A 40,475-nucleotide genomic window follows, 5' to 3' on the forward strand; every position below is an offset into this window, starting at 1 on the left:
GCGGCACCGGAATCCGACAACAGATGATACATGCTTCGGGCTGGCCATACCGGCCGGTCGTCGACACCTGCGTGGTCTACGGGCTTGAACGGCATGTCCGGCAGCGGGGGCGAACCGTCGGCCTTGGCGGCCCGGCGGATGAGGTTGCTCTATTTTCACCATGCCCATGATCCAGGTGGAGCGGTGCGCAGTTTGGCGGCGCTTGTCGCCGGGCTCGACAAGCGGCAAATCGAACCGATTGTCGCGATACCGGATCGCCCCGGGGCCGACGAGGTGCGCGCTTTACTGGAAAAGGCGGGCGCGACCGTCATTGCGGAACGGCATATTCGTCCATTTCACGGTTCCACCGTCGTCCCGGTCAGCACGCTTCGTGAAAAAATCTATAGCCTGGCAGGGCTTCTTCCGCTGGCGCTGCTTGCGCGGAAGCTGGTCAAGAAACTGAACCCCGATATCGTGCACCTTAATTCGACGAGCGTGGTGGGAGCGGCGATCGGAACCCGGATGTCGGGCGCTCGCAAGCCGGTGATCGCCCATGTGCGCGAGCCATTATTGCGGAACAGGTGGGGGCGCTGGCTCGCAAGCCTCAATCGTAAGTTCGTCGATCATTTCATTTCGATCGACGCGGAAGGACTCCGGTCGCTGGGTCAACCCTCGCCCGCCGGCAGCGTGATCTTCAATTTCGTCGATACGGACGTGTTTCGGCCCGACCCGGCGCGAAGGGCAACCGAGCGCTCGGCACGCGGTTGGGGAGACGATGATGTCGTGTTTTTGTCATTATCGCGGATAACGGCCGCAAACGGGGCCCTTGAGTTGGTGCGGAGCATCGGCGATCGTGACGACCGGATCGACAAGCGCGCCAGATTTGCGATCGCGGGCTTTGAAGGCGGCGGCGGCGCCTATCAGCAACAGGTGCAGGAAGCCGTCGACCGGTCGAGCCGGTGCGATGCCATCGGTTTTACACAGGATGCCCGCGGTCTGATCGATGCCGCCGACGTGATCGTGGTGCCCTTCACGACCCCGCACAGCGCTCGAAGCGTTTTTGAAGGAGCCGCGATGGGAAAGCCGGCGCTGGTCACGAAATTGCCGAATCTGCAGGAGTTGATCGTGGAGGGAGAGACGGGTCTTGCTTATGATCCGCTCGATCCGGACGAGCTGATCGATGCCGTCAACCGGCTATGCCGCCCGGACGAGCGTCGATTCTTCTCGGATGCGGCTTTTCGTTTCGCGGGCCAGCAGTTCGCGGCCCGGACCAATGTCGCGCGAACGGTCGCGGTCTATCGCCGACTGCTGGCGACTGCGGGCGGAGACGGCGCGCCCGGAAAGATGGCCGTACACCCATGAGCCGCCTGGTCGTCGCCAAAAATACCGCATGGATACTGCTCGATAACGTCGTTTCCCTGGCGTTGAGCTTTGTCGTGACCATGCTGGTCGCGCGTTACTTGGGGCCCGAACAGTTCGGCTTATTCTCATACGCGTTCGCCACCGCTTCCATTTTCGCGATTGTCGGCCACCTTGGCCTGGATGGACTGGTGGTGCGGGAGTTCAAGCTGCGACCTGAGGAGAATGAAACGATTCTCGGTACGGTTTTCACTCTCAAATTGGTCGCCTATGCCGTCGCTGCCGCGGCGTTGATGCTTTACGCATTTCTCGCGCATGCCGGGGACCCGACCGCGATCACGCTTTTCGGCTTTGCGGCGCTTATGATCCTTTTTTCGAGTACGGGCGCATTGAACGCATGGTTTCAGGCGCGGTCGGAAAATCTGTATCCGTCGATGTCCTCGATCGTCAGCAAGGTTGTGATGGCGGTGCTGAAATTGGGCGCGATCGCCATGGCGGGAGGCGTGGTGTTGTTCGCAGCGGCGAACGCGGTGGGCGCCGCAATCGCGTTCGCATCGACCTATGCCTTCTTCCGATGGAGGGGCGGGCTGTCGATCCTCAAATGGAAAAGTTCGGGTCGAGAGGCCCGTCGCTTGATGGGTGAGGGGGCGCTTCTTTTTCTCGCTGCCGCATTTACCACCATCTACCTCAAGATCGGGCAGGTCATGCTCCAATGGATGTCGACGCCCGACGCTCTTGGCAACTATGCGGTCGCCGCGCTGTTGTCCGAGACGATATATATTCTGCCCATTGCGATCACGACCGCCGTTTTCCCCTATCTAATTCATTCCTATAATCGCTCGACGGCGGAGTTCGACCAGCACCTTCAGCTCTTGTTCGACCTGCTCGTGATCCTCGGGTTTTTGGGAATATTGGGCGTCGTTTTCGTTGCCGATCCGATCATCGACATCGTTTTTGGCCAAGAATATGACAGGGTCTACAGATTGTTGTCGATCCTTTCGCTCGCCATTCCGTTCATGTTCCTGCGGGCGGCACTTAATCGCTGGATCGTGATAACGCGGCTCAGCGGGATCAATGTGGTCATTCAAGCAATCGGTGCGGTACTGAACATCGGACTCGGCTTTCTCCTCATCCCTCGCTTCGGCGCGGAAGGGGCCGCGGTGGCGACGGTCGTTTCATATGGTTTCGCCACATATGGGGCGCTCATGTTTTCGTCACAGACGCGGCCGCTGTTCGTCGCGATGTCCAAATCTCTCCTGCAGCCGTGGGCGGCGTTATACCGGCTTTGGCGCTTTGGCCGAAGCTATAGCGAGAGGCGGAATTCGGTGTAGCTTTGGCGCCCGTCGACGTTCGGGCCAAAAGGTCGCAAGTGGGCTAAGGCTCAAAAAATGAAGATTCAGAATCAAAAGGGAAATTGATGACTAGCGGACCTTCTCTCCTAAAAAGGGCAACGACGAAGCTGGCCGAGATCAACCAATCGGCGGCCGACGCGCGTGCGGCGGTTGAACTGGCCAAGATGGGCGTGCCCTATCTTCCCTGGCCGGCGTCGGCGATCGCACCTTCGGCCCTGTTGTCGATCTTGAACGACATCGAAATCAACGGTCGGCGTAATATTGTCGAGTTTGGCTGCGGCATTTCGACCGTTTATATGGCAATGGTCGCCAAGCGCACCGGGGCAAGGATTGTCAGCTTCGACGACAATCCTGCATGGGCTGCGATCGTGCGAGAATGGATCGATCGCATCGACGCCGCTGCGCATTGCGAGATTGTGATCGCGCCACTTGGGCCCAACGATCACGCTGTCGACGGCAACCATTGGTACGATCAGGCTGTGGTCGCCGATCGCATTGCCGAGGTGACGGTCGACCTTGTCCTGGTCGACGGCCCCGTTGCCTATACGCAGGAGAAGCGGCTGGCGCGATATCCGGCCCTTCCCAACATATCGGCCCGACTTGGCGATAGCTGTGCGATTTTCCTGGATGATATCCGGCGGCCGGGCGAGCAGGAAATCGCCGAGCGGTGGGCCGCGCAATTCGATCTGACGTTTGAACATCACCCGGGTCGGGGCGGTTACGCCAAGGCCGTCCGCGGGGATGCCTTTTACGCGGCATTCTGATCGCGTTCGAGTATCCGAAGCATGAAGCGCAAATCATATGTTTATGTGGAACGCGACGACGGTCATCGCCAATCTTATCAGGCGATTGTCTCGAAATGGCTTGACGTCGATCCGCTGTATGGACGCGTCAACATGCGTTTGCTTGGAAAGATGGTTCGGGCGCCGCGGTTGATATTTTCGACGATTGACGACAATTATTTCACTTTCATTCTGATTTCGTTGGTTCGGGCAATTTGTGGACGCCGAACGGTAGGAATATTTCTCCGTCCCGCTCAATGCTTTACCGGCACGCGATTTTATCATCGCTGGAAACGCCGTGCCTTTGCAATGCTTCGCCGGGTCCGCTCGATTGCCGTGCTGACCATCGTGCCCTTCGCTGTGCGACCCGAATTCGCATCGGTCGCACGTGATTGGATCCACGATCCCCAGATGTGGGACGTGGGCGAGAGAAACAGGATCATCCCCGTTACGCCGCTGGGTCAATCGCTGGAAAAGGCTGCGTCGGGCCGTCGGATATTATGCTTTGTAGGTGGTGTATCAGCCATCAAGGGCATCGAATTCCTTAGAGATATAGCGTGTGCCGATACCGGTATTGCCGATCGGTACCTCGTTGCCGTCATGGGGAAGCCCGATGCGGAGAGCGTGGGTTTTATGGAAGAACTCGCGGCATGTGGGGCAATGGTCGTGGACCGCCATTTATCCGACCCGGAATTGGAGAGTCTTTACGGCGTTGCCGACATGATTTGGGCCTGTTATCGGCCCGATTATGATCAGGCATCGGGCGTTTTCGGGCGTGCCTTCCAAACCGGAAAGCCGTCCTTGGTCCGATCGGGGTCGGTCATCGAGCAATATGCGGATTATGTGGGCGCGAAGGTGCTGGCGATTGATTATGGCGATGCCGCCCGCGCGGTGGAAGCGATGGATTCACAGGTGGTCGCGGCTGGCGCGGCGAGCAGTGTCGATATCCGGTCCATCGCGGCCATGCGTCAGCAGTTCGTCGAGACGATCGCGAAGTGGCAATGACGGTCCTGAACTTATTCTGCTATCGGGTCGACGCGACTGGGCTGTGCTGGTGAGGCCATGAAGAAATTATCCGAAATATTGGCCTTCCTGACCGCGGCCTTTGTCCCGTTTCCGACACTTGGCTATCCGGTCGCTGCTGACCTTACCATTTCGCCGGCCTTGGTATGCGGATCGCTTTTTCTTCTGGTCAATATCTCCAGAGTGTTCGCCAGGCGGGATTATCTGGTCGCCGCGATCGCAATGGCGGCCTGTTTCATCGTTTCGAACATCGGCCGGAACCCGGTGGACAGCTATCTTCTGTCCTTGGTTGCGCTATTCGCCGTGATTGCGCCGCTCATGCTGGGAAATATCGAGCGCAGCGTCAGCCGCGCAATGATCCGGGGGTTTCTGGTCGGCCTGGTCGTCACGCTGGCGATCTCGTTTGTGGAGCTTGTCAGCGCGCTCCTCAATATCGACGACATCCTGATCCTGCTCGATACGATTTTTCCCGATGGACGCCGCGGAAATCCCGCGCCTTACCTACGGCCAAAGGCGGGCTTCTTCGAGCCGTCCCACCTTGCAGTCTATCTCGCTTTCGCGTTCGTGATCGTGGATATCGCGTTCCAGAAATCCAAGCTTTCCAATGTTTTCAAGGCTCTGATAGGCGTCTCGATCCTGTACGTTGGTTCGCTGTCCGGATTCCTGATCATAACATTCTATATCGCGGCCCAATGGTCGGCCGTGATTTTCGAAAAAAAGCGCAACGCTTTCATTTCTTTCATGACGTTGATCTTGGCGTTCGTCGTGGTGCTTATTTACTGGGACGATATCGTATCGAGTACATATTTCGAGCGCATCGGCATTGTTAGCGAGGCTTTTTCCCGAGGGGATCTGGTGGGCAGCGAAGGGAGCCGGATCAACGCGTTCCGGCCCGTTTTGGACTATTGGTCCGAAAATGGTTGGACCGACTTTTTCCTGGGTACCGGATACGGAAATTATTCCGACTGGCTTATTTATAGATACGGCGGCTTGGGCGTGTTTTCTAGTGCTGGTCGTGGAGATATTGACAATATATTCGCTGCGGTAATGCTTTCGACAGGAATTTTGGGAATAGTTTCATATCTGACATTTCTTTTCATAAGATTTTACTCGATCAGCAAAGGCCGGTTGATCGCAATCGGTCTTTTTGTCGTCGCCGTGCATTTTTCATATGGTCATATGATCTCCTACCTTGTCTGGTACCTGTTTCTGGTTCTGGTCAACGCGCTGTCGTTACGTCGCAGCGCCGAACTGCTAGCCGGAAATGATGGATTGGCGACATCGCCCGCCGCGGAGCCGCGGCGCCGCGCAAGTGCCGGCGTCGGCGGATAACCGGATGCACATCCACTTTTATCATGTTGACGGGCTGGGCCGGGATGCCGACGATGGCGGCGCGATTTTCGATCGCAAGACCATCGCAGCGCTTCGGCAATTGGGCGCCGTGGTCGACGAACTACCCGTTCTTCGCCGCCGGGCTTTGCGTCTGCCAACATGGGCCGGTCGGATCGAAGCGTCGCGACTTCGCATTGCCCAGGGTGAATCCGGCGGGCGCACGATTTTGTCGCATGAAGCGACATTCGACCTTGCGGGCGTGGTAAATGTCGATGCTCTTATCGTGCATAATTATTTTCCGCGTTTTCGCTTCCCCGGTCGTAAGGGGCTGGAATTATATTATCGTCTTGGCGCGCTCGACCATTATCGCCGAGCCTTTGATCGAACGCCCTCGATCTTTTTCCTCTCCTATCGCGAACGCGACGCCGCAGAAGAAGATTTTCCGTCCATCCGCGGGCGCACGACGGTCATCCCGCCTCCTCCCGCGCCGGTCATTCCTTCCGCTCGGAGCATGGAGATCGTGCATGTTTCGGGGTCGGAAGGCTGGTTGCCCAAACGGCTTTCCCGTCTGACGGACCATGAAATCGCACGCTTCGGCAAGGCGGGCTTCGTCATCGGCGATTTTGGCACCCATCCCGCGTCGGCATTCGGGCTGATCAACGATCGCTTTACCGTCGGCTTCAAGCTGAAGCTGATGCAAATGATCGCGTGCCGTGATATTATCGCGAGCTGCGCCGACATCGCCGACGAGATGGAAAGGATCGCGCCTGGTTATCCCTTCTGGCGGCAGGCCGCCTCGGTAGACGAGGCGCTCGAATATTTCCGCGATATACGTGATCGTCTCACCGTGGAAGAGATCGACGCGGCTTTCGACGAAGCCGCGCCGCGTTGGCGGGTACCTTCTTGGAATGACCATGGCGAGGCCATTTTGCATGCGCTGTCCGCAACATGACGCGGATCAATGGCGCCATTCAAGTCTTATCGCACGCATATGAACACAGTGGTTTCAATCGAGGTAATAAACTGAAAATTCGATGAAAATTTCAATTCTAACCGCTGTTTGGAATCGAGGGGCCACATTAGGTCAGGCACTCGACAGCCTTGAGAAACAAACGCATTCCGATTGGGAGCATATCGTGCAGGACGCCGGGTCCACGGACGGAACCCTCGCGCTGCTGGCGGCAAGGCCGGATGCCCGGCGCCATGTCGAAAGTCGCCGTGACGGTGGCATCTATGAGGCGCTCAATCGCGCTTTTTCGCGCAGTTCGGGCGATATTGTCGGGGTGCTGCATTCGGATGATTTTCTGGCCGGGCCGGATATTCTGGCGCGGGTATCCGACGCCTTCGCTAAAACCGATGCGGACGCGATCTATGGCGATCTCGACTATGTCGCGGCGGGGGACACGTCGCGGGTCGTTCGGCATTGGAAGTCCGGAACTTTCGATTCCGATCGGCTTCGCCGGGGATGGATGCCACCGCATCCCGCTCTGTTTTTGCGCCGGAGAGTGATCGAGCGATTGGGTGGATACGACACGTCCTTTCGCATCGCGGCGGATTATGATGCAATTCTTCGCTATTTCAGCGATGAAGAGGTGCGCGTTTCCTATCTGCCTGGCGTCATGGTAAAAATGCGCCTAGGGGGCGAGAGCAATCGCTCTCTGGAGCGAATCCTCCGCAAGAGCCGGGAAGACTACAGGGCGCTGCGTCGCAACGACATCGGCGGCATGAGCGCATTATTCCTCAAGAATATACAGAAAATTCCGCAGTTTTTTCGGAAATCGTGAAGGTATGGTGATGACAAAAAAGGCTTTGATCACGGGCATTACGGGCCAGGATGGCTCCTATCTCGCGGAGTTTCTGCTGGAAAAGGGCTATGAGGTGCACGGCATCAAGCGCCGGGCCTCGATGTTCAATACGCAGCGGATCGACCATATCTATGAAGATCCGCACACCGATAACGCGCGCATCATCCTTCATTACGGGGACCTTACAGATACATCGAACCTGACGCGCGTGCTGTCGGAGGTGCAGCCCGACGAGGTTTATAACCTTGGTGCACAGAGTCACGTCGCAGTCAGCTTCGAAGCCCCCGAATATACCGCCGACGTGGACGCGATGGGCACGCTCCGCTTGCTCGAGGCGATACGATTTCTGGGTCTCGACAAGCGAACCCGTTTCTATCAGGCTTCGACCTCGGAGCTATACGGCCTTGTGCAGGAAACCCCCCAGCGCGAAACGACGCCCTTTTATCCGCGCTCGCCCTATGCCGTCGCCAAGCTCTACGCTTACTGGATCACCGTCAATTATCGTGAGGCCTATGGTCTTTATGCCTGCAACGGCATTTTGTTCAATCACGAGTCCCCGCGCCGCGGCGAGACCTTCGTGACGCGCAAGATCACCCGCGGACTTTCCAATATCGCTCAAGGGCTCGAGAATTGCCTCTATATGGGGAACATCGACGCGCTGCGTGACTGGGGCCATGCGAAGGATTATGTGCGTATGCAGTGGATGATGCTGCAACAGGACCATCCCGAAGATTTCGTGATCGCCACGGGCGTTCAATATTCCGTCCGTGAATTCATCCTATGGTCCGCGGCCGAGCTCGGTATCACCCTTCGCTTTGAAGGCGAGGGAGTGGAGGAGAAGGCGATCGTCGAGGCGGTGTCCGGCGAATCCGCGCCCGCGGTCAAGGAAGGCGATGTGATCGTCCGGATCGACCCCCGCTATTTTCGCCCCGCAGAAGTGGAAACTCTGCTGGGCGACCCGACCAAAGCCAAGGAGAGGCTGGGCTGGGTTCCGGAAATTACGGTTCAGCAAATGTGTGCTGAAATGGTCGCGGAAGATTTGCGAGCGGCCAAGCGCCATCGTTTGCTGCGCGAAAACGGGCTCGATCTTCCGGTGTCGATCGAAACATAAGGGTTAAACCGATGAAATATTATATTGCCGGGCATCGGGGAATGGTGGGAAGCGCCATCCTCCGCCGCTTGCAGCGAGCCGGCGCGGAGGTGGTCGTGCGGTCGCGCGCCGAGCTCGATCTCACCGATCAGGATGCGGTGCGGCGGTTCATGTCGAGCGAGCGCCCGGACGCGGTTGTTCTGGCGGCCGCGAAGGTCGGGGGAATTCACGCGAACAACAGCTATCCTGCCGATTTTATCTATGAAAACTTGATGATGGAATGCAACGTCATCCATCAGGCGTTTCGGGCGGGCGTTGGGAAGCTTCTCTTCCTTGGTTCCTCGTGCATCTATCCGCGCGCAGTTTCGCAGCCCATGCGCGAAGATGCGCTGCTGACCGGCGTTCTGGAACCCACCAACGAACCCTACGCCGTTGCGAAGATTGCCGGCATCAAGCTGTGCGAAAGCTATAATCGTCAATATGGCACGGATTATCGGAGTGTCATGCCGACCAATCTCTATGGACCGGGTGACAATTTCCATCCGGACAATTCCCATGTCATGCCCGCGCTGATCCGGCGATTCCACGAAGCAGTCGAAGAAGGTCGCGACGAAGTCGTCATCTGGGGCACCGGGACCCCGCGCCGCGAATTTCTGCATGTCGACGATATGGCAGAGGCTTCGCTGTTCGTGCTCGGGTTGGACAAGGCGGTTTACGACGCCGAAACCCATCCGATGCTCAGCCACATCAATGTCGGGACCGGCACCGACGTCAGCATCGCGGACCTGGCACGGCTCATTGCCGAGCAGACGGGCTTTACGGGGCGCGTCACGTTCGACACGACGAAGCCGGATGGAACCTTACGCAAGTTGATGGATGTTTCCAGACTCGCCCGGATGGGATGGCAAGCCGCCATCGCTCTCGATCAAGGGGTTCAGGGAACATATGACTGGTTTCGAAAAAACAAGGCCGAGTTGCGTGAGGCTTGACCGCCGGGCAGTTCGGTTTTTCCGGCGATCAACGGGAAAGCGGGCCAGACCGCTGCGCTCCCGGGTTGCCTGCCCGGTTTCTCTCGCGATAATGAATGTCAAACTCCCTTGCGGTCGTGAGCATGCGGATTCCGTCCGCTTTTGTGGCCCTGAAGCAGCGAAACGAAATTGTTAACTTCACCGAACGCTTCCGAACTTCAAGGAAACAGGCCTCACGGCGCGCCGGAGCCTCGGATGCGGGGTGGCCTGACCCTGCAGCTGTTTTTTTCTTCGCTGCGCGTCCAGTTTCTGATCTGCCTGTTCGCGGGTGTCATACTCCCGGTTCTGATTTACTTTCTGAATGATCTGTCGGCGTTGTCCGATAACATTCCCGCCTGGAACTCCGCGCTCGCGGCAACGTTCGCGATCATGGCTGGAGTGGTCGGCGTGCGCAAACTGGCCGATTTCCCTGGCACAATCGGCGCCAGCTATGTTTTTCCGGCATTTGCGGCGAGCTATGGCGTTGCAATGTTCGCTATCCTGCTCATTCGAGCACCTTATAGCGGCGTGCTGCTGTCGATCAGCTTCGCGCTCGCCTTGACCGCGCGCTTCGCAATCACCGCGATGGAGAAGCGAGGAGGGCGGGGCGTCTATTTTCTGGTGCCCGGGGGAAATATCGACCGCATCCGCCGCGATATGGAAGCGGCTTCGATCATGCTCGACAAGCCCGTGTTGCCGCATATGCCCGACGCCATCATCGTCGCCGATCTGCATCATGACCACACTGCCGAATGGGAGCGGACCTTTGCGGTCGCGGCGCTCAACGGGATCGGCGTTCATCATTATAAACAGGTTTGGGAAGCCCAAACCGGCAAGGTCCGGATCGAGCATTTGTCGGAAAACAGCTTCGGATCGCTGATCCCGAGCAATTCCTACGCGAAGGTCAAGCGGCTGTTCGATATCGCCTTGACGTCGGTTGCGCTTCCTATCCTCGTTCTGCCGCTGATGGTGGTCGCTTTCCTTATCCGGATGGATTCGCCTGGATCCGTGTTTTTTCGTCAGGAAAGAATAGGCTATAGAGGGCACTCATTTCGTGTTCTGAAGTTTCGCACGATGCAAGACAAGAGCGCCGAGCCCGACGAGCAGATCGATTCGGTGCACGAAGCGATCACGCGCGACGATGATGATCGCATCACCCGGCTTGGACGTTTTCTGCGTAAGACGCGGATCGACGAACTGCCGCAAATTCTGAACATCCTGCGCGGGGAAATGAGCTGGATCGGGCCCCGGCCTGAAGCCCGCCCGCTCTCCGAATGGTATGAGAGGGAAATTCCCTTTTATTCCTATCGCCATATCGTGCGGCCCGGAATCACGGGATGGGCGCAAGTGAATCAGGGGCACGTCGCCGCAATCAGCGAAGTTCACGACAAGCTTCGCTTCGATTTCTACTATATCAAGAATTTCTCGTTGTGGCTGGATCTCGTCGTGCTGTTCAAGACCGTCGCGGTTGTCGTCCGGGGTTCGGGCGCGAAGTAAGGTTCATCGGTCTCTATCCCGCCAGGCATCCCGGGGTGAGGGAGCCGGGGAACTTAAGGCGCATCGATCCTCTTCAAAAATTGCACGGTCTCCTGCCACCATTGCTCGTCAGAATTCCACTTGGCCTTTGTCCCGGCCGCCTCATTCCATCCGCCCCAGATGATCACGCCGTCGGCCAGGCGGTAAGCTGTTTCCAGTTGGCGCTTCCAGTAGGGCCCGGGAATAGGGCGCGGCGGCCGGAGATTTCCTTCGTTGTGATAATGAGGCCATAGGAAGACGTATACGGGCTTCGACGAGAGGCGCCGCGCTTCGCAAATTTGTGCCGTCGCATTCGTGACCCACCGGGCTTCATCGGGATAATAGGTATAGATCGACGGGAACAGGGCATCGACGTCTTTTGCCAACGGCGCCGCACGGTCGTTCTGTTTCTGCCATTCCCTGTATTTTTCCGAATCCACCGGCGTCACGGTGCGCCAATAGTCGACCAGGGGAACATAGCCATAGAAGCCGACCTCGCGCTTCGTGCCGGTCGCGCGAAAGGCATCCAGAATCGCTTCCAGCTTGATCAGGCCATGCTTGGCCTGTGCATCGCCTTTGGCCAGGTCATAATCCTCGAAATCGAGGACGATCGGCGCGCCATCGTCGGGCAGCCCTTCGACATAGCGGTTCACCATCGCCTGATCCGGGGGACCAAAGCGCGCGACGCCGGGCGCCCAGATTTGCCGATCGATAATGTGAATCGGCTGCATGCCATAGGCGCCGAAATCGGGCTGTCCGTCGAAGAAGAGCCCATTGAAGACCTTGAACGGCCGCGCCGCCGGCTTTTCGCATTCCAGTGCGTAAACCTCCGCACCCGATGCGAGGAGAAAGAAGGTCGCGATCGATGCGGCGATGGAGGCAAAGCGGTTCATGCTGTTCAGGTTTCCAAATTTTTCCGGTTCATCCGATGCTGCTCGCTGTTCCAATTGAACAGATCAGCCTGACTTGACGTCCTAGACCTGTCTCCAGTTCGTGCCGTTGTAGACGAACTCATAAATTCCACCATTGACGGCGGCGATGTTGGAGCCGGATTGGGTGATGAACCGGCCTGCCGACGAAAAATTATGCTCGATCGTCGTGTTCGCATCTTCGACGATAATCGTGAGCCGTTGGCCCTTTTCTCCGCCGCTGGCTGAACGAAAAGCGGTCGGAGCAGTGTTGGCTGTACGGACGGCAGACACTCGGGTGCAGTTGAAGTTTTGCGCGTTGACCGTCCACAGCGCCGGCACTTGCAGATTGAAACCGTAGGAACGCGAATAATCCACATTTCCGAATTGGTGTGCCAAGACCCCGTAAGCCGGGTTCTTGGATTGCATGACCGGTACGGGATAAGTCAGACTCTGATCGGTGCGGCGCAGGTCGGTAAACATGCCCGTGCTTTCGACGTAGGAGGGGGCGGAGTTGTGCAGAATGCGGGAACTGGCCGACATCGCGGCGCCCGGTTTCGGCGCATAATAGCTGCGGCGATCGATCAAGCTCCATCCGTCGCCCCCATATTCGCTGCCGTCGATGAGGGTTTCATATGTGTGGTTCGCGCGCGGAATCACGCCGACCATTTCAAGTATCAATGTGCCGGTGAAACGCAGCCGGATGCCCTTGACGTCGAAATCCTCTATATTGCCGCCGATGACGTGAATCCGGAACTGAAGATTCTGCCCATCCTGTGACTGGACGGCGCCAAAGTCGCCCCAGATATCGCCTTCGTCGAGCCCGTTGCAGTTGATCATCACCGCATTGCCGGCCATGCGATAGCCTGCCTTGCCGGGCCCGGCCTTGTGCGCGTAGCAATTGATCAGCGTCTTGGCGACGTCGCCGCCGAGCTCGAAGCAATGTCCGCCGTTCGAATAGGCGTGGACATTGTCCCACAACACGCTGAAGTTCCCCGCGCCCTTGAAGCAGCTGTCGGCATTGCTTTCCAGCCAGAGATTGCGGAATTCCGAGGCATAGAGTTGAAAACCGCCGGATACGCCGCTGAAGTCGAAACAGCTGTCGCAGTCACCCATGATTTTGAAATTGTGCATGGCGACCCGGTAAAGCGAAGAATTGGATTCGGGACCGATAGCGGTCTTTCCGGCCATGCCGGCGCAAAGTAGTATGCTCTGCTCCATGCCCTGTCCGGTGTAGAACGTCCCGTAGGGGCCATTGGCCGGAATAATGAGGGTATCGGTGATTTTATAGGTCCGGTTCAAAAGACGAAAACAGCCGACCGCGTCGATCATGTCCTGAATGGCAGCGGTGTCGTCGGTCGTTCCGTCGCCGACAGCGCCAAAATCTTCCACGGTGATATAGTCGCTCAAAATCATTCCTTCCCCATTGCAGATCGAACATGTGTTTTTAGTAGAGAATTTATTGCGCGGATGGCCATGTGCCATAGGAACGCAGCGAACGGTCGTTCGCTTTTCTTTCCAGCGTATATACCGGCGGCGGCAGACGGTCGAGTGTAGCCAGCACTTCGATCGTGCGCGGCTCGATCGACACGATGGAATAATAGGAGGGGGTTCCCCCCGTGGGGGCTTCGCCGCGTACCGATAGCGCGGCGCCCAAATGATCGGTTGCCAGCAGGTAGCGATCAATTGTTCCGGTCGGCCGATATACGACACGCCCATCGCCCAGGTTCGAATCCAGGCACCAAAAGCTTCCGGTTATGCGGGAGTCCGGGGCCTTTTCGCGTTTGGTCAGCGTGACGAGACCATAGGCCGGGACATTCTCCGGCGAGCCGGCCGGACGCGCGAGCGGGTTCGCGCAGGCGGTTATGGGGCGGACCGCCTTACCCGGCGAGGTCGGCGAGAATTTGAGGTCGGCAATGGCCGCCTGCACCCATGCTGCGGTATCAGCGGCGCCGCGCTTGGAGGAAACCGCGCGCAAATGGACGTACCAGCCGCCGACGGAAAAGAGCGCCACGCCAATGCTCTGCCGCTTTCCGGCCGGTCGGCGATCATAAACCGCAAGTAATCCGGTGTCGTCGCCGATGGCGGGAAGGTCGAAAGGTGTCGGCGGGACCGCAAGCTTGGCGCCATCATAGTTGCGGCGCGATTCGATCGATCGCTGCGCCTGGGAAAACCACAAGGGGACATCCCCGGACATATTGCGAAAAATGTCGACGGACAGCGTCTCGCCGCCATTCGTTGATCCGAACGATATGGCGGCCTGGGGATCGGAGGCCGTAAGGGGCAACGCAAGTTGCCGAGGAAGGCCCCCGACCATTTCGGGAATAGCAATTCTACTGCTCTTGTGCGTCCATGTTCCATCGACGGCGCTTGAGGCCCGCTCCTTGGCGTCCGACGCCCCGACCGACATGACACCCAGCATTGTAATCAACAGGGTAGGAACCGAATTGATCACATTCATAAGCTTGGGTCCTGTTCTCAAAATCGCAAGGTGCGGCCGAGGCGACGATCGGCCACTACCTATTGCTTCGTGCCGAATCAAACGCTCCATCGCCAGCGTCGGCCATATGGTGACCGAAACGCAAGCCGGACGGCCACTTGATGCAGCGTGCCGCGTATTGGGAGGGAAATTCGGCCTTATGTTAGTTAGGCGCGGCGAAACGTAACAGATACTGATGCCGTCGCTGCCCGCGACAGAGCTGCAGAATCCGCCACTTGCATTCATGACGTCAACGCTCGACATAGGCGCCATGGATTTCGCGTTCGAGAATAGTTTCCACGATAGCATGGAAGGCTTTTACGCGCCTGCGGAGGCCGCCAAGCCCTCGGCGCCGAAGCTGCTTCTTTTCAACCATGCGCTCTCCGAGCGGCTGGGGATCGATGTCGCGGGTGCGACGGACGATCAGCTCGCGCGCGTCTTTTCGGGTGAAGAAACACCCGGAGGCGCAAACCCGCTCGCGCTCGCTTATGCCGGGCATCAGTTCGGGCATTTTTCGCCGCAGCTCGGCGACGGGCGCGCGCTGCTGCTCGGCGAGATCGTCGCGCCCGACGGCGCGCGCTTCGATGTCCAGCTCAAGGGATCGGGGCCGACCGCCTTTTCGCGCAACGGTGATGGCAAGGCCGCGATCGGTCCGGTGCTGCGCGAGTTCCTCGTGTCCGAGGCGATGGCGGCGATGGGCGTGCCGACGACGCGGGCGCTCGCGGCGGTCGCGACCGGCGACCGCGTCCAGCGCGAACGCGCGCATCCGGGGGCGGTGCTCACGCGGGTCGCGAGCAGCCATATTCGCGTCGGCACTTTCCAGTTCTTCGCCGCGCATTTCGGCGCCGAGCATGTCACCCAATTGTCGGATTACAGCATCAGGCGCCATTTTCCGGAACTCGCGGGTGCCGACAATCCGCACCTCGCGCTGCTCGACCGCGTCACCGGCCTGCAATGCGAGCTCATCGCCCATTGGCTGGGGGTCGGTTTCATCCACGGCGTGATGAACACAGACAATGTCGCGATCAGCGGCGAGACGATCGATTACGGCCCCTGCGCCTTCATGGACCGCTTTGCCGTGAGCACCGTCTTCAGCTCGATCGACGCAGGCGGCCGCTATGCCTATGGCCGCCAGCCGCAGATCATGCACTGGAACATGGCGCGCTTTGCCGAGGCTTTGCTGCCGGCGATCCACCGCGTGTCGCCGGAAGATGTCGAGGCGGCGAAGGCGATCGTTGACGCGATCCCCGGCCGGTTCCGCACCAGCTGGCATGCGAAGGTCAGGCAGAAGCTGGGGTTGAGCGGCGAGGGCGCCGACGATAGCGAGTTGATCGATACGCTGTTCGACGAACTCGAAACGCACGGCGTCGATTTCACCTCCTTCTTTCGCGCGCTTGCGATGCTGCTGCGCGGCGACGGCACAATGCTCGAAAGCCTGCTTCCCAGCGCCGATGCGATGGCGCCGTGGATCGCGCTATGGTGGGACAGAATCGCGCTCGACAGCACGGGACCGATCGAGCTGGCCGCGGCGATGGATGCGGTTAATCCGCTCTACATCCCGCGCAACCATCTGGTCGAGGAGACGCTGGAGGCGGCCGAGGCTGGCGATCTCGCGCCGTGGCTACAATTGCTTGGTGTCGTGCGCCATCCGTATGAAGTCCGCCCGGGGCTCGAACGCTTCACGCTTCCCGCGCCGGCCGATGCGGGGCCGTACAAGACCTTCTGCGGCACCTGACGCGGTCGCGGTTGAGCCGGTGCATCGCAGTTGCTAGGGACGGCGCCGCACCACTCAGAGGATAAGTCATTGGCCCCAGCATCCGTTTCGCCCGTCAAGATCGCCGTCGTCGGCACGGGCTATGTCGGCATTTCCAACGCGATCCTGCTGGCGCAGCATAATGTGGTGGTTGCGCTCGACATCGATGCGCGCAAGGTCGAGCAGCTCAATGCGAAGCAATCGCCGATCGCCGACCCCGAGATCGAGGATTATCTGGCGAACCGGCCGCTGAACCTCGTCGCGACCACCGATCGCGACGCGGCCTATGCCGGCGCGGATTTCGTCATCGTCGCGACGCCGACCGATTATGATCCCGATACCAATTATTTCAACACCGGCACGGTCGAGAAGGTGATCGCCGACGCGCTCGTGATGGCGCCCGACGCGCTGATCATCGTCAAATCGACCGTCCCGGTCGGCTTCACCGACCGGATGCGCGGTGAACTCGGCAGTGATGCGATCGTCTTTTCGCCCGAGTTCCTGCGCGAAGGGCGCGCACTTTACGACAATCTCTATCCTTCGCGGATCATCGTCGGCAATACGCACCCGCGCGCGGCCGATTTCGCCCGGCTGCTGCTCGAAGGATCGCTGAAACCCGATGCGGCGATCCTGCAGACGGGCAATACCGAGGCGGAGGCGATCAAGCTGTTCGCCAACACCTATCTCGCGATGCGCGTCGCTTTCTTCAACGAACTCGACACCTATGCCGCCGCGCACGGGGTCGACCCTCGCCAGGTGATCGAGGGTGTGTGCCTCGATCCCCGGATCGGCAGCTTCTACAACAATCCCTCCTTCGGCTATGGCGGCTATTGCCTGCCCAAGGACACCAAGCAGATGCTCGCCAATTACAAGGATGTGCCGCAGAATCTGATCCAGGCGATCGTGTCGTCGAACACGACGCGCAAGGATTTCGTCGCGGCCGAGGTGATCAAGCGCGGGCCGCGCGTCGTCGGTATCCATCGCCTCGCGATGAAGGCGGGATCGGACAATTTTCGCGCCAGCAGCATTTTGGGCGTGATGAAGCGCGTCAAGGCGAAGGGGATCGAGGTGATCGTCTATGAACCGCTGATCGAGGAGGATCAGCTTTTCAACTCGCGCGTGATCCGCGACCTCGCCGCCTTCAAGGCCGAGGCCGACGTCATTATCGCGAACCGCGTGACGGACGATCTCGCCGATGTCGCGGACAAGGTTTACAGCCGCGATCTGTTCGGCGCCGATTCCTGATTATTTTCCCCGGACGCAACTCGCCGCATCGCCGGGAACTGTCCCGATCTCGGCGAGTTAGCTTCGAATTAGGGGAGAAACGGGTTGCACAGCCATATCTCGCGAGCCACAAGCATGCATCGGTGGCCAGCAGATGAAACAATCTGAAATTTTTCGTCGATCATGTTGGCGCCCGCGCTCGCGGATGCGCCCGCTGCTGATCGGAGCGACCTCATTCATCGGCTTGGCTTGGGCGGGCGCCGCGCAGGCGCAGGATGTTGCGCCGCCGAAGGTGGTGCCGACGCTCGGCACCGATTCGGCCGAGATCGCAGCCCCGTCGCCACCGCCGCCCGAAGCGCAATTGCCCGTCGTCGAGCCGATCATCGAGGATGAGGAGTTCGAACGGTCGATCCCGCCGATCCGCGCCGAGGACGACGCCGAACTCGATCGGCCGCTCGAATCGATCGCCGAATTCGAGAAGCGGCAGACGGCCGAAGCGGCCAAGCGCGACGCGGCGGGCACCGGCGATAGCGAAGACGCAGCGGATGCAACCGCGCAGGCCCAGCCGCCGCAAGTGGATGGGGTGCCCGTGCCCGCGCTGGCCGACGGCGATGCGGTCGAGACGATCGGCGATGCGCCGATCAGCGACCGCGAGCTCGCGGCGCCGCTGCCGCCGCTCGAAAATTTCGACGTCGAACCCGTCCAGTTCGCCGAGCCCGAAGACGACAGCGACAATGTCGAGATCGCCTATACGGTGCAGGTCAACGGACTGAGCGATGCCGACGACAGCACCGATGTCGACCTGGCCGATCTGTTCGGCGATCTGTCGGCGCTCTACGACGGCGATGGCAAGGCTGACAATGCGGCGATGATCCGCGCGCGCCTCTCGGCCGACGGCGAGCTGATGCAGCGCATCCTCGCCTCCGAAGGCTATTATGACGCCATCGTCGATACGCGGATCGACCGCGGCCCGCGCGAGGAAGGTCAGGAGCGTCGGCGCCGGTCGACGACCGCGGTCATCGATGTGAAGCCCGGCAAACGCTACACTTTGGCGGACATCATCATCGACGCCGAGCCGACGATCCCGCCCAATCTGATCGCCGATAATTTCCCGCTGAGCGCCGGCGAGCCGATCGTCGCGCAGCGTATACAGGGCGCCGAGGCGGCGATCGCGCTCAAACTGCCCCAGGAAGGCTATCCCTTCGCCAAGGTCGGGCAGCGCGATATCCTGCTCGACGGCGCGACCGGCGACGGCGTCTACACGCTGCCCGTCGACATCGGCAAACGCTCGCGCTTCGGCGGGATCGAAACCACCGGCGATCTCGCCTTCGATGCCGAGCATGTCGAGGTGCTCGCGCGCTTCAAGCGCGGCGACCTCTATGACAGCCGGATGGTCGACGATCTCCGGCAGGCGCTCGTCGCGACGGGCCTATTCGCGACCGTCGCCGCCGAGCCGCAGCCGACCGGTGAGAGTGCCGGCGACGATACCGAATATGTGACGATGCTGGTGACCCAGCAGGAAGGGCCGCCGCGCACGCTCGCCGCCAGCGCCGGCTATGGCACGGGTCAGGGTATCCGGGTGGAGGGCAGCTGGACGCACCGCAACCTGCTGCCGCCCGAAGGCGCGCTGACCTTCCGCGGCGTGCTCGGAACGCAGGAGCAGGGGATCGGCGCGACGCTGCGCCGCTCGAACGCCGGACGGCGCGACCGCACCTTCGAACTCGTCACCGAGGTCACGCGCAACACCTATGACGCGTTCAACGCGATCACCGGGCGTGTCGGCGCGCGCGTCAGCTATGACTCGACGCCGATCTGGCAGAAGAAATTCACCTATGCCTATGGGGTCGAACTCATCGCGACGCGCGAGGATGATTATAATTTCGCGACGGGGGACCGGAGCTACGACTTCTACACGATCCTCGGTCTGACCGGACAGGTCGGGATGGACCGGACCGACAGCCTGCTCGATCCGACCAAGGGCTTTCGCATCACGAGCCTGATCCAGCCCGAGGGCTCGCTCGCCGGGAGCTTCTCGCCCTATGCGCGGCTGCGCACCGACATCAGCGGCTATTACCCCGTGACCGACAGCATCGTGCTCGCGGGAAGGGTGCGCGTCGGATCGATCGTCGGCGCGGCGCGCGAACGCCTCGCTCCCTCGCGGCGTTTCTATGCCGGCGGCGGCGGATCGGTGCGCGGTTTCGGCTTTCAGGAGCTTGGCCCCAAGGACCCCAACAACGATCCGATCGGCGGCCGCAGCGTGAACGAGGCGGCGTTTGAGGCGCGCTATCGCTTCGGCAATTTCGGCGTCGTCGGTTTCGTCGATGCGGGGCAGGTCTATCGCTCGTCGGCGCCGACCTTCCAGAATCTGCGCTTCGGCGCCGGGATCGGCGCGCGCTATTACACCAATTTCGGTCCGATGCGCTTCGATATCGCGACGCCGATCGGGCGCAAGCCGGGCGAAGCACGCGTCAGCGTCTATGTCTCGATCGGGCAGGCCTTCTGATGGCCGAGGAGGCGCCTCTCGTCGCCGAAAACGCCGCCCCGGCAAACCCGCGGTCGTGGCCAGTCACGGTCCTGCGCTGGATCGGGCTCGCGCTGCTCGGCCTCGTCCTGCTCTTCGCACTGTTCCTGATCGGGCTCAACAGCGACGCCGGGCGGCGCTTTGTCGTCACCCAGATCGAAAAATATGAATTCGAAAACGGGATGAAGATCGGCATCGGCCGGCTCGACGGCTCGCTTTATGGCCGGATGATCGTTCGCGACTTCACCCTGTCCGATCCGCAGGGCGTCTTCCTGCGTTCGCCCGAGCTTCGTGTCGACTGGCGGCCGATCCGCTATTTCGCCAATCACATCGATGTCCGCTCGGCGACGGCGCAGGCGCTGGTGATGGAGAAGGTTCCGGCGTTCAAGGCGGTGCCCGATACCGGTGAGCCGCTGCTGCCCGATCTCGACATCGACGTCGGGCTGCTCCGCGTGGACCGCTTCGTCTTCGAGCCGGCGGTGGCCGGCGAGCGGCAGGTGGCGACGCTCAGTGGCAAGGTCGCGATCGCCGATCGCCGGGCGCAGGTCAGCGCCAATGCCGAAACGATCAGCGGCGGCGGCGGACAGGGCGATGCGCTGAAGCTCGTCCTCGATGCGGTGCCCGAACAGAACCGGCTCACGGTTGCGCTCGACCTCACCGCGCCCCAAGGTGGCGTGATCGCGGCCATGGGCGGTTTCGAGGAAACGCTGACCGCGAAGCTCGCCGGGCGCGGCGACTGGAAGGTGTGGAACGGCAATCTGACCGCCAGTCTCGGCGCGGCACCGCTCGCGCGCGTCGCACTGACGGCGCGCGACGGCACCTTTGCCGCCAACGGAACGGCGCAGGCCTCGCGGCTGCTCACCGGGCCGGCGGCCGAATTGCTCGGCACCGAGACCGCGATCGACCTCACGGCACGTTTGCAGGAGCGCAAGGTCGCGATCGACGGCCGGCTTTCGTCGGACGCGGCGCGGCTCGGGATCAGCGGCGGGCTCGACCTTGGTGCCAACCGCTTCGAGGGATTGCAGCTCGCCGCCAATATATTGAAGCCGGGCGCGATCGCGCCCGCGGTGCGCGCCAGCGGCCTCCGCGCGACGGCGACGCTCGACGGCGAATTCGCGCTGCCGACGGTCGATTATCAGGCGAATGCGAACAGTCTCGCGGTCAACGACATCATCGTTGAGCGGCTGAGCCTCGCGGGTAAGGCGCGCGTCGATGCCGACCAGATCGTCATTCCCGTCGCAGGCCGTGCCGCGCGCATTCGCGGGCTCGACACCGTCGCGGGCGGCACGCTGGTGCAGGTGCGGCTCGACGGCGATCTCGCTTATGCCGACGGCCGCATCCTCAGCGACAATCTGCGCCTGCGCTCGCCGCGCATCGACGCCAAGGCGATCGTCATCGCCGACCTCAACAAGGGCTTCTACACCGGAGCGATCGACGGGCGGATCAACGATTACCGGATCGAAAGCGTCGGCATTTTCGACATCGACACCGATGCCGACCTGAAAACCGCGCCGCGCGGCGGGTTCGAGATCGTCGGCAATGTCCGCGCGCGCTCGACCCGGCTGTTCAATTCGGGCGTCCGCGATTTCCTTGGTGGCAATGCGACAGCATCGAGCGCCGTGCGCTATGGCACAGACGGCGTCATCCGTTTCTCCAGCCTCCGCCTGTCGGCGCCGCGCCTGCGCATCACCGGGGGGCAGGGGAGCTATGCGCCGAACGGCCAGATCCGGCTGACCGCGCGCGCGAATTCGATCGACTATGGTCCGATCGGCGTCCAGCTGGCGGGGACGATCAGCGATCCGCGCGCGGTGGTGACCGCCGAGCGGCCGGGCCTCGGCATCGGGCTCGCCAACCTTGTGGCAAAGATCAACGGCGCGCCGAACGGCTATCGCCTCGCGGCGACCGGCGAGACCGACTATGGGCCGCTGTCGGCCGACGTCGTGCTGCTGATGGCGGCGGGCCCGCTGACGATCGACGTCGAACGCGGCGATTTGGCGGGCATCGGGTTCAACGGGCGGCTCGTGCAGAGCGAGGCCGGGCCGTTCACCGGGCAGCTCAACGCGTCGGGTCAGGGGCTGGGCGGCCTCGTCCGGCTGAGCGCCGCGGGCGAGTATCAGGCGGCTGCGATCAATGTCCGCGCGAACGATGTCGTGCTTCCCGGGGCCGCCAATCTCGCGGTGGGTTCGGCGATCGTCGATGCCGATGTGACCCTCTATGACCAGCCGCATATCGTCGCCGACATCCAGATCGCCGATACTCAGATCCGCGACTATGACATCGCCGTCGGGCGGGTGAAGATCGATTATCGCGATGGCAGAGGCAAGGCGCAGGCGCTGGTCGAGGGGACGAGCGGCGTGCCCTTCCGTATCGCCGCGAACGCCGACCTGACGCCCGAACTCTGGCGCGCGTCGGTGCAGGGCCGCGCGACGGGCATCAATTTCCGCACCACCTCGCCCGCGCGGATCATTCCCGGCGCCGACGGATATGAATTGCTGCCGACGACGGTCAATCTCGGCCGCGGCAGCAACGCGCGCATCGCGGGCCGCTTCGGCGACGGCATCATGGTTCAAAGCCGGCTCGAGCGCGTCAATATGGCGATCCTCAACGCCGTCTATCCCGACATGGGGCTGGGCGGCCGCGCGACGGGCAGCCTCGATTTCGAGCAGGCGAATTCCGAAAGCTTCCCGCGCGCCGACGCGCGGCTGACGATCACCGGCTTCACGCGCACCACCGCCGCGTCGGTGAGCCAGCCGGTCGACGTCAATTTCGCCGGCAAGCTGCTCGCCGACGGCGGCGAGGCACGCGCGGTGATGCGCAAGCGCGGCAGCGTGATCGGCCGGGTGCAGGCGTCGCTGCGGCCGCTCGGGGCGAGCGCGGGCGGCTGGACCGAACGGCTGATGGCGGCGCCGCTCGGCGGCGGCATCCGCTACAACGGCCCCGCCGACACGCTCTACTCCTTCTTCGGACCCGCCGATCAGCATGTATCGGGCCCGATCGCGGTCGCCGCCGATTTCAGCTGCAGCGTCGCCGACCCCTGCCTCAATGGCGTCGTGCGCGGCAAGGACATGACCTATGAGAACCAGAGTTACGGCACCAAGCTGACGAATATCGTCGTCAACGGCCGTTTCACGGGCAACCGGCTGGAGATCGAGCAGCTGACCGCGAAAGCCGGCGACGGCACGGTGGCGGCAAAGGGCTTCGTCAGCCTCGCGTCGGCCGATGGCTATCCGATGAACATCACGGCGACGCTCGACAACGCCCGCCTTGCGCGCAGCGAGAATATCGCGGCGCGGGCGACCGGCAATCTGACGCTCGAAAAGACCGCGGGACAGACCGCGCTGCTGTCGGGGAGCCTGCGCCTTCCCGAAACGCGCTATCGCATCGTGCGCGAAGGCGCGGCGCAAGTGCCCGTGCTGACCGGCGTCCGACGCAAACCGCCTGCCGGGCGCCAGCGGATCAGCGGCGACGGGCTTGCCGCGGTTGGCGGCAGCCTGTTCGACCTCATCCGCCTCGACATCGCGCTGAAGGCGCCCGACGAAATCTATGTTTCGGGTATGGGACTCGAATCCGAATGGAATGCCGACATCGTGCTGCGGGGAACGACACAGGCGCCGCAGGTGACTGGCGAGATCGAGCTGGTACGCGGAACGCTCGGCTTTGCGGGGCGCTCGTTCGAACTTCAGGAGGGGAGGGTGACCTTCCCGACCGGCGACGCGTTCGACCCCGCGATCCGCCTGATCGCCAGCGATACGATCGAAACGGTGACGGTAACCGTCAGCGTGACCGGGCGCGCGAGCAATCCGCAGGTCGCCTTTTCGAGCGTTCCCGGCCTGCCGCAGGACGAGATCGTCTCGCGCATCCTGTTCGGCGATTCGATCACCACGCTGTCGCCGCTGCAGGCGGTGCAACTCGCTTCCTCGCTCAACACGCTGAGCAGCGGCGGCGGGGGGTTGAGCCCGCTCGGCGCGCTCCAGTCGGCCACGGGGATCGACCGGCTGCGCGTGCTCGGACCCGACGATACGGTCGGGCGTGGCGCGGCGCTCGCGGCGGGCCAGTATATCACCAAGGACATCTATATCGAAGTGATCACCGACGCGCGCGGCTATACCGCGACCCAGCTCGAGATCAGCCTGACGCGCGCGCTGTCGCTGCTCAGCCAGGCGGGCGGTTCGGGGCAGTCGAACCTCTCCGTGCGCTATCGCAAGGACTATTGATGCGCGCCGCGCTGATGCTCGTGCCGGTGCTCCTCCTTGCCGCGTGCAAGGACGAGCCCGATTTCGACACGCGCTACGACAAGGCTGCGAAGGAAATCGAAGTGCGTGCGAAGGCGATGGACGCCGACATCGCCGAATCCGAGAAAGCGGCCGTGGCTTCGGGCTTGTCAGCGCCCGCGAAGCCCGCTAACCCGCCTCCGTCATCTGGGGAGTAGCCAGCCGTCCTTCGGGACGGGCCGCCGCGTCAACATACTTGGCCGAGAGGTCATGGTGCGGTGGAAGCGGGAGACCGCTTGGGCGAGACCAATGGCATCGACCTTCGCCCGGGCCGGGCGGCGGGTTCGATGTCCGTTGGAATCGCAAGCCGCCCGGCCCCGGAGTAACCCATGGAAGCCCTGTTCACCTCGACCGCGGTCGTCGCGCTCGCCGAAATCGGCGACAAGACGCAGCTCCTCGCGATGCTGCTCGCAACGCGGTTCAACCGGCCGCTGCCGATCATATTCGGCATATTGGTCGCGACGCTCGCCAATCACGCGCTCGCGGCGCTGCTCGGTGCGTCGGCGGCCGCCTTTCTCGATAGCCCGGTCTTTCGCTATGCGATCGGCGCCTCGTTCATCGCGATGGCCGCATGGACGCTGATCCCCGACAAATTCGAAGACGACGAAGCGCCGAAACCGCGCTTCGGGGCGTTCCTGACGACGCTCGTCGCCTTTTTCCTCGTCGAGATGGGCGACAAGACGCAGGTGGCGACGATCGCGCTGGGCGCGCAATATCATGACGTCGTCGCGGTCACCGCGGGCACGACGCTCGGGATGATGATCGCCAATGTGCCGGCGATCTTTCTCGGGCATGAGCTGCTGAAGCGCGTCGACCTCGCGAAGGTGCGCGTCGTCGCGGCGGGCCTGTTTCTCGTGATCGGCCTGTGGGTGCTGGCGCAGGCCGCGGGCTGGTTCGGCTAGTCCGAATTGCGGCCCGCGAGCGTGCGTTCGAAATGCCAGCTCGACGCGCACATCGCGTCGAGACCGCGCTCGGCCTTCCAGCCCAATTCGCGCGCCGCGCGGTCGGGGCTGGCGAAACAGCTCGCGACATCGCCGTCGCGGCGCGGCGCGATCCGATAGGGGATGCGGACGCCGTTCACGCGTTCAAACGCCTCGACCATGTCGAGCACCGAATAGCCCTGACCGGTCCCGAGGTTCCAGATCGACAGCGGTTCTTTGCTCTTTGCAATGGCGCCCAGCGCCGCGACATGGCCCTCGGCGAGGTCGACGACGTGGATATAGTCGCGGACCCCGGTGCCGTCGGGCGTGTCGTAATCGTTGCCGAACACCGACAGTTCGGCGAGCCGCCCGGCGGCGACGCGGCTGACGAAGGGCATCAGATTGTTCGGAATACCGTTGGGATTCTCGCCGATCAGCCCGCTGTCGTGCGCGCCGACGGGGTTGAAATAGCGCAGGATCGCGATGCGCCATTCGGGATCGGCGGCGGCGACGTCGGCGAGCATCTCCTCGATCATCAGCTTGGTGCGGCCATAGGGATTGGTCGCCGAAGTCGGGTGGCTCTCGTCGAGCGGCAGATATTGCGGCTGGCCATAGACGGTCGCGCTCGACGAAAAGACGAGCGTCTTGGTCCCGCAATCGGCCATCGCTTCGAGCAGCGACAGGGTACCGCGGACGTTATTGTCGTAATATTTCATCGGCTCGGCGACCGATTCGCCCACGGCTTTCAGCCCCGCGAAATGGATCACGGCCTCAATCTTATGGTCCTGCAACACCCTGCGCAGCGCGTCGCCATCGCGGATGTCGCCGGTGACGAGCGGAACGGCATGGCCCGTGATCGCCTCGAGCCGGTCCATGACCGCCGGATCGCTGTTCGACATATTATCGAAGCAGATGACGCGGTGCCCGGCCGACACCAGCGGCGCCGCGACATGGCTTCCGATATAACCGGCGCCGCCCGTCAGCAGAATATTCATGCCTTGCCCGTCTCCATGGATGTGTCCTTACCGGTCGAGGGCCTATTCCATCGGCGCTGTCCTGCCAAATCATTGTCTCCCGCCTCGGCGTAACTTTCGCACCTTCTCCCGCGAACTCGTGACGATGCCATCCTCCGCATCATTCATTTCTCAAAGGGAGATAATCATGACCAATGCACTGAAACTGTCGCTCGCCGCTTCGGCCGTCCTCGCAATGGCGGCGGGCACCGCGATCGGCGGCACCGCCATCGCCGCCGAGGGCGCCAAGGAAAAATGCTATGGCGTCGCGCTCAAGGGCAAGAATGATTGCGCTGCCGGGCCGGGCACGAGCTGCGCCGGGACCTCGACCGTCGATTATCAGGGTAATGCCTGGAAGCATGTGCCCGCGGGCAACTGCGTCAAGATGGGCGGCACGCTGGCCGCGCACAAGGGCAACGCCAAGCCGGTCGCCAAGAAGGGCTGACCCGCGTGACCGCTTCCCTGTCTTCGCCGCTGCCCGCACGCGCCGGTATCGGGCTCAAGCCGCAGCACTATGCCGATGTGCTGGCGGCGGCGGGGCAGGGGACGGCGCCCGCCTGGGCCGAAGTCCACCCCCAGAATTATTTCGGCGCGGGCGGGCCGCCGCATCGCTGGCTGACCGCGGTGGCTGAGCATTTGCCGCTGAGCTTTCATTCGGTCGGACTGTCGCTGGGATCGGCGTTTGGCGCGGACGAGGCCGAAATCGACGCGCTCGCGGCGCTTTGCCGCCGCTATGGTCCGGCGATGGTTTCCGACCATCTGAGCTGGAGCAACGGGCCTCGCGACAAATTTCCCGATCTGCTGCCGATCCCCTATAATCACGCGGCGCTCGATCATTTCACGGCCGAAGTCGGGCGGGTGCAGGACCGGCTTCTTCGGTCGATCCTGATCGAAAACCCCTCGCGCTATCTCGCCTATGCGGGCGACGATTGGGGCGAGGTCGATTTCCTGCACGAGCTTTGCCGGCGCAGCGGCTGCGGCCTGCTGCTCGATATCAACAATGTGGAGGTCTCGGCCTTCAATCTCGGGCTCGATCCGGTGGCCTGGCTCGATGCCTTCGACTCGCGCCATGTCGGCGAAATTCATGTCGCGGGCCATGCGGTCAAGGATGATGATGTCGGCGGGACGATCGCGATCGACGACCATGGATCGCCGGTGCGCGCGAGCTGCTGGGAGCTGCTGGCGCGATTCCTCGACCGTTCCGGACCAAGGCCAGTGCTGATCGAATGGGATACCGACGTTCCCGATTATGCGACCTTGATCGCCGAGGCGGCGAAGGCCGACGCGCTGTTGCGGGCGCCGGTTCATGCTTGAACGGCAACAGGCGGCGATCGCCGCGACCTTGCTGCGCGGCCCCGTCCATCTGCCGACCGATCTGTTTGCCGGGAACGACGCCGCGGTGCTGCGTGGTTTACGCGTCCATGCGAATACCGTTTCGCACGCGCGTCTCGTCGCGCTCGAAGAGACATTCCCGCGCACGCGAGATTATCTGGGCGAAGAAGCGTTCAATCGGCTGTCGCGCCAGTTTGTCGAGGAGGGCGGGGTCGAGCGCCGGTCGTTGAACGACATCGGCGCGGGGTTTGCGGACTGGCTCGGCGATCCGCGCGCCGCCGACCTTGCGCGCGTCGGATGGGCGTGGCTCGAAAGCTACCACGCCGCCGATGCGCCGGCGCTGGCGCTTGCCGATCTGATCGGTCTGGACGAAACCGGTCTGCTCGGCCTGCCGGTCCGTCGGCACCCGGCGGTGCGCATCGTCGCCCTGACCAGCGACGCCGCACCGCTCGTCGATCCCGCATTCGCGACCGACACACGGGTGTTGCTCGTCACGCGCCCCGATGCCGATGTCCGTGTGTTCGCGATCGAGCCTGCCGCCGCGGCCGCCCTCGGCTTGGCGGAAGAAATCGCGCCTATGGGTAACCTGATCGCGCATCTCGCCGAACAGCATCCGGACGGCGGCGCCGCCATTGCGGCGCTGATCGAGGCCGGGGCTTTCGAAAGGGTTTAAGCGATGAATGCGATTGCGCGATTTTATGACAAGGGCGTAGCCGTCGCGGGGTCGCGGCTTGTCGAAGGCGCCGCACTGTTCCTGCTGCGGATCGCGCTCGCGGGCGTTTTCTGGCGATCGGGGCAGACGAAGGTGGTCGAGGGCAGCTTCCTCAAGATCGACCCGTCGCAATATGATCTGTTTCGCAGCGAATTTTCGGGGTTGCCGCTTGACCCCGTCATTGCGGTGCCCCTGACGACCTTCGCCGAGCATCTTTTTCCGGCGCTGCTGCTTCTCGGTCTCGCGACGCGCTTCTCGGCGGTCGCGCTGCTCGTGATGACGCTCGTCATCCAGATATTCGTCTTCCCCGACGCCTGGTGGCCCGTCCACTCGCTGTGGGCGGCGATGGCGGCGATCCTGATCGTTCGCGGCGGAGGGCTGTTCTCGCTCGACGCGCTGATTGCTAGGATGCGCTTGAAATGAGCATCGACGAACCTTCGCTGGCGCGCTTGATGGCCGCATCGCAGCGGGGGGATCGCAGCGCCTATCGCGCGTTGCTCGTCGATTGCCGCAAATGGCTCGAACGCTATTTCGCGCGGCGGATCGCGCCGCACCATATCGACGATCTGGTGCAGGAAACGCTCGTGTCGATGCACCGCAAGCTTGCGACATGGGACAGCGGGCGGGCGTTTTTGCCTTGGCTCGCCGCTATCGCGCGCTATCGCTGGATCGATATGTTGCGCCGCCAGCGCGACGAGGCCGAACTCGGTGACAATGACGCCGCGGTCGGGGCGGAGGACGAAGCGGTCCATGCGCGGCTCAGCATCGACCATCTGCTCACGCTGTTGCCGCCGAAGCAGGCGCAGGCGATCACGCTGGTCAAGATCGAAGGCGCATCAATCGCCGAGGCGTCGCAAATTTGCGGACAGAGCGAATCGCTCGTCAAGGTGAATATCCATCGCGGGCTCAAGAAGCTCGCCGAACTGATTGAAAGCGAATGAGATGAAGGACGCATCGATCGACGATCTGATCGACGAGTTGGCGGGGGACCTGACGCCCGTTCGCCCGCGCCGCGTCGCGCGCGGATCCGCATGGGTCGCCGTCGGATGGGTGGCGGGCGCCGCGGCGTTGCTGCTGCTGTTCGGGTTGCGCGAGGATCTGGCGGTGCGGGGAATGCCGCCGCTCTCGATGCTCGCTTTCTGGCTGACCGCGGCGACGGGCCTTGCCGCGACGTGGAGCGCGCTACGCATGGGGCTACCCGGCGTCGGGCGCGACTATAGCGGCTGGCGCTGGGCGGTCGGTGCGTCGCTGTCGCTGCCGCTCGCGGCGCTCGCCGCTTGCATCGCTGATGGCCACGCCGCGATGGAAGCCGTGCGCGACGGCTTCGGTCTGCGCTGCCTCATGCAAGGTGTGGCATCGGGCTTCGGCGTCGGCGCGGCGCTGTTCTTCTGGCTCAAGGCGGGCGCGCCGACGTCGCCGGCGCGCGCGGGCTGGGTCATCGGCATCGCCGCGGGAGCCGCGGGCGCGACGATCGTCGCGCTCCATTGCGCGAGCGATGACGTCGTACACATCGCACTCTGGCATGGCGCCGCGGTCCTGCTTTCGGCCGTCGCGGGTCGGTTGATCCTGCCGCGTTTCCTGCGCTGGTAGGCGCTTCACGCCTTGCCTAATTCCGGTGAGAATCGGTGTCCCGCAGGTTCATCCATTCCTCCCGGTACCAAGTGACGAAAGCCGGTATTCCCACGCTGATCGGTGTTGTCGGAGCGAAGCCCAGGTCGCGGGCGATGTCTTCGATGTCGGCGGCGGTCTGATAGACGTCGCCGTCCTGCATCGGCAGCAGGTTGATCTCTGCCTTTCGGCCGCACGCCTGCTCGATCGCGTGGATCAACTCGGTGAGCTGTTCGGGATCGTTGTTCCCGATGTTGTACAGCCGGTGGGGCGTCGTAAAGCCTCCCGGCTTCTCGCGGTTGTCGTCCTCGGGTGGGCGGTCAAGCGCCAGGACCACACCGTTGACGATGTCGTCGATGAAGGTGAAATCGCGGAGCATGTCGCCGTGATTATAGACGTCGATCGGCCGGCCCTGCAGCACCGCTTCGGTGAATTTCCAGACTGCCATGTCCGGCCGCCCCCACGGACCATAGACGGTGAAAAAGCGGAGGCCGGTTTGGGGTATCCTGAAGAGGTGCGCATAGGTTTCGCTGAGCAATTCGTCGGCCCGCTTCGTCGCCGCATAGAGCGAGATTGGCGTATCGGCACGGTCGGCGACGCGAAAGGGCGTTTCGGTGCGCATGCCGTAAACCGACGACGACGAAGCATAAACCAGATGCGCGATGGACCGGTGGCGCGCCAGTTCGAGAATATTGACATGCCCCGCGACGTTCGAATGGACATAGGCGGCCGGGTTTTCGAGCGAATAGCGGACCCCGGGCTGGGCACCGAGATGGACGATCCGGTCGATCCGGTGGCTGGAAAGCGCGTCGGTCAGCGCATGGGCGTCGCCAAAATCGACATCGATAAAGTTGAACAACTCACCATAGCGGGTCTGGAGGTGAGCGACGCGCGCGCGCTTGAGCTCAAGCGAATAATAGGGCGTGAAATTGTCGATGCCGACGACCGCGTCCCCGCGACCGAGCAAAGCCGATGCGACGTGCATTCCGATGAACCCGGCCGCGCCGGTGATAAGCGTCGTCAAATCTCTTCCCCTTGTCGTCCGCCAACCTTCGTAACGCGTAGCAAGCTGGTCGGTCGATTCACAGGCAAACGCGTCCTATTCCGGTCTCCTCTGTCGATCCACCCTACGTTCGGCAACCGGCTCCGAGTTCTCAGCGAAACGTTGGAGACTCGTAACCTTCCGCGATCCTCCAAGTCCTTTTTTCGTATCATAGCAGATCGGGATCGCTGCATTTGCGGTCGGACGTTGAGCGAGGATGATCGGGATCATATCCGCGAGCATGCCGAGGATCATCTGGGCGAAGAAGAAGTCACCGTCATCAACGAGATCCGTTAAGCCTCTATCGAACGTCAAAGGTGCGATGACTGGCGCCTAATGCGTCAACGGACCAAATGCCCATTCGAGGTCTGCTTTCCATAATTTCCGCCTGAAAGCTGACATGCTTCAAACGGCCACTACAGAATCGCCGGGAAGGGAATGCGATTTAGAAGTTCAGCCGCACCCCTGCGGTGCCCCTGATGTCATAGCCGCGTCCGACGTCCCGCAGCGACGATCCGGCCGAAACCTGGGTGTAGAGCGTCAGCCGCTCGCCGAACCCGAGGCTGCCCCCCAGCGCCGCCTCGCCGCGCAGACGGTCGTTTGCATTGTGGATGGAAGTTCCCGACACGATCGCGCGCCCACTATCGAGCCATTCATAGCCGAGGCGAAGCAGGCCGTAGAGGTGCGTCCGGCGGCTCGATCCGTTGCTGGTCCACGCCCGGTCGTGCGCGACAGCGATGCCCCAGTGCGTCGTCAGGCTGTCGCCATCACCCGAAGACACGGCGGCGTCGGCGGGATCGTCAAATGCATCGAAATCGACCCTTTGATAGGTCATCCGGATATGCGGCGTGATCGTCAGGCCGCTGCCGACCGGCGCGCGCTTGCCTGTCTCGATGCTGACGGCGCGTCCGCGGCCGTCATTGCCGTCGGCGAGCTTGCCGAGCGTGGCGGACCGGAGCCGCGCGTCAAACCAGCTCATCTGCGCCTGCGCATCGGCATAGAAGCCGCCGGTGGTGACGAAGGTCAGCGTCGCGCCGACCCCATAGCCTTTCGCGTCGATCCGGCCGTCGCCGAAGATCGAGCGGACCGCAGCATCGGCCTCGCCATAATGGGCGGTAAGGCCTGCGACCAGCGTCGATGCCTCGCTGTCGTCCAGCGCATGGTCGATACCCATCTGCATGCGCCAGCTATCGATATTGGCGTCGGCACCTGTCGAGGACAGGCGCGCCTCGGGGCGCAGGCGGCTCGATTCCATCCGGCCCCACAGTCCACCGCCGCTGGGCGATGCCCATTGGCGGTTTCCGACCCGTTCCTGCCATGTCGGAAGGCCGTTCAGCGCCTGCAGCGTTTGCGTATAATGTTCGTAGAGCGGTACACCCGGCTGATAGAGCGGTCCGCCCTGCGCGGCGGAACGCAGATACCAGTCGCCATCGTCGGGGGCGGCGATGCCGCCTTTGACGAGGCGGTAGCCATAGGCGCCCGCGATGATCACCTGATCGCCGGCGAAGGCATAGTCGCCGCGCATCGCGAAACGGCCTTCGGACGCGCCGGTCACGTCGACGATCTTCAGCCCTTCGGCCGTCGATATGCCAAGGCCGGAGCGATCGGTGATCGTGACGAGCGTCGAACCCGAAGTGCCGCCGGTCACGACCAGCCGGTCGGCCAGCGGACCGTTGTCGCCCGTCGCGGTGGCGATTTCCAGCACTCCGCCGTTCGCGGAATAGGAACCAACGGTTAGCGTCCCGATCGCATCGCCCCCTGGCGTGACGGTGCCGGCATTGGCCACGTTGCCAACCCGTCCGCTGCCCGAGAGACGTGCGCCGGCCGCGACCATGATCGCACTCCCGAGTGCGCCGTCGACCGCCAGCGTGCCCGCCGCGACGGTCGCGACGGCCATGTAGCCGCTGTTGTCGCCGGTCAGCCTCAGCGTACCGGCGCCTTGCTTGGTCAACGCGCCGTTCCCCGACAATCGGCCGCCAAGAGTGAAGACCGTATCGGCCGCGGCGGCGATCGTGCCCCCGCCCGCAATTATGATTTCGCGCCCGCTGGTCAGGCTGGCGCTGGTGGCGAGCGTGCCGCCATCGAGCATCACACTGCCTGCTGCGTCGCCGAGGTTGGCGTCGGCGGCGATCTGCACGGTGCCGCCCTCGATCGCCGTACCACCGGCATAGCTGTTGACGCCCGAAAGGATCAGTGTGCCGGCATCGGTCTTGACGAGGCGGCCGTCGCCAGTCAGCGCGGCGGCGATCGTCGCGCTAAAGCCTGCGCCCGCGGTGCTGCCGTCGCCGACGCGGATCGCCGTCTCGGCTTCGGACAGGCTGAGCGCGTCGCCATCGATCCTGTAGCCGTCGGCGGCGAACTGCATCCCCGCCGCCGTGACATCGCCGAGGCTCGCGTCGATGGTCACCGTGCCCCCGGTTCCGCCGAATATGGCGAGGCCGCCATCGGCATAGGATGCGTTGGCGAGGCCGTCGGCATCGGTCCAGTTGCGATTGCCGCCGCCGGCTTGCCAGACGCCCGACCCGCCCTGAATCGCGCCGTCATCCTTCGGCCCGGCGCTGCCGTCCCAGAAGGTCAGTGTTGGCCCGGTGTAGTAGACCAGGTTCACCTGACCCGCCGTCGCTGGCTGCACGGTGATGGTGCCATCGCTCGCGGGCATCGTCCCGAGCGCGAGGCCGTTGTCGGCCAGCGTCCCGCCATAATCGAAGATGCGATAGACGCCCGCGCCGAAAGCTCCCCCCGCAGAAATTGACACGTCGAGCGTGCCGTCGAGCGTCAGGTCGCCGCCGACGGAAATCAGGTCGTTGAGCGGACCCCCGGGGGTGTTGGCCTCACCAAATTCATAGGCGAGGATCGAACCGCCTGAGAGCGTCAGGTTGCCGTTTATGGTGAGGGTGGCGGGACTGGTGCCGGGCGCCAGAATGCCACCATCATCGACCACGACGTCGCCGCCGACGATGCCGCGGCCGCCCAGCGTCGCGCCGTTCGCCACGCGGGTCAGTCCCATCGCCGCCGACTGGTCGCCGTTCACCAGCAAGGTGCCCGCGCGGACGTCGGTAGCGCCCGAATAGCTGCTGGCGCCGGTCAGCGTCAGCGTGCCGCCGCCGATCTTGACGAGCCTGCCGCCATTGCCCCCATCCGCGATCGTACCGCCGATCGTCTCATTCTTGCCGAGCCCCCCCAGCGTCAGCGCCTTGCTTCCGAGCGAGACGGCGACATTCCCCGACAGCGATCCGATCGCGATGCCGTCGGCGGCAAGGCCCGATATGTCGAGCGAACCGCCCGTTTCACCGATGATGGTCGCGCCGTCGGCGGTGCTGTTGCCGAGGAAAGAGGCGAATCCCTTGTCGAGGAGCGTGATGACGGCGCTGCCCGCCGTCGCATCGCCATAGAATCCGATCGTACCGTCCGCTTCGGCGCTGATGCGGGCGTTTGCGGCAGACGAGGCGTTGTTGAAGGAGGTGCCGCCGCCGATATTGCGGATATGCGCGGTACCCGCCGATGTCTTGTTGTTGAAATTGATCGAACTTTGCGTGTTGGTGATCGTCGCCGCGCCCGCGGACGCATTGTCGTTGAAACGCAGGAAGGTGCCTGGTCCCTTGCTGATGTCGAGGTTTCCGGCGCTGGCATCGTTCGATAGCTGCAACGCACCGCCCGCGGTGATGCGCACCGGTCCGCTTCCGAGCGCGCCGCTTGTCATGGCATAGATCGTGCCCGCCGAAATCGTGGTTCCGCCGTTATAATCGTTGGGGCCGGTCAGCAGCAATGCGCCGCCCCCGGTCTTGGTCAGCGCACCGGCGCCGGAGATCGTGCCGCCGATCGTCAGATTCCGATCGGTGAGGAAGGTTCCGCCGCCCGCGTCGAGCAGGATGGCGCGCGCGGTCGTGATCGCCGACCTGTTGCGCAGCGTGCCACCGTCGAAAGTGAGCCCGCCGCTCGCGTCGCCCAGATTGGTGTCGGACGCGATCGACAATGTCCCACCGCTGATTGTCGTTCCACCCGAATAGCTGTTGTTTCCTGCCAGGACGAGCGTCCCGCCCTGCGTCTTGTCGAGCCCGCCGAACCCCGTGATCCGTGTCGCGATCGTCGCCGTCTCGCCGGCAAGAACGCGAATTTCGGCCATATTGTCGGGACGATCCGATCCGTCGATCTGGAGTTCGCCCAATCCCTCGAGGCGGTAGCCGTCGTCGACGAACTGCAGGCCCTGAAAGCTTTGCACGCCCTCGACCGCGATGCGGTTACCCGGCGTTCCCTTGAACACCGCATGATGGCCCGCCCATGCTTCGGGCACGACGCCGCCCTCGTTCCGCCAGACCGTGTTTGCGGCGTTCCAGACGCCGTCGCCACCGATCCAATATTGCAGCCGGTCGTCGCCCGGGTCCGCGATCAAAAGGTCGACATGGCCGCCGCCTGCCTCGATCGCGTAGCGGGCGGGTGTTCCGAGCGCCGGCGTGGTTCCGATGTCGAGGCCTCTGTTATCCAGACTGCCGCCATAGGTGATCAGCCGGTAATAGCCGAAGCCGATGGCGCCGTCCGCGGCGTCGGCGCTTTGCGACAGGTTGATCGTGCCGTCGAGCGTCAGATTCCCGGTGACCGTGATCGTGTCACCAGCGCTGGGCGCGCCCAGTTCGAAATCGAGGAACGACCCGGCGGTCAGCGTCAGATTGCCATCGACGGTCAGCTTGCCGATCGAATTGCCGGGCGCGAGGCGGCCGCCGTCGGCGACGGTGGTCGTGCCGACCGTCCCAGAACCGCCGAGCGTGCCGCCCGAGGCGACAAGCATTGTGCCGCCGATACGGCCGGTTCCGCCTGCGTCGCCGACCAGCAGTTTGCCCCCCGAAACCATGGTCGTTCCGGAGAAGGCCGAACTGTCGCCGGTCAGCAAGGTCGTCCCGGCGTAATGCTCGACGCGGTGCGTGCCCGTGCCCGTGCCTATGCTCATGCTGTCGAGAACGGTCGAGAAGACCAGATCGGTATTGCTGTGGTTGAAAACCAGCGTGCCGTCGCCGTCGTAAAAAGTCAGCGTCGGGACGGCGAATTCGCCGGCGGCGGCGGGACCCTCGCCTGCGGCCGCGCCGATATTGAGCGTACCGTGGCTGCCTGCCCAGAATGCGATGAGTGATTGCATGCCCGATACTCTCGCGCCATCCGCGATGGTCAGCACCCCGGTCCCGTCATTGCCGATGACGACCGTGTTTTCAGTCGTGATAGTCGACCTTGGGCCGGAGGCCGTAACCGAACCTTCGGAGCCGGCCCTCACGCCGAGGGCTAGGCTGCCCGAGGCGATTGCGGTCCCGCCGTCGGTAACGTTCAAAAAGCCTTCGCCGAACTCGCCGATCCGAATGTCCTGAGCGTTAGTCCATGTCGACCCGGTTCCGGAAATGGTCGCGACGCCCCGGCTTCCGCTTAGTGCCCCTACCGTGCCAGCGGCGTTGGAGACGGTAGCGCCATTGTCTATGGTCAACGCGCCGGCGCCGTCGTGGCCGACATAGATGTGGCTGTCGTTGATCCAGCGCGCGTCCGTTCCCGTGACGATGACAGCGCCGCTCTGTCCGGCCCCTTCGCCGATATACCCCTGATCGCTGGAAAGGCTTCCCCCGGCCGCAATCCGCAGCGTTCCACCGTTGACGTGAGTGACACCGCCGATTGTGCTTGCCCCGGTTAGGGTTAGCATTCCCAAGCCGAGTTTGGTCAGGTCGCCGTTGCCCGTGAGACCGGTACCGATGCCGATATCGAAGCCGTTGCTATCGATGAAGGCGCCCCCGTCCTCGATAACGGCCTCGCCCGGATCGAAGGTGTAGAAAAACTCGGCCTCGTCGCGCATCGCGCGCAGGATGCCGCCGTCGAAGACAAGCGAAGCATCGCCGATCCCGGCGCCGACGAATCCGGTTTTGAGGACGCCGCGGGCCGCTGCGGTGCCGCGCAGATACAGGGTTCCTTTTCCCCCAAATGACGTGATGGCAACGCCGTCGGCCTCGACCATTCCGCCATCGTCGATGGTCAGGGTCGCCGTGCCGCGATTGCCGACGAAGAGGTAGGAGTCGAGACTCCACCGCGAACCGGCGCCCGTCACATTCACGATTCCGATCGTACCGGTGTCTTCTCCGATATAGGCGTAGCCATCGCCGGCGACAGTGCGCACCACCCCGCCGCTGTCGATAGTCAGCGTGCCGTTTCCATTGCCGCCGACGCGGAGCCGGCTATTGGTCCATGATCCGCCCGTCGATACCCGCACAGCGCCTTGCGATCCGCGAAAGACGCCGAGCGTTCCCACGTTGCTTGTGACGCTACCGCCATTTTCAATGACGAGCTCGCCGCTTCCGCTATTGCCGACAACGATGTCACCGCCGGCGTTCCACACCGGGGACGGGTTGGGCGAGAGGGTGGGGCCGACATCGCCCGACACCGTCACGGACTGCGCCCGTGCCGGCTGGGCCGAAAGCGCGAGCAATGTCGCGCCTGCAAGCGCGGTCGAGCAGCGCAATGCGAGGGAAGGCCGCGTGCGATGGTCGCCGGGCGCTGAAATATTGGACATGGAGCCTCCGCACGATAATGGCGGACGATCAATAGGAGCATGGCAGCGGGTGAATCCACCGACCAATTCTGTTGAATTCTAACCAAATATTTCGTTCGGCGCCTTGCCTCGGCACCCGAGTCCTGCAAAGGATCGCGCCGTGGAGGTGGGCAGCAAGGGACCGGGTGTGACGATACGGGAATGATGGATCTCGACACGGTTCTGATCGTCTGCTTCGCGATCGCAGGGCTTCAGGCGCTTGCCTGGATCTTTGTCTGGCGCGCGTGGCGCCATCTCTATGAACTGCGCTTTCTCGCCGCCGGCTTTGCGGCCATCGCGCTCGGTCTGCTGCTGATGATCCTGCGCGGCGGCGAACCCGAGGCCTGGGCCGTTGTGCTCGCCAATATCGTCATCAAGCTCGGCCTCGTCATGCTCGCCGACGGCCTCGCCCGCTTCCTCGGCCAGCCGCGCCGCGCCGCGATCGGCATTCCGCTTCTGGTCCTCTATATATTGTCGTGGACCGCCGCGGTCGGGCTCGATCCCGCGAACGTCGCCATCCGTATCCACCTGTCGACGCTGTTCACGGCGGTGATGATGTCGGTGATGATCCTCTGCCTCTTGCGCGACCGCACGCAGCCGGCGTCGCTGCGCTGGATCATGATCGGTTTCCTCGCCGAATATATGATCGCGAGCTTCGTACAGAGTGCGATCGAGCCTTTGGGCGGCGGCGTCTCCTCTCCGGTGCTGGCCGACCGTCACGCCTGGTATCTGCTTCAGGGCAGCCTGTTCCAGATCGTGTTTTTTGCATGTCTCCTGTTCATGGTCAGCGCGCGGCTATCGGCCGATTTGCAGGAAAAGAACGAGGCGCTGTCGCGCGAGATCACCGAGCGTCGGCGCCTTGAAGCCCGGCTGGGCGCCAGCATCGAAACCGAACGCGCGCTGCGCGACGAGCAGAGTGATTTCATGCGCATCGTCAGCCATGAATTCCGCACCCCGCTCGCGATCATCCGCAGTTCCGCCGAGATGATCGGACTTGCGGGCGATCCGGTCTCGCCCGCGACGCGCGAACGTGTCGTGGGCATAGGTGAAGCGCTCGATCGGCTGTTCGGGCTGATCGATCGCTTCATGGCCGATGATCGCGCCAATGGTTTTCGGCCCGAGCTGCTGACGCTCGCTCCGCTGCTCGAAACCGTGCGGCTGCACTTTGCGATGACCGGTCAGGAGGAGCGCCTGAACTTTTCCGTTGGCGATGGAGGTGTCCGCTTTTTCGCCGATCCGGAGATGCTGGCGACCGCGATCATCAACCTTGTCGACAACGCCCTCAAATATTCGGACCGGCTGATCGGGGTTGATGCGCGGGAGAGCAGGGACGGCCTGGTCATCGCGGTAAGCGATCACGGCATCGGTATTCCCGAGGCAGAGCGCAGTAGGATCGGACGCCGCTTCTTCCGCGCTTCCAATGCCGTGACGCGGGCAGGCACCGGACTCGGGCTCTATTCGTCGCAAAGGCTGCTCGCCTATCACGGCGGAACTTTGCAATTGCTCTCCAATGAAGGCGGAGGGACGGTCGCGGTGATACGCCTGCCTCGCTCCCTGGCTACAGGCCAGCCGCAGCCCGAAGGCGCGATGGCATGATGTCGATACTGGTCGTCGAGGACGAACCCCGGCTACGCACCGACCTGGTCGACTTCCTTAGGCTGAGCGGCTTTGCGGCGACGGGTGTGGCGACCGCACGGGATCTGCGCGCGGCGCTCGCGGGTGGCGAGACGCCGGCGATTGTCGTCCTCGATGTCGGTCTGCCCGACGGCAACGGCTTCGATCTGGCTGCCGAAATCCGGCACAGCCATGATTGCGGCATCGTCATGTTGACCGCGCTTGGCGACAGTGACGATCGCATCCGCGGTTTCGAGAGCGGCGCCGACATCTATCTGGTGAAAGGCAGCACGCTGCGCGAAATCGAAGCAGCGATCCGAAGCCTGTTGCGGCGAACGGGTGGAGTTCCAGTCGTCGCAGATGGCGCCGAGCCATGGGTGCTGAGCGGAGCTGGCTGGCTGCTGACTGCGCCCAACGGGAAGGCAGTCAAGCTCACCGCTACCGAGTTTGCCTTTCTGAGTCTGCTTTGCGGGCGCGGCGGCGAAATTTGTACGCGCGAGGAACTCATGGCGATCACTGCCCGTCCGCGGTCGCAATTCGACGATCGTCATCTCGACGCGGTCGTGAGCCGTCTTCGCCGCAAGATCGAGCGGGACGCCAATCTCCCGGTTCCCCTCCGCGTCGTTTACGGGGTGGGCTATATCTTCACCGCGGCCGCCGTGGTGGAATAATCATTCCGCTGCGGTGGAGCCGAACGGGAAATTGCGTTGGCCGGCGGAAATCCGGAAAGGCCGCTCTATCAGCCGGGCGTTCCGGTGTATGAAGCCTTTGTCGGGTTGCTCCAGTCCTTGAACAGCGTGTCGGCAACCGGTCATGGGCCGCGTCGTCCGTCGCCGGTGCGGGGCTGTGGGGCCGGTTCGATTCCAAACGCCAGCGTCCGGACGCGCTCGTTTCGACCAGCGGGGCCGACCGCAAGCTCGACCAGTGGCAGGCGCAGATCGGGCTCGACGCGGTCGTGACGCTCCTGCAATGCAACCAATTTCGTCGGCTCTAAATCCTATTTCGCCACGTCTCGCGTCGGAACGTATTGCCGTTGCATCCTCCACGCGAGATTCTGGCGAATGTCGGCTATGGTCGATCGACGCCCAAAAGCGGTCTGACCGCAACCGGCCACTCCTTCTGTTGGACTATTCTGACAACAGCGTCTTGAGCGGGGTTTCGGCGTCGGCGAGCTGTTCGGCGGTCGCGCGAAGCCCCGCGGTGACGATCATGCGACCCTGGACATAGTCCTTGGTCGCGTTGACGCAGTCGATCGCGATGACCTTGCCCGCCTTGAGGTAG

Annotated in this window: 31 protein-coding genes and 1 riboswitch; of the genes, 24 read left to right on the plus strand and 7 right to left on the minus strand. The window is 62.8% G+C overall.

Annotated elements, in window-relative coordinates; translation table 11 throughout:
- Positions 1–138: 138 nt before the first annotated feature.
- The 10 genes from VFG17_RS21435 (at position 139) to VFG17_RS21480 (ending at position 11,226) form a co-directional block, all read left to right on the plus strand.
- A complete protein-coding gene (locus tag VFG17_RS21435) occupies positions 139–1,341 on the plus strand; it encodes a glycosyltransferase family 4 protein (protein WP_325031388.1) in 1,203 nt (400 codons plus the stop codon).
- Positions 1,338–2,669 carry a flippase gene (locus VFG17_RS21440; protein WP_325031389.1) on the plus strand — a complete coding sequence of 444 codons (1,332 nt, stop codon included), beginning with the start codon at positions 1,338–1,340 and terminating at the stop codon, positions 2,667–2,669. Before VFG17_RS21435 ends, VFG17_RS21440 begins: the two co-directional genes overlap by 4 nt.
- Positions 2,670–2,755: 86 nt before the next feature.
- Positions 2,756–3,454, plus strand: coding sequence for a class I SAM-dependent methyltransferase (locus tag VFG17_RS21445; protein ID WP_325031390.1), 699 nt, complete (start codon positions 2,756–2,758; stop codon positions 3,452–3,454).
- A gap of 21 nt (positions 3,455–3,475) precedes the next feature.
- Positions 3,476–4,477, plus strand: coding sequence for a hypothetical protein (locus VFG17_RS21450; RefSeq protein ID WP_325031391.1), 1,002 nt, complete (start codon positions 3,476–3,478; stop codon positions 4,475–4,477).
- Positions 4,478–4,534: 57 nt separating this feature from the next.
- The gene (locus tag VFG17_RS21455) at positions 4,535–5,827 is read left to right on the plus strand and encodes a hypothetical protein (RefSeq protein ID WP_325031392.1); all 1,293 of its coding nucleotides are present in this window, start codon (positions 4,535–4,537) and stop codon (positions 5,825–5,827) included.
- 4 nt (positions 5,828–5,831) lie between these two features.
- Positions 5,832–6,779, plus strand: coding sequence for a hypothetical protein (locus VFG17_RS21460; RefSeq protein ID WP_325031393.1), 948 nt, complete (start codon positions 5,832–5,834; stop codon positions 6,777–6,779).
- An 82-nt stretch (positions 6,780–6,861) separates the two neighbouring features.
- Positions 6,862–7,611, plus strand: coding sequence for a glycosyltransferase family 2 protein (locus VFG17_RS21465; RefSeq protein ID WP_325031394.1), 750 nt, complete (start codon positions 6,862–6,864; stop codon positions 7,609–7,611).
- Between the two features lie 4 nt (positions 7,612–7,615).
- Positions 7,616–8,743 carry a GDP-mannose 4,6-dehydratase gene (gene gmd / locus VFG17_RS21470; protein WP_414712979.1) on the plus strand — a complete coding sequence of 376 codons (1,128 nt, stop codon included), beginning with the start codon at positions 7,616–7,618 and terminating at the stop codon, positions 8,741–8,743.
- 11 nt (positions 8,744–8,754) lie between these two features.
- A complete protein-coding gene (gene fcl, locus VFG17_RS21475) occupies positions 8,755–9,711 on the plus strand; it encodes a GDP-L-fucose synthase (protein ID WP_325031396.1) in 957 nt (318 codons plus the stop codon).
- 234 nt (positions 9,712–9,945) lie between these two features.
- A complete protein-coding gene (locus VFG17_RS21480; RefSeq protein WP_325031397.1) occupies positions 9,946–11,226 on the plus strand; it encodes a sugar transferase in 1,281 nt (426 codons plus the stop codon).
- Positions 11,227–11,279: 53 nt separating this feature from the next.
- Here VFG17_RS21480 and VFG17_RS21485 read toward each other — a convergent pair whose 3' ends face one another.
- The 3 genes from VFG17_RS21485 to VFG17_RS21495 all read right to left on the minus strand — a co-directional run bounded on the left by VFG17_RS21485 (position 11,280) and on the right by VFG17_RS21495 (position 14,613).
- The gene (locus tag VFG17_RS21485) at positions 11,280–12,137 is read right to left on the minus strand and encodes a hypothetical protein (RefSeq protein WP_325031398.1); all 858 of its coding nucleotides are present in this window, start codon (positions 12,135–12,137) and stop codon (positions 11,280–11,282) included.
- An 81-nt stretch (positions 12,138–12,218) separates the two neighbouring features.
- The gene (locus tag VFG17_RS21490) at positions 12,219–13,562 is read right to left on the minus strand and encodes a glycosyl hydrolase family 28-related protein (protein WP_325031399.1); all 1,344 of its coding nucleotides are present in this window, start codon (positions 13,560–13,562) and stop codon (positions 12,219–12,221) included.
- Positions 13,563–13,611: 49 nt separating this feature from the next.
- On the minus strand, positions 13,612–14,613 hold the full coding sequence (locus VFG17_RS21495; protein WP_325031400.1) for a hypothetical protein: 1,002 nt from the start codon (positions 14,611–14,613) through the stop codon (positions 13,612–13,614).
- Between the two features lie 289 nt (positions 14,614–14,902).
- On the opposite strand from VFG17_RS21495, the gene VFG17_RS21500 reads away from it, so the two are divergent.
- The 6 genes from VFG17_RS21500 to VFG17_RS21525 all read left to right on the plus strand — a co-directional run bounded on the left by VFG17_RS21500 (position 14,903) and on the right by VFG17_RS21525 (position 25,302).
- Positions 14,903–16,366, plus strand: coding sequence for a protein adenylyltransferase SelO (locus VFG17_RS21500; RefSeq protein ID WP_325031401.1), 1,464 nt, complete (start codon positions 14,903–14,905; stop codon positions 16,364–16,366).
- A 69-nt stretch (positions 16,367–16,435) separates the two neighbouring features.
- Positions 16,436–17,629: a nucleotide sugar dehydrogenase gene (locus VFG17_RS21505; RefSeq protein WP_325031402.1), complete on the plus strand. Its 1,194-nt coding sequence runs from the start codon at positions 16,436–16,438 to the stop codon at positions 17,627–17,629.
- 184 nt (positions 17,630–17,813) lie between these two features.
- Positions 17,814–20,111 carry an autotransporter assembly complex protein TamA gene (locus VFG17_RS21510; RefSeq protein WP_325031403.1) on the plus strand — a complete coding sequence of 766 codons (2,298 nt, stop codon included), beginning with the start codon at positions 17,814–17,816 and terminating at the stop codon, positions 20,109–20,111.
- Positions 20,111–24,343: a translocation/assembly module TamB domain-containing protein gene (locus VFG17_RS21515; RefSeq protein ID WP_325031404.1), complete on the plus strand. Its 4,233-nt coding sequence runs from the start codon at positions 20,111–20,113 to the stop codon at positions 24,341–24,343. Before VFG17_RS21510 ends, VFG17_RS21515 begins: the two co-directional genes overlap by 1 nt.
- Positions 24,343–24,558: a hypothetical protein gene (locus VFG17_RS21520; RefSeq protein ID WP_325031405.1), complete on the plus strand. Its 216-nt coding sequence runs from the start codon at positions 24,343–24,345 to the stop codon at positions 24,556–24,558. The genes VFG17_RS21515 and VFG17_RS21520 overlap by 1 nt, the downstream gene beginning before the upstream one ends.
- A riboswitch (yybP-ykoY riboswitch) is annotated at positions 24,537–24,713 on the plus strand. It overlaps the preceding gene by 22 nt.
- A 16-nt stretch (positions 24,714–24,729) precedes the next feature.
- Positions 24,730–25,302: a TMEM165/GDT1 family protein gene (locus VFG17_RS21525; protein WP_325031406.1), complete on the plus strand. Its 573-nt coding sequence runs from the start codon at positions 24,730–24,732 to the stop codon at positions 25,300–25,302.
- Here VFG17_RS21525 and galE read toward each other — a convergent pair.
- Positions 25,299–26,315 carry a UDP-glucose 4-epimerase GalE gene (galE, locus tag VFG17_RS21530; protein WP_325031407.1) on the minus strand — a complete coding sequence of 339 codons (1,017 nt, stop codon included), beginning with the start codon at positions 26,313–26,315 and terminating at the stop codon, positions 25,299–25,301. The two genes, VFG17_RS21525 and galE, sit on opposite strands and share 4 nt — an antisense overlap.
- 166 nt (positions 26,316–26,481) lie before the next feature.
- Between galE and VFG17_RS21535 the strand changes: the two genes are divergently transcribed.
- The 6 genes from VFG17_RS21535 to VFG17_RS21560 are packed head-to-tail and all read left to right on the plus strand — an operon-like array spanning position 26,482 to position 29,967.
- Positions 26,482–26,778, plus strand: a complete 297-nt coding sequence (locus VFG17_RS21535) for a DUF2282 domain-containing protein (protein WP_325031408.1) — start codon at positions 26,482–26,484, stop codon at positions 26,776–26,778.
- A gap of 5 nt (positions 26,779–26,783) precedes the next feature.
- Positions 26,784–27,647: a DUF692 domain-containing protein gene (locus tag VFG17_RS21540; RefSeq protein ID WP_325031409.1), complete on the plus strand. Its 864-nt coding sequence runs from the start codon at positions 26,784–26,786 to the stop codon at positions 27,645–27,647.
- Positions 27,640–28,338 (plus strand): DNA-binding domain-containing protein, encoded by a 699-nt coding sequence (locus VFG17_RS21545; protein WP_325031410.1) that lies wholly within the window; start codon positions 27,640–27,642, stop codon positions 28,336–28,338. The genes VFG17_RS21540 and VFG17_RS21545 overlap by 8 nt, the downstream gene beginning before the upstream one ends.
- 3 nt (positions 28,339–28,341) lie before the next feature.
- Entirely contained in the window at positions 28,342–28,800 is a 459-nt protein-coding gene (locus VFG17_RS21550) for a DoxX family protein (RefSeq protein WP_325031411.1), read from the plus strand.
- Positions 28,797–29,318, plus strand: a complete 522-nt coding sequence (locus VFG17_RS21555; RefSeq protein ID WP_325031412.1) for a sigma-70 family RNA polymerase sigma factor — start codon at positions 28,797–28,799, stop codon at positions 29,316–29,318. Before VFG17_RS21550 ends, VFG17_RS21555 begins: the two co-directional genes overlap by 4 nt.
- 1 nt (position 29,319) lies before the next feature.
- A complete protein-coding gene (locus VFG17_RS21560; protein WP_325031413.1) occupies positions 29,320–29,967 on the plus strand; it encodes a DUF1109 domain-containing protein in 648 nt (215 codons plus the stop codon).
- A 16-nt stretch (positions 29,968–29,983) separates the two neighbouring features.
- Here the strand turns inward: VFG17_RS21560 and VFG17_RS21565 are convergent, their stop codons facing one another.
- Positions 29,984–31,009 carry an NAD-dependent epimerase/dehydratase family protein gene (locus tag VFG17_RS21565; RefSeq protein WP_325031414.1) on the minus strand — a complete coding sequence of 342 codons (1,026 nt, stop codon included), beginning with the start codon at positions 31,007–31,009 and terminating at the stop codon, positions 29,984–29,986.
- A 463-nt stretch (positions 31,010–31,472) separates the two neighbouring features.
- Positions 31,473–37,562 carry an autotransporter outer membrane beta-barrel domain-containing protein gene (locus tag VFG17_RS21570; RefSeq protein ID WP_325031415.1) on the minus strand — a complete coding sequence of 2,030 codons (6,090 nt, stop codon included), beginning with the start codon at positions 37,560–37,562 and terminating at the stop codon, positions 31,473–31,475.
- 180 nt (positions 37,563–37,742) lie between these two features.
- Between VFG17_RS21570 and VFG17_RS21575 the strand changes: the two genes are divergently transcribed.
- The gene (locus VFG17_RS21575; RefSeq protein WP_325031416.1) at positions 37,743–39,176 is read left to right on the plus strand and encodes a HAMP domain-containing sensor histidine kinase; all 1,434 of its coding nucleotides are present in this window, start codon (positions 37,743–37,745) and stop codon (positions 39,174–39,176) included.
- On the plus strand, positions 39,176–39,865 hold the full coding sequence (locus tag VFG17_RS21580; protein ID WP_325031417.1) for a response regulator transcription factor: 690 nt from the start codon (positions 39,176–39,178) through the stop codon (positions 39,863–39,865). The genes VFG17_RS21575 and VFG17_RS21580 overlap by 1 nt, the downstream gene beginning before the upstream one ends.
- A 456-nt stretch (positions 39,866–40,321) precedes the next feature.
- Here the strand turns inward: VFG17_RS21580 and VFG17_RS21585 are convergent.
- On the minus strand, positions 40,322–40,475 hold a 154-nt coding region (locus VFG17_RS21585), incomplete at its 5' end, for an oxidoreductase C-terminal domain-containing protein (protein ID WP_325031436.1).

Origin of the sequence: Sphingopyxis sp., assembly GCF_035686825.1 — a bacterium.
GTDB lineage: Bacteria > Pseudomonadota > Alphaproteobacteria > Sphingomonadales > Sphingomonadaceae > Sphingopyxis.

Coding starts and splice junctions, on each gene's coding strand:
- VFG17_RS21435 (WP_325031388.1), top strand. CDS start 139: ATGAGGTTGCTCTATTTTCACCATGCCCATGATCCAGGTGGAGCGGTG.
- VFG17_RS21440 (WP_325031389.1), top strand. CDS start 1,338: ATGAGCCGCCTGGTCGTCGCCAAAAATACCGCATGGATACTGCTCGAT.
- VFG17_RS21445 (WP_325031390.1), top strand. CDS start 2,756: ATGACTAGCGGACCTTCTCTCCTAAAAAGGGCAACGACGAAGCTGGCC.
- VFG17_RS21450 (WP_325031391.1), top strand. CDS start 3,476: ATGAAGCGCAAATCATATGTTTATGTGGAACGCGACGACGGTCATCGC.
- VFG17_RS21455 (WP_325031392.1), top strand. CDS start 4,535: ATGAAGAAATTATCCGAAATATTGGCCTTCCTGACCGCGGCCTTTGTC.
- VFG17_RS21460 (WP_325031393.1), top strand. CDS start 5,832: ATGCACATCCACTTTTATCATGTTGACGGGCTGGGCCGGGATGCCGAC.
- VFG17_RS21465 (WP_325031394.1), top strand. CDS start 6,862: ATGAAAATTTCAATTCTAACCGCTGTTTGGAATCGAGGGGCCACATTA.
- gmd (WP_414712979.1), top strand. CDS start 7,616: ATGGTGATGACAAAAAAGGCTTTGATCACGGGCATTACGGGCCAGGAT.
- fcl (WP_325031396.1), top strand. CDS start 8,755: ATGAAATATTATATTGCCGGGCATCGGGGAATGGTGGGAAGCGCCATC.
- VFG17_RS21480 (WP_325031397.1), top strand. CDS start 9,946: ATGCGGGGTGGCCTGACCCTGCAGCTGTTTTTTTCTTCGCTGCGCGTC.
- VFG17_RS21485 (WP_325031398.1), bottom strand. CDS start 12,137: ATGAACCGCTTTGCCTCCATCGCCGCATCGATCGCGACCTTCTTTCTC.
- VFG17_RS21495 (WP_325031400.1), bottom strand. CDS start 14,613: ATGAATGTGATCAATTCGGTTCCTACCCTGTTGATTACAATGCTGGGT.
- VFG17_RS21500 (WP_325031401.1), top strand. CDS start 14,903: ATGGATTTCGCGTTCGAGAATAGTTTCCACGATAGCATGGAAGGCTTT.
- VFG17_RS21510 (WP_325031403.1), top strand. CDS start 17,814: ATGCGCCCGCTGCTGATCGGAGCGACCTCATTCATCGGCTTGGCTTGG.
- VFG17_RS21515 (WP_325031404.1), top strand. CDS start 20,111: ATGGCCGAGGAGGCGCCTCTCGTCGCCGAAAACGCCGCCCCGGCAAAC.
- VFG17_RS21520 (WP_325031405.1), top strand. CDS start 24,343: ATGCGCGCCGCGCTGATGCTCGTGCCGGTGCTCCTCCTTGCCGCGTGC.
- VFG17_RS21525 (WP_325031406.1), top strand. CDS start 24,730: ATGGAAGCCCTGTTCACCTCGACCGCGGTCGTCGCGCTCGCCGAAATC.
- galE (WP_325031407.1), bottom strand. CDS start 26,315: ATGAATATTCTGCTGACGGGCGGCGCCGGTTATATCGGAAGCCATGTC.
- VFG17_RS21535 (WP_325031408.1), top strand. CDS start 26,482: ATGACCAATGCACTGAAACTGTCGCTCGCCGCTTCGGCCGTCCTCGCA.
- VFG17_RS21545 (WP_325031410.1), top strand. CDS start 27,640: ATGCTTGAACGGCAACAGGCGGCGATCGCCGCGACCTTGCTGCGCGGC.
- VFG17_RS21550 (WP_325031411.1), top strand. CDS start 28,342: ATGAATGCGATTGCGCGATTTTATGACAAGGGCGTAGCCGTCGCGGGG.
- VFG17_RS21555 (WP_325031412.1), top strand. CDS start 28,797: ATGAGCATCGACGAACCTTCGCTGGCGCGCTTGATGGCCGCATCGCAG.
- VFG17_RS21560 (WP_325031413.1), top strand. CDS start 29,320: ATGAAGGACGCATCGATCGACGATCTGATCGACGAGTTGGCGGGGGAC.
- VFG17_RS21570 (WP_325031415.1), bottom strand. CDS start 37,562: ATGTCCAATATTTCAGCGCCCGGCGACCATCGCACGCGGCCTTCCCTC.
- VFG17_RS21575 (WP_325031416.1), top strand. CDS start 37,743: ATGATGGATCTCGACACGGTTCTGATCGTCTGCTTCGCGATCGCAGGG.
- VFG17_RS21580 (WP_325031417.1), top strand. CDS start 39,176: ATGTCGATACTGGTCGTCGAGGACGAACCCCGGCTACGCACCGACCTG.